Origin of the sequence: Ascidiaceihabitans donghaensis, assembly GCF_900302465.1 — a bacterium.
Classification (GTDB): Bacteria; Pseudomonadota; Alphaproteobacteria; order Rhodobacterales; family Rhodobacteraceae; genus Ascidiaceihabitans; species Ascidiaceihabitans donghaensis.
In genome coordinates this window covers 914,687-970,688 of record NZ_OMOR01000001.1, presented here as the reverse complement: position 1 = coordinate 970,688, position 56,002 = coordinate 914,687, and the positions used below count along the sequence as shown (strand labels likewise).

The following is a 56,002-nucleotide window of genomic DNA, read 5'->3' as shown; positions in this document are numbered from 1 at the left end:
TATTTACGCCAATGAATTGATCAGCACCTACAACGCGCAAACCCTCATTCGGATCGGCAGCTGTGGTGGCATGCAATCACATGTCGGTATTCGCGATGTGATTATCGCAATGACTGCAAGCACCATCACATCGCCCTCGTCCGGTATATTTCGCGAAGTGAATTTCGCCCCTTGCGCAGATTATGGATTGCTTGAAGCGGCCGTTAAAGCCGCAAAACACAAAGATGCCACCACCCATGTTGGCGGGATTTATTCATCCGATGTTTTCTACGCGGAACGTCCCGATCTGGATGAACAAATGGTGCGCCACGGAATTCTTGGCGTCGAAATGGAGGCCGCAGAGCTATACATGCTTGCAGCCCGTCATGGACGTCGCGCATTGGCCGTTCTAACTGTCAGCGACCACTTGCAAACAGGCGAAGCCTTGCCCTCAGAGGATCGCGAAAAAACCTTTGGCGACATGGTTGAAATCGCACTCGAAGCTGCGTTTCCCGCCTAATGCCTCAAAGTCCGTGGGACCTGTCATAGCCATTCATCGCCGGTGACTGCCATCCGTTCAGGGTGGCAGGGTCCGCATCGAACACTTCGATCAACAAAGGATGGCACGCAGCAGTATCTGACGAATGTTCAGATGAACAATCACCTCCGGGGCATGCACTTAGCGCGCCCAACACATCAATTTCTGCAAAAAATTCAATGTAATCGCCCGGACGTACAGGAGAGGCTTTCATGAAATACTGCCCCGTATCACGGGTAAAGCCAGTGCACATAAAAACGTTCAGAACATCATGCACATGGGGTTCTGCCTCTTTTAAGCTGCATCCAAGATGCGCCGCCAACGCGCGGGTCAGGTTGGAATGACAACAGTGGTGATAGTGGCCACCCGACAACAGGTTGTGCGTATACGGATCGCAGCGCGTGCCAATCACATCATGAACGGACCCGCCAAATTCATCGATGCCGTACCACCCCAAAGTGTCGTACGTGACGGTCGCCATCGGCCGAAGCCCCGGGAACGAAGACCACATACGTTCGCCTGTTGTGATGTGTGTTCCGTGCAGGGCGCGTGTTTTTCCAGAATAAAACCGCTCTTGCAAATCATCAGCGCTCCACAGGTTCAAATCACCAACTTGCGATCCCTCAATCGACTTGATCCGGAAGAATTGCCCTGCCTTAACGCGAAACGTCGCCGCATCCCGCGCTGGCGCGACAACTTCGGAGACTTTGGTCAAAGTCGTCCTCGCCTGCTCATACAGCGCCATATCCGGCGCTGGCAATGTCTCGACTGGGTAGCACACAACCGGTGAAATTGCCTTTCGGGCAGCGGCGTCTTGGGGGATTGTCATGGGCCAGATCCTGTATGGTTTTCACGTAGTTTGGCGCACTTGATCACGACCTACAATCAAAGATGCGATGTGGCGCCACGGTTGCCCGCAGCGCCACTTAAAATCACTCCGGTTTGGATGGCGTAGGTTTTGGGTCAGTTAGCGCCCACTTCAGCAACCCACCGCCTTTACCTGCAGCCCCGTACCAGTCTTCGTTTCGCGTCAAATACATTGTGCCCGCCAAAGCCACAAAGGCAAGTGTAGATCCTGCCAGCAAAGCATAATCGGCACTTTGCAAAATCAGATAAAGGACGGCGTAAAGCACAATCAGCAACCCGCCAAGCGCCGCGGTGCGTGTGCCCATTTTCATCGCAGTCGCGGCAAACATCACCAACAAAGCAATGGTGGCCCCACTGGCTGCCAGATAGGCCAGATCAAAGCCGATCTGTTCGGCGTAGGCCAGCATCAACAACACGAACACAGACTGGGCCAATCCAACCATGACATATTGCACGGGATGGGCGGGGCGCACAGATGTGCGATCCAGCAAAAGGATCGTCAAGAACGTCAGCGCAATGAATAGAATGCCGTATTCGGCGGCACGGTAGATTGTGCGGTAAAAATCGTTTGGCGTGATAAACATCACCCCCATCGTCGCAGTTTCACGCGCCACAGCGTCCGGATTTTCACGTGAGACTTGCGGCAACGCGCGTGCGAGATGAGGCACTTCCCATGTGGCTGTGAAACCGCCATCACTGATGTTCGAGCCGTTGGGCAAAAAAGACCCTGTAAAGCTAGGGTCAGGCCAATCACTGTTGAAGGTCACCGTGCTGGTGCGACCAACTGCGCTGGCATGCAATGTATGGGCGCCATTTGCGCCCAAAGTCAGCTTGTACTGCGATATTTTTCGTGGATCTCCCACCAATGACGAAATACCGTTTTGTCCGTTTGCCAATGGCTCCAACGTCAGTTCTTGGGCGTCCGCCTGCAACACCGCAGCCCCGCGCAAGGCGCGGTTTCGTGACACATAAACATGCAGCGCCGCCTGATCCCACACCAGCACTTCGTTGTTTTGCAGCGCTTTTGAGGCATCATCTGCCCGCATGTCAAACCGCGCTTCGACGGCGGCCGTATATACCGGTACGTTGAAAATTCCGCGATGGCGTTGTTGGGTTTGTGTGGTGATCTCCAGATCAAACTGGTCGGGATACATGTACACAGAAGGGCGTGATTCTGTGATCTTTTCCTCAAAATATTCGTAAATTATTGCATCATTACTGTCGCGTTTAGCCTGCCCAGTGACAGGATCCAACACCTTGCGTTTGCGGTTGTAAATCACGTCTTCGGTGACAGGGATAACCAGCTGCGGTCCGGAAAACAGCTGTCCGCCGCCCCATTCCTGACCCAGACTACGAATTGTGTCTTCTGAATAATGCGACCGCGAATTGACAATATCACCTATGAACCCCAACGGGATGAACATAAGCAATGTGAGTAGGCCCACGACAAGGAACCTAAGACCGGATGATTTAAGCACGTAACTGTCCTTTGCTGAAGTTTTGCAACGTCAGCGATACGGTCTGAGGGCGCAGAAAACCGGGGCAGTTTGTGCAGATTTTGTGCAGTTCAGTCTTTTTCGGGGTACATCAATGCAAACAATGCCAAAGCCGCATCTTCTTTGTCGATGTCGCCTTTGTCATACCCGCTGCCGAATTGCGCATTGGTGTCTTTGTTGTCGTAGTGATCTTCAAAAACCCGCCCCAGTCGCATCATCATGTCAGCGACTTCCCAGGCAAACCGCTGCTCGCCCATGGCCACGCGGTTCAGGTAATGCATGCGGCCGCTCAGGGCGCGGCATGCCGCCCTGAACTCTTCTTTGTTGTCGAATTTAAGCTTTGCTTCGCTCAAACGCGGCGCTCTACCATCATTTTCTTGATGTTTGCGATGGCCTCCGCCGGGTTCAGACCTTTGGGGCACGTTTTTGCACAGTTCATGATCGTGTGGCAGCGGTACAATTTGAACGGATCTTCCAGTTCGTCCAGACGCTCACCCGTTGCTTCATCACGGCTGTCGATGATCCAGCGATACGCATGCAACAACGCTGCTGGTCCCAGATACCGATCGCCATTCCACCAATAGCTTGGGCATGATGTTGAACAAGATGCGCACATCACACATTCATACAAACCATCCAGCTTCTTGCGATCTTCAATGGACTGGCGCCATTCTTTGGCCGGGCGGTTGGTCTTGGTTTCCAGCCACGGCATGATAGATGCATGCTGGGCATAGAAATGCGTCAAGTCAGGGATAAGGTCACGCACAACGGACATGTGCGGCAACGGATAAATGCGCACATCCCCTTTGATTTCATCCATGCCGTAGATGCAGGCCAATGTATTGATCCCGTCGATGTTCATCGCGCAGGATCCACAAATGCCTTCGCGGCAGGACCGGCGGAACGTCAAGGTCGGGTCAATCTCGTTCTTGATCTTGATCAGCGCATCCAGAACCATTGGTCCGCAGGTGTCCATATCGACCCAATACGTATCCAACGAAGGGTTTTTACCATCGTCCGGATTCCAGCGGTAAATGCTGAATTTGCGAAGGTTCGTTGCGCCTTCGGGTTTTGGCCACGTCTTGCCCGTGGTCATCCGAGAGTTCTTGGGAAGTGTCAGTTGAACCATATCTGGTCTCCTTTCAAGCGGTCAGCACGGCAAGGCCGGCTTTAGCTACGCACTGTTGGGTCTTGGGGCGTTCCAGGATGCTTTGCACCAGAACGACTGTAGATTCATCGACGCCGACCACGGCGTCTTTTGCAAATTCGCCGATTTCGCGCCCCGATGCGTTGTCGATAACGCAGTCCGAGAACGGGGTCACAGCGGCTTTGGGCACAAAGGGAAAGCGTGTGGACAAGGTTTCCGCCACAGCGGCTTTGGCGCTTTTGCGCGCCACATCGTCCACCGCTTTGGTGGCCTCGTCGCAGCCCGCGAGGGCTACAACACAAAGTCCAAGTGCTGCGATGCGCATTAGAATGTGCGCACTTTCGGGGCGATTTTCTTGGGATCGATCCCACCGTCATTGTGGCTGGTCAAAGGCGCCACATGCACGCCGCGGTAGCCCAAAGAGGCTTTGTTTTCGCCTTGGAACCAGATCAAGGAGTGCTTGCGCCAGTTTTCGTCGTCACGTTCGGGGAAGTCTTCGTGGGCATGCGCCCCGCGGCTTTCTGTACGTGCTTCCGCCCCCACAATCGTGGCTACGGCATTGGGTAGCAAATTCGCCAATTCCAATGTTTCCATCAAATCGGAGTTCCAGACCAAGGACCGATCCGTGACGCCCACGTCCGACCATTTGGCCGCGACGTCTTCCATCTTCGCTTTACCTTCGGCCAGCGTGTCTTTGGCACGGAACACAGCGGCGTCTTTTTGCATGGTTTGCTGCATTTCCAGACGCAGTTCCGCAGTGGGCGTGTGGCCTTTGGCGTAGCGTGTGTTGTCGAAGCGTTCGATCGCGGCATCCACGGACTTCTGGTTCGGCGTTGGAATTGCACTGTCGCGATCCACAACCTTGCCAGCGCGGATCGCCGCCGCGCGACCGAACACCACAAGATCGATAAGCGAGTTTGATCCAAGGCGGTTTGCACCGTGCACCGACGCACAGCCCGCTTCGCCCACAGCCATAAGGCCCGGCGACACACGATCTGGTTCGTCCGCCGTCGGTGCCAGCACCTCGCCCCAATAGTTCGTTGGAATGCCACCCATGTTGTAGTGCACCGTTGGCAGCACTGGGATCGGTTCCTTGGTCAGGTCAACACCGGCAAACACACGCGCACTTTCGGAAATACCCGGCAGACGCAGGTCCAGCGTTTCTTTGGGCAAGTGGTTGAGGTTGAGGTGGATGTGATCCCCCCCGGACCCAACGCCGCGCCCCTCGCGGATTTCCATTGTCATGCACCGGCTCACATAGTCACGCGGTGCGAGGTCTTTGTACTGTGGCGCGTAGCGTTCCATGAAACGCTCACCTTCAGAGTTTGTCAGATACCCGCCTTCGCCGCGCGCCCCTTCCGTGATCAAACAGCCAGCGCCGTAAATGCCGGTTGGGTGAAATTGCACGAATTCCATGTCTTGCAATGGAAGGCCCGCGCGTGCGGTCATACCGCCGCCGTCGCCTGTGCAGGTGTGTGCAGACGTCGCCGAGAAGTACGCACGGCCATAACCGCCAGTGGCCAAAACAACCATTTTGGCGCTGAACAAATGTAGCGTGCCATCATCAAGTTTCCAGCACAGGACGCCTTGACACACACCATCATCGGACATGATCAAGTCGATTGCGAAATATTCAATGTAGAACTCAGCATTGTTCTTCAGGGATTGCCCATACAGCGTGTGCAAAATGGCATGGCCTGTGCGGTCTGCGGCGGCGCATGTACGCTGCACGGCAGGGCCTTCACCAAATTCGGTGGTGTGACCTCCAAAGGGGCGCTGATAGATTTTACCCTCTTCGGTGCGCGAGAATGGAACGCCGTAGTGCTCAAGCTCATAAACCGCCTTGGGGGCTTCGCGGGCGAGATATTCCATCGCGTCAGTGTCGCCCAACCAATCAGACCCTTTCACGGTGTCATACATGTGCCACTGCCAGTTGTCGGGGCCCATGTTGGACAGTGACGCGGCAATCCCACCTTGGGCGGCAACCGTGTGGGACCGTGTCGGGAAAACTTTGGTGACGCAGGCTGTGCGCAGCCCTTGCTCGGCCATACCAAGTGTCGCGCGCAACCCAGCGCCACCGGCACCGACCACAACCACGTCATATTCATGCGTTTCGTATTCGTAAGCAGCCATATCAAGGCCTCCTGTCGGTTAAAGCGCCAGCCGTGCAACGGCGAAAAGGCCTGTCGCGGCGGCAGCGTAGCTAAGGCTAATCATTGCAAGGATCGCTATTTTTTGCGCCGTACCATGTACGTAGTCCTCGATCATGGTTTGCACACCATTTTTGAAGTGCATCATTGTCACGGCGATGGTCAGCCCTGCAACGATCGCAGGAAACGGACGGGCGAAGTACGCCGTGACCGTTTCATAATCCTGGCCAAGCATTGGGCCGAATGTGAAGACAAACAGGGGAATAAGAAGCAGCAAACCGAATGCGCTGACCTTCATCACCCAAAAATGTTCTGTGCCCGTTTTCGCGGACCCCATGCCCACAGCGCGTTTGCGGTCGGTCAAAAATGCCATGTCAGCGCCCCCTAAACTATAATTATGGTGATCAACGTCAAAAGAACGGAACCACCTATGCAGGCGTACCCCAACTTTTCCGCTGTCGGAATATCAAGGCCGATGCCGTTGTCCCAGATCAGATGTCGCACACCCGCAAGTGTATGATACCACAGCCCAAGAACGGACAAGGTCATGACAATATCGCCAAACCAGCTTGTCAGAACACCATTAGCCACGGCGTAATATTCAGGCGATGTTGCTGCAGCTAAAAACCACCAAATCACCAACAACGATGAAATCAGCAATGCGTTGCCTGTGATCCGCGTCAGGATTGACGTCATGGATGTCAGTTGTGGGCGGTAGATCGTCAAATGCGGCGAAAGCGGGCGGCTGCCCCGGTTCACGTCGGCCATAGCGGTGTCCTTTTTCGTTCCCTGCGCTCTTAGTACCTGTTTTTCGCCCCGTGTCACCTAGTGCGCAGGGGGAAAGCATGCGGTTTTTTGACCCTATTACCCTAATTTATCGTGAATGTGATCACAGTTTTGCGGCGCGTGATCACATTTAACGATTTTCTAATAATTGAACCTGAGTCTCGTCCAAAGTGCTCACTTGCTTGGTGGTTTCCCGCTGTAATTTCCGCCTGATTTGCTCAGGATAGTCATCAAAGCCCGCAGCTGTGACCACAAACGCTTGCGGCCCCATGATAAGGTTCTCATAAAAGTACGCGGTTAAATCCGTACTATCCGTCTCGATGGCTATCGCATTTACCGTTATGGATTCATGGCGGATCACAGTGCGCAAAGAGGTGGGCAAAACACCCTCGTTGGACACACCATCGCCCGAAACGTCGATCACTTTTCGCGCACACTGGGGCACATCCTGCAGCACATCGCGCGACAGGGCCAAAGCCTCGCCAATAGCAGTGGAAAAGTTGCGCCACACGCGAGGATCTTGTTCCACAGCTTGCGCAAACTCCAACACGTCTTGTTCTTGTCGCAGCGCGGTCCAGGGCATGGTCTGACGCTGCCGTCCCGATCCAGACCACTGGATCAAGGTGACATGCGCCTGTTGGGAAACAAGCGCATCCATAACAATTCCGTCCCGAAGGCCCGCAGCCAACCCATTCATCTGAATGCGATACTCTGTCGGGTCAACCGATCCCGACACATCAACAGCCAACACCAGTGCCAGTTCGCAAGCAAAGCTCCGAAACGGAACGATTGAAGAAACAAGGGCAATGCAACGCAACATAAGGTCAAGTCTACGCGATCTTGGGCGACTTGCACCTCACGATTGTGTTCCGGCACATTATCCAGGCACAGGCAATTCACGCAACCACGCTTCGAACTCGGCGCAAACAACAATTTCCACACGCTGCGGGTCATAGAACGCGTTGGGCTCATCACAGGTGTCGACGCGGATGGTTATAAATTGGGGAAAGACAAAATCTTCGTTCAATGCAGCAACTTCTCCGGCGACAAGCCGGTCTGTAAAGCTGGTTGCGCCGCCATCAAAGATCAGGCTTTGGCCAGGTGCTTCTTCGGCGAGTTCATCAAAAACAGGGCCCCAACTGTCGTAGGCCAACTCAAATTCCTCTTCGCAAGTGTCCATACGGTCGTCGGGCAATCCCAAGTCACGGGCAATGTCATCTCGCGCTTCAAAATCGGCACCGGCAAACAAACACACAAGTGTATAAAAACGTTGCAAGTCAGGACCGTGCACATCCCACCAGGCCTCTTGTTCGCCGTCTTTGGCACGCGCCTCGCCCAGAAAACCAAATGCGGCGTCATAGGCGATGCGCGTTGCCACCTCTTCGTCAAACAGATCGTTTATAAGAAGAATAGAAGCCACATCAGCCGCATCTTCTTCCTGACCGAAAACCGGTAACCCCATAACATCAATGATGGCATGGCCCAGTTCGTGGTACAAAACCGACAAAAGGTTCGCTTCCACAAAAGCATCATCGTTTTGTGCAAAAGCAGGGAAAGACAGTGCGCACAGACCGACAACGGCACACCAGCGCTTAAATTGAAAAATCATCAGACACCCCTTCTTTTCGCCAAAAATATCTCGGGGTCTGGGGCAGTGCCCCAGCACGTTCCTGCCTCAGGAACCCCGATCAGACAGGAATTAAAACCCAGTAATCCAAGTCCAACAAGACTTCAGGGGCGTATTTGCCATCGTCTGTACGCAAATTAAAGGGGGCACCACCTTTCGTGGCCACCAAACGCAACCGCAAAGCACCCACACCCGGGGCCGCTGTTTCGGCTTTGTCCAGCACTTCGGACCAAGCCCGAACTGTATCACCTGCAAGACACGGATTGGCGTGGGCACCTGCGTTCAAACCGACAACCATTTGCGCATTGGCCAAACCATTGAACGACAAGGCGCGGGCCATGGAAATGACATGCCCCCCATAGATCAGTCTGCTGCCGTCGGGCCGCGCTGATGTATCGAAATGCACTTTGGCTGTGTTCTGCCACAAACGCGTTGCCATCATATGTTCGGCTTCTTCGATGGTCACCCCATCTACGTGATCGATTTGCTCACCAACCTGATAGTCGCCCCAACGGTGGGCTTCACCGGCTTGGTCAAAATCATAGTTGGAAAAATCCAAACCACTTGGCACAACAAGATCAGACACAGTCAGCGCTTTGGGCAAATCAGGAACCACAGGTTCAGGCGCCGGCGCATCGGCATCGCGTTTGCGCACCATAACCCACCGCACATATTCCATAACCGTTTCATCGCGTTGGTTCAGACCAGTGGTGCGCACATAGACAACACCAGTTTTACCGTTCGAGTTTTGCTTGACCCCAATAACTTCGGACCGCGAACGCAACGTGTCCCCGGCATAAACAGGCAGCAACCAACGTCCCTGCGCATAGCCCAAATTGGCAACGGCATTTAGTGAAACATCTGGAACCGTCTTGCCAAAAACCACATGGAAGGCTGCCATATCATCCAAAGGGCTAAAAGGCAGGCCGCAGTTCTGCGCAAACTGATCCGAGGAATACAGCGCATGACGTGCTGGATACAGTGCGTGATACAGTGCGCGTTCTCCACCTGAAACGGTGCGTGGTACGGCGTGATCCATAACCATTCCGACACGGTAGTCTTCAAAGAAACGGCCGGCGTTGGTCTTGACTGCTTGCGGTTTGGTCATGGTGGTTGTCACGCTCATCTTTAGTGTTGTCCCAGTTTGGTATCAGATGTGTAGGTGCCATCTGCTTCTTTCACCACGGCTTGCCCGCAGCGCATTACACCTGCTGCGTGGTCCCATGTTTGGGTCGGCGATCCATGCAGTTCCCAGCCTTTGTTCAAGGCATCGGTTACTTTATGGCAAAAGGCGGATGTGTCCTCTTCGGACAAAAATCGATAGAGTTTCATGTGCTTATCCGAACGGGTTCACGCCGAGCCAGACGTGCACACCAGCCGCAACGCCAAACGTCACAAGCGTGATCACAACCAGCAATACGTCTTTTGATGCAGGCCCGGGTTCTGGACGTGTCCAGTTCGGTTCCGCCTTGTTGATCAAAATCACGGACCCCACGGCCCATGCCAACATGCCGCCGAACAAAATGATTGCTGCCAGGTCACCGTTCACCAGCAAATGGGCGATCGCCCAGATCTTGACCGAAATTAGCATGGGATGGCGCCAATACCCTTTCAAACGCCCTGTTGTGGCGGACATGCCGAACACAAAAAACGCAATCAGCATCAGCAGATTGTTGATATGGCGAAAAAACTCGGGCGGGCTCCAGACATGGATGAAATCGGCGGCGCGGTAGCCCACAACCATCAACGCAATCGCTGCAAAGCTGGACACTGTAACAACCAATTTGCCTTTGTCGCCAAATCCCGCGCGGTGATCCGGCGCAAGTCGTTTCCAGTAATGTGCGCCAGTCCAAAGGATCAGACCAAGGATTATCAATAGCATATTGGAACTCCGAAGATGGGGTTAGGCGGTCAAGGCCGCGATTGCCTCTACCTTTGCCAGAGTATCACGGGCCGTGGCAACATGCAGGTTTTCTACGATCTTGCCATCCACCACAGCCACGCCCTGCCCTGTTGCCTCCACTTCGTTGAAGGCTTCAATTTGGCGACGGGCCAGTTCCACTTCGGCATCAGACGGTGAAAAGGCGGTGTTTGTCACATCCACTTGCGCCGGATGGATCAGCGTTTTGCCATCAAATCCCATATCGCGCCCCTGATCGCATTCAACCTTCAACCCATCATCGTCTTTAAACGCATTGTACACACCATCGATGATCACACACCCGTTGGCTTTTGCGGCAAGCACGCAAAGCCCCAAACCAGCCTGAAGGGGCAAGCGGTCGGCCCGGTGGCGGGTTTGCAATTCCTTCGCCAAGTCGTTGGTGCCCATTACCATGCCTTGCAACTTTGGGTGCGCCCCAATGGAAGCTGCGTTAATCATACCGGCGGGCGTTTCCATCATGGCCCACAACGGGATGTCCCCTGTGATCTCGGCCAGCGCATCAAGGTCTGCGGGGCTGGATACTTTTGGCAACAAGATTGCATCTGCCCCCATTTTTGCGGCCGCCTCTGCATCGGCTTTGCCCCATGGCGTGTCGAACGCATTGATCCGGATGACTTTCATACGACCGCCGTAGCCGTCTTGGGCCAAAGCTTCGGCCAATATGGCGCGGGATGCCTCTTTTTCGTCCACGCTGACTGCGTCTTCCAGATCGAAAATGATCGCATCCACGGGCAATCCGCGGGCCTTGTCCAAAGCACGAGGCTTCGACGCAGGAATATACAAAACAGAACGCAATGGACGTGCAAGGGTCATGAGAAGCAGCTTTCGGTAAGGACATAATATTGCGCAGAACAAGTACATTCGTTGTCAAAAAGTACAAGCGCTTTTCGCTGCGTTGCGGCAAAAATCAAATTGAAAACAACCAGCGGACGCAGCGTTAACCATTGTTTCAGCCCTGTTGGCGCAAAGTCCTGTCATCGGATGTCACCGGGAGGGCCGTTTCAGCAAAGCCGCTGAACCTTTGCGGAAGGGGCAATCGATACGCGATTGGAACCGGGGCCGCCCGGTCATCGCCGGATATCCGGCAAGGGCTTGATGACTGCGGGTGACGCTTTTTGACAAAAGGCTGAACAACATGAAACGCAAAAACAAAATCCTGCATCTGGGTGCACTGACCGTTACAACAGGTCTTTACTTGACGGTCGCGACCGACGCCGTTGCACAAAATGCCCGCAATTGCGGTCCCCGAGAAATCGTGGTGGACCGTTTGGCAGACGGGTACGGTGAGACGCGCCAATCCATGGGCCTTGGCGCAAACAATTCTGTTGTTGAGGTTTTTGCCTCTGATGCATCGGGCACATGGACCATCACCATCACATCGCCAAATGGCGTGACCTGCCTTGTGGCATCTGGCCAAGCATTTGAACCCTTGGTCGAAGCTTTGCCCGCGAAAGGCAACGACGCTTAAAAAAGCTGCAAATTGAAGCGCTTGTGTCCGCGATAGTGATGCTACCAGATTTGGAAGGCGGGTGTTTGCATCCGCCTTTTTTTATGTCTCGGCAGCTTCGATGGCAGGTCAGCGATAGATCTGCGCTTTAGAATAAACCGTCCCAGATCAGCTTCACACCGGTGACCATCAGAACAAGATATGTGAACCCGAAAAACAGCCGCTCAGATACCAAATGATGTGCTTTCACGCCCAGCCACGCCCCCAGCAAAGCAAAAGGGGCCAAAACAATGTTCGCTTGTATCGTTTGCACCGTAAACATGCCCAGGAATGCATAAGGTACAAACTTTGCCGCGTTTATGGCCCAAAAGATAAGCACGGTGCTGGCTTGGTATTCTGTTTTGCTTAACCCGCGTGACAACAGGAATATGGCTGCAGGCGGCCCGCCGGCATGGCTGACAAAACTGGTAAAACCAGCTGCAAATCCTGCAATCCAGCCGACCCAATCGGGCCAAACCATTTGGCCCAGCTTGATCAGGCCCTGCCCCACCGACAGCTGCCACACCACAAATCCTACAGAAATCGCTCCGATCAGAACCCGTAACGCGTCATCGCTCACCATAGTAAAAAGTACGACCCCGAAGGCCACACCCGGAACGCCGCCGACAATCATCAATTTCGCATCTTGCCACCGCCATTTGCCCCAATAGGGGCGCAGGCTGGCGACATCGATCAACATCAGCATGGGCAGCATGACACCCAAGGCCATGGCAGGCGGCACCACAAGGGCAAGAATCGACGCTGCCGCAAATGCGGCCCCGGACCCAAATCCACCTTTGGAAATTCCTGCAAACATGACCGCAGGCCCTGCAATCGAGAAAAAGCTCAAATCCAAGCTAAGCACTGTTTGCTCCGTCAAAATCCAGTTAGTCTATGTGCTTAAACGCTTGATTGGGGACAAGGTACACCCAAAGGTGACAGGCGCCGCGGCGCCACACACTTGCGCGGAACGCAAAATGGCTCTAGTCACGCGGGCGAAATTCAACCCAGAACGGAGAATTAAAATGGCCAGACCCAAGATCGCGCTTATCGGCGCAGGTCAGATCGGTGGCACGCTTGCACACCTCGCCGCGATCAAAGAATTAGGCGACGTCGTCCTGTTCGACATTTCCGAAGGCACACCAGAAGGCAAAGCCCTCGATATCGCTGAATCCGGCCCCTCCGAAGGCTTCGACGCGAAAATGTCCGGCACACAGTCTTATGCGGACATTGCAGGCGCAGACGTCTGCATCGTAACAGCAGGTGTCCCACGCAAACCCGGCATGAGCCGTGATGATTTGCTGGGCATCAACCTTAAAGTTATGAAATCCGTTGGCGAAGGCATCCGCGATCACGCACCAAACGCCTTTGTGATCTGCATCACCAACCCGCTCGACGCGATGGTTTGGGCGCTGCGCGAATTTTCCGGCCTGCCACACGAAAAAGTCTGTGGCATGGCAGGTGTTCTCGATTCCGCACGCTTCCGCCATTTCTTGGCAGAAGAATTCAACGTCTCCATGCGCGACGTCACGGCCTTCGTTTTGGGCGGCCACGGCGACACAATGGTGCCTTTGACACGGTATTCCACCGTTGGCGGTATCCCGTTGGACGATATGGTTAAAATGGGTTGGACCACGCAGGAAAAACTGGATGCTATCGTTCAGCGGACCCGGGATGGCGGCGCAGAAATCGTTGGCCTGTTGAAGACTGGGTCTGCGTTCTATGCACCTGCAACATCCGCCATCGAGATGGCAGAAGCCTTTCTGAAAGACCAAAAGCGCGTGTTGCCTTGTGCAGCCTATGTTGACGGCGCTTTGGGTCTGAAAGGCATGTATGTTGGTGTGCCAACAGTCATCGGCGCAGGCGGCGTTGAGCGCGTGATCGACATCCAGATGACCAAAGACGAGCAGGCCATGTTCGACAGCTCTGTCAAAGCCGTTCAGGGTTTGGTTGAGGCGTGCAAAGGCATTGATGGCTCTTTGAGCTAAATGCAACGCAGTTAAAACGCACGAAAGGCCGCTGCAACCAGCGGCCTTTTTTGATCGTTAGTCGTTAAGTTACCGCAGAGCGATTGATGAAAGCCCTAACCCGTCTTGAATCACCACCACACTGTGTTCGAAACTGGGTCGCAAAACCCAACCCCGGGCACTTATTCTGTGTGGAATGCAAAGGTTTGCAATCACACAGAGTGGAGTACGTTCGTCCTGATAGGTAAGAATAGCATCAAGATCTGCGGACGTGACACGATCTTTGGTCTTAGGGTAAAATGAATTCCTGAAGAATCTGCGGCGACCTGTCCCGTCAAAAGATATATCCACGCAAAGGCAAGAACGAGTGACTTAATGTGTGCTGGCTTCAATTTTGTGTATGACTGCTTTGATTCGGCGTTCCCAAGCCTGTTGCAACTGGAACTTAAGACTGACCGCAAAAAATTATCTAAAACCAAACTTCCTGAATTGCCCCCTGCCAGTTTGTGATCACACGATTTTTTATTGTGATCACAAATGCTTCAAATCAGTGTGAAATACATGCTATAATCTATTTTCCCGTTTACCCCACCTTCATGGATAATCGTATACCGACAGGTAAATGCAGCCAAACGGGACTGAAGACACATGAACATCCACGAATACCAAGCCAAAGCTCTTTTGCGCAGCTACGGGGCGCCGGTCTCTGACGGTCGCGTTGTTTTGAAAGCCGAAGACGCCAAATCCGCCGCAGGCGAGATGGACGGCCCGCTGTGGGTGGTCAAAGCCCAAATCCATGCCGGTGGACGCGGCAAAGGCAAGTTCAAGGAAGCTGACGCAGGCGAAGCCGGCGGTGTGCGCTTGACCAAGTCCGTTCAAGAAGCTGCCGAGGAAGCCAAAAAAATGTTGGGCCGCACATTGGTCACGCACCAGACGGGTCCGGCGGGCAAACAAGTCAACCGCATCTACATCGAAGACGGCTCCGGTATCGAAACCGAACTGTACCTTGCATTGCTGGTTGATCGCCAGACATCTCGCGTATCCTTTGTGTGCTCTACCGAAGGCGGAATGGACATCGAAGAAGTGGCAGCTGAAACACCTGAAAAAATCTTGTCTTTCTCCGTTGACCCGGCGTCAGGGTATCAAGCATTCCATGGCCGCCGCATCGCATTTGCGCTGGGACTGGAAGGCAAACAGGTCAAGCAGTGTGTCGCGTTGATGGGTCTCTTGTTCAAAGCCTTCAACGAAAAAGACATGGAAATGCTGGAAATCAACCCGCTGATCGTCACTGACAGCGGTGATCTGAAAGTGCTCGACGCCAAAGTGTCCTTTGACGGCAACGCCCTGTATCGCCACGCCGACATCAACGAATTGCGTGATGAGACGGAAGAAGATGCAAAAGAACTTGAAGCATCCAAATACGACTTGAACTATATCACCTTGGACGGTGAAATCGGGTGCATGGTCAATGGCGCAGGCTTGGCTATGGCGACCATGGACATCATCAAGCTGTATGGCGCAGAACCTGCGAACTTCCTGGACGTAGGGGGTGGTGCAACCAAAGAAAAAGTCACCGAGGCATTCAAGATCATCACCTCTGATCCAAACGTCAAAGGCATTCTGGTCAACATCTTTGGTGGTATCATGCGCTGCGATGTTATCGCAGAAGGTGTGGTCGCCGCTGTAAAGGAAGTCGGCTTGCAAGTGCCCTTAGTCGTGCGTTTGGAAGGCACAAACGTGGAGCAAGGCAAAGAGATCATCAACTCCTCCGGTCTGGATGTCATCGCAGCAGATGATCTGAAAGATGGTGCGCAAAAGATCGTGAAAGCGGTTAAAGGCTAAGCCAATGCGCTCTGGTGCCCTCTCAATTGCGGCTGTAGTTTCTATTGTGTCAGCTTTTGCTTTGTCTGCCGAGCAGGCAAAGCAAGCTGATGGCCTGACTACACCTCATTTGGCGACGGCCACGGATGCGGCGATCGCAGCCTTTACAGGATTTTGCTTCAAAGCAGGGCAATCTCCGGATCAAGCACGTCAAAACATGGAAAAGGCCGCGGGGTCGCCCCTACCCTTTGAATTGACTTTCTGGGACACGACACGTGCGCCTGCCCCAGAAGCACCAAACATGATCGAACGGCGCTGCGAAGTTGCTTGGCCCGGCCAACACACAACAGTCGCCATCGTGGCTTTGCGGTCAAAAATGGCAGAACCACCCGTATTCGGGACGCAAATTGCACTGCCTGAAACCCATGTTCCTTTAAAAGGCACCGCCCTTATCGAAGGCCGCGTTCTGCTGCGCGGACGGATTGCTGTAGTCCATGTTGGAACGCGCGACGCTGCCGGTTTGACACAAACCTTCATCGCAGTAGACCGCCTGCCTGATGATTGGCAAACGCGTCTGGAAGCCAAAGCATGATATTGAAAATTCAACCTGCGCTCGCGAAAAACATCGCCATAAAACAGGCAATGGCTGTCGCCGGCATCGGGCTATTGCTGTCGGGATGTGTGCATGTTCCGAAAGGCGAATTGACTGAAGAAAGCTATTTTCCACCTCTGGGTCTTGGTCAGGAAGCCGCCGCTTTAGACGCGCGTCGTAGCCAGCACTATACAACATCTGGCGCGCCTCACACCGTGCGCGTGACTGCACCGGTTGCCAACGCCGAAGTCCCTTTGGACGAGGTGGTCTTTGAAGATGCCGCGGCGTTTCAAACACACAGCCAAACCATTTTGCCCACATCAAACACATCCGCCGCACCTTTTCGCGGCGCCTCATACACCGCCCTCACACGGCACTGAAATACACACGAAGGAAAACAACACATGGCAGTTCTCATCGACGAAAACACCAAAGTCATCTGTCAGGGCCTGACCGGCTCTCAGGGGACATTCCACACAGAACAAGCCATCGCGTACGGCACGAAAATGGTCGGCGGTGTAACGCCGGGCAAAGGGGGCCAAAGCCATTTGGACCTGCCCGTGTTCAACTCTGTCCATGAAGCGATGCATGTGACCGAAGCCAATGCGTCCGTGATCTATGTACCACCGCCATTTGCAGCCGATTCCATTCTGGAAGCCATCGATGCCGAGATGCCGCTGATCGTGTGCATCACCGAAGGCATTCCGGTTCTGGATATGATGAAAGTACAGCGCGCTCTGGAAGGCTCCAAGTCGCGCCTCATCGGCCCGAACTGCCCTGGCGTAATCACGCCCGACGCCTGCAAAATTGGTATCATGCCTGGCCACATCCACAAGCGTGGGACCTGTGGTGTTGTGTCCCGCTCCGGCACTTTGACGTATGAGGCCGTGAAGCAGACAACCGATCTTGGCCTTGGTCAGTCTTCGGCTGTGGGCATCGGTGGTGACCCCATCAAGGGAACCGAACACATCGACGTTTTGGAAATGTTCCTGGCAGATGATGAAACCCAGTCCATTATCATGATCGGTGAGATCGGCGGCTCTGCCGAAGAAGAAGCGGCCCAGTTCCTCGCAGATGAGAAAAAGAAAGGCCGTTGGAAACCAACAGCTGGTTTCATCGCAGGCCGCACGGCCCCTCCCGGTCGCCGCATGGGTCACGCCGGCGCGATTGTTGCAGGCGGCAAAGGCGGCGCGGAAGACAAAATCGAAGCAATGAAAGCCGCTGGTATCGTAGTTGCCGATAGCCCTGCTACGCTGGGCGAGGCCGTGCAAGAAGCCATCGCCAAAGGCTAAAACCCCCGACCATCGGCTGAAGGGCCGGGGGTCAATCCGACACAGTACCCCATCAAGGGTGCAATCTGACATCAACACCCGAAAGGGAAAGTCATGACCGACCATCCAGCCAACGACCAGTTCCATGCCTCCAGCTTCATGCAGGGGCATAACGCCGAATATCTTGAACAGATGTATGCGCGCTACGCCAACGACCCGTCGGCAGTGGATGAGAGTTGGCAGGCCTTTTTCAAGGCCATGGGCGATGACGATGTCAGCGTCAAACGGGAAGCACAAGGCCCCAGCTGGGCGCGTGGTGACTGGCCGCCAATGCCAGCCGATGATCTGACGGCTGCATTGACGGGCGAATGGGCCCCGGAGGCCGAAGTCAAAGATGCCGGTAAAAAGATCAAGGACAAGGCCACCGAAAAAGGTGTCTCGATCAGTGATGACCAAGTGAAACGTGCTGTGCTGGACAGCATTCGGGCATTGATGATCATTCGCGCGTACCGCATCCGAGGCCATCTGGTCGCTGACCTTGACCCCTTGGGCATGCGCGATCAGACACCGCACCCGGAACTCGACCCAAAATCTTATGGCTTCACAGAAGCCGATATGGATCGTCCTATCTTCATCGACAACGTTCTAGGTCTTCAAGTCGCCACGATGCGTGAAATCCTCAGCATCGTGAAGCGTACCTACTGTGGCACCTTTGCGCTGCAATACATGCACATCTCCAACCCCGAAGAAGCGGGTTGGCTCAAAGAACGCATCGAAGGTTTGGGCAAAGAGGTTCAATTCACCCGCGAGGGACGTAAAGCGATCCTGAACAAGATGGTTGAAGCCGAAGGTTTTGAGAAGTTCCTTCATGTCAAATACATGGGCACCAAACGCTTTGGTCTTGATGGCGGCGAGAGCCTGATCCCCGCGATGGAACAGATCATCAAGCGCGGTGGCAGCCTTGGCGTACGCGATGTCGTGATCGGCATGCCGCACCGTGGTCGTTTGTCTGTTTTGGCAAACGTCATGCAGAAACCCTACCGTGCCATTTTCAACGAATTTCAAGGCGGCAGCTTCAAGCCTGAAGACGTAGACGGCTCCGGAGATGTGAAATACCATCTGGGCGCCTCCTCTGACCGTGAATTCGACAACAACACTGTTCACCTGTCTTTGACTGCCAACCCCAGCCACCTGGAAGCGGTAAACCCGGTTGTTTTGGGTAAAGTTCGTGCCAAACAGGACCAATACAAAGACGACGAACGCACATCCGTCATGCCAATATTGTTACATGGCGATGCAGCTTTTGCTGGCCAAGGCGTGGTCGCAGAGTGCTTCGCCCTGTCCGGTCTGAAAGGCCACAAAGCCGGCGGTACCATGCATATCGTTGTGAACAACCAGATTGGCTTTACAACTGCACCGCATTTTTCACGCTCAAGCCCTTACCCCACGGACAACGCGCTGGTTGTCGAAGCCCCGATCTTCCATGTGAACGGTGATGATCCAGAAGCAGTGGTACATGCAGCCAAAGTTGCCACAGAGTTCCGTCAAAAATTCCGCAAAGATGTTGTTATCGACATCATTTGTTACCGTCGGTTTGGGCACAACGAGGGTGACGAACCCATGTTCACCAACCCGATCATGTACAAAAAGATCAAAACACAAAAGACGTCGCTTAGCCTTTATACAGAACGTCTGGTGCGTGATGGCCTGATCCCAGAAGGTGAAATCGAGGACATGAAAGCCGCGTTCCAAGCCAAGATGAACGCCGAATTCGAGGCGGGCAAAGACTACAAACCGAACAAAGCCGACTGGCTGGATGGTAAGTGGTCACATCTGGACCGCAACAAGGACGATTATGTGCGTGGCAACACCGCGATTGATCCGGAAACTTTGGCGGATGTTGGCAAAGCTTTGTCCACACCGCCCGCGGATTACCCACTGCACAAAACCGTCGGGCGTTTGCTGGACAGCAAAGCAAAGATGTTTGAAACTGGCGAAGGCTTTGATTGGGCCACCGGCGAGGCATTGGCCTTTGGATCCTTGTTAACCGAAGGATACCCGGTACGGTTGGCAGGTCAGGATTCCACCCGTGGGACCTTTTCGCAACGCCATTCGGGACTGGTGAACCAGAACACCGAAGAACGCTATTACCCTTTGAACAACGTTCGTGCGGGACAGGCGCATTACGAAGTTATCGATTCAATGCTGTCAGAATATGCCGTGCTTGGGTTTGAATACGGATACTCGATGGCGGAACCGAATGCGTTAACCCTTTGGGAAGCGCAATTTGGGGATTTCGCCAACGGTGCGCAGATTATGTTCGACCAATTTATCAGCTCGGGCGAAAGCAAATGGTTGCGCATGTCAGGTTTGGTCGTGTTGCTGCCACATGGGTTTGAAGGCCAAGGGCCGGAACATTCGTCCGCACGCCTCGAACGTTTTTTGCAAATGTGTGGCCAAGACAACTGGATCGTTGCCAATTGCACAACGCCCGCAAACTATTTCCACATTCTGCGTCGTCAGTTGCATCGGTCCTTCCGCAAACCGCTAATCCTTATGACACCTAAATCACTGTTGCGTCACAAGCTGGCCGTCAGCAAAGCAGACGAATTCACCACCGGATCGTCCTTCCACCGCCTGATGTGGGACGATGCACAACACGGCAATTCCGACACCACGCTGGTCGCAGACGAAAAGATCAAACGCGTCGTTATGTGTTCTGGCAAGGTGTACTACGACCTTCTGGAAGAACGCGACGCACGCGGCATCGACGACATCTACTTGCTGCGGGTCGAACAATTTTATCCCTTCCCTGCCCAATCCGCCGTACGCGAATTGGAACGGTTCAAGAATGCCGAAGTGGTCTGGTGCCAGGAAGAGCCCAAAAATCAGGGCGCTTGGACCTTTATCGAACCAAACATAGAATGGGTTCTGGGACGCATCGACGCCAAACACAAGCGTCCCGTTTACGTGGGCCGTGCGACATCCGCATCCCCTGCCACGGGCCTCGCCTCCATCCACAAAGCACAACAAGCAGCCCTCGTTGACGACGCGCTGACCATCAAAGGAAACTGATCCATGACAACTGAAGTACGGGTGCCCACATTGGGCGAAAGCGTCACGGAAGCCACTGTTGCCACATGGTTCAAGAAACCGGGTGATGCAGTCGCGATCGATGAAATGCTGTGTGAACTGGAAACAGACAAAGTCACCGTCGAAGTGCCAAGCCCCGCAGCAGGCACGATGGGCGACATCGTGGCTGCTGAAGGCGAAACAGTAGGCGTTGACGCGCTGCTGGCCACAATCGCCGAAGGTGGCGAAGCTGCCGCGCCCGCGGCCCCGGCCGCGGAACAAAAACCGCAAGCGGATGCGCCAGCGCCATCCGGTGGCGACAGTTTAGATGTTATGGTTCCCACTTTGGGAGAAAGCGTCACAGAAGCCACAGTTTCCACATGGTTCAAAGCCGTCGGAGACAGCGTCGCGCAAGATGAAATGCTGTGCGAACTTGAAACAGACAAAGTCAGCGTAGAAGTTCCTGCACCTGCTGCCGGCGTTCTGGCAGAAATTTCTGCCCCAGAAGGCACAACAGTGGATGCCACAGCCAAATTGGCAGTGATATCTTCCTCTGGTGCGGTTGCGGCGGCACCCGCTGCTGCCCCTGCGCCGACGGGATCCTCTTCGTCCAAAGACGTAGAAGATGCCCCGTCAGCCAAGAAAGCTATGGCCGAAGCTGGTGTATCGCGCGATCAAGTCACAGGTACAGGCCGCGATGGTCGTGTCATGAAGGATGACGTCGCAAAAGCCGTCGCCGCTGCGGCCTCCGCCCCGGCACCGGTTGCGGCCCCGCGCGGACCTGTGTCCGCAGATGACGCATCCCGCGAAGAGCGCGTCAAAATGACCCGCTTGCGTCAGACCATCGCCAAGCGTCTCAAAGACAGCCAAAACACAGCTGCCATGCTGACCACATACAACGAGGTCGACATGACCGAAGTGATGGCGCTGCGCAACGAATACAAAGACCTGTTTTTGAAAAAGCACGGTGTGAAACTTGGGTTTATGTCCTTCTTCACAAAGGCTTGTGTGCATGCTTTGAAAGAAGTGCCAGAGGTCAACGCCGAGATTGACGGAACCGATGTGGTATATAAAAACTTCGTGCACATGGGCATCGCCGCCGGTACGCCGTCCGGTCTTGTTGTGCCGGTGATCCGCGACGCCGACGCCATGAGCTTTGCCGCTATCGAAAAAGCTATTGCTGAAAAAGGTGCGCGGGCGCGTGACGGCAAATTGTCCATGGCGGAAATGCAAGGTGGCACCTTTACCATTTCCAACGGTGGTGTGTACGGATCGTTGATGTCTTCCCCAATCCTGAACCCCCCACAATCGGGCATTTTGGGCATGCACAAGATCCAGGATCGCCCTATGGCGATCAAAGGACAAGTTGTGATCCGCCCGATGATGTACCTCGCGCTTAGCTACGATCACCGCATCGTGGATGGCAAAGGGGCCGTCACCTTCCTTGTGCGTGTCAAAGAAGCACTGGAAGATCCGCGCAGGTTGCTGATGGACCTCTGAGTGTTTCCGAACCCCAAACCCTTCTTCGACCAGCCACCGTTCAGCGGACAGCAACGCAACCGAAATCTTCGGTTGTCGGCTGAACGCTATCCCGACCGGCTGGTCGACGTGCGTCACGCAAAGCGTGTGATGCAAAGGATTGTTATGCCAGCCGATGGCTCATGGGCCTATGCGGAAAACCAAAAATCCGCAACAACGTCCACGTATGCCGCGCTTTATGAATTGACCTTCGGGGTCAAGCTAAGCGCCCATATGGATGAGAATATCGCCGATTGGGCTGATCAATCGCCTCAGAACCTAGATAAGGCGCAAGTTTTTTATCAATTGGCGCAATTCGAAAACAGCATAGAAGCTTTGGACAAAGCTTTTCGCTTTTCCGTGATCCGCAATCCGGTTGAACGCGCCGCTTCGTCTTTCCATTTTATTTGCTTCACCCAGAAAAAATCTCTTCGGCAGTTCTATGCAGATCGGGTTCGCATGAATGTTTTGGGGTTTGACTGGGACAACGATCCCTACACACAAACCGGGTTTTCGAAGTTCCTGCATTACGTGGAACAAGAAGCGGCAATGGTGCGCACAGCAGGGCGATTGGCCGATCCCCATTTTCGCCCTCAGGCGATGAACATGTCCCTTGAACTGCTTGATCCCCATCTGGTTTTTCGCGTCGATGATTTGGCTGAAGGGTTGGATACACTGGCGCACAATCTTGGGCGACCTGCCTTGGCACAGGAAACATCCCAGGCAAGATTGAACGCTCAGCCTGAACGCCAAACGTATACTTCGGAAATGGCATTGATCGAACGCGTCTACGCAGACGACTTTGAAATCTACGAAAGCGCGAGCCTGCAATTGCGCAAAGACTGGACCATCCCTAACCGCGCGCTTTGACGTGCCAAACACGGAACAACAGACGTCATGCCTGTAATGTGCGCCTTGAAGAAACAACCCGAAGCGCCGTCTTTTTTGTCGAAGCGCCAACACGCCCGCGTTTCCTGTTGCGCGACCGTCAGGGCATAGGGAAATGGCATACCTGCAACCTGCAAATCTGCGCTGCCCCAATTGCGGCTTTGTACAACAGATTTCAACAGTTGTCGGCGTCGGGCCGGGCTCCCAAAAAGGGGACACGCCGTATCGCACGTACCGCTCAATCGGGGATTGCGTCGAAGGCAAACGCGATGACGGCAACAAGGACGGCACTTTGCGCTGCCCACATGACGACACGGTTTTATGGTCGAACGTGGCTGGGAAAAAGGCGCAGCACACATGAAACGCATCGCTGTTTTCGCCGCCATCGTTGTGAGCCTGTTTTTTGTTGTTGTCATCAGCACGTCACAGCCACAAACACCGCCACCGGCCGTCGCCAAACAACACCAGGCGCATGAGGTGTTGGTCATCAAATCAACGCGCGAGCTGCATCTTCTACGAAATGGAGGCACCTTTAAACGTTATGATGTTTCTCTTGGTGCCGCGCCAAGCGGTCACAAGACCCAAGAAGGCGATGAACGCACCCCCGAGGGCAAGTATATTATTGATTGGCGGAATGCAGATTCCATCGCGCATCTCAGTTTGCACATTTCCTACCCAAACAGCGACGACAAAGCCCGGGCTGCGGCCAACGATACAGCCCCCGGCGGAAACATAATGATCCACGGTCTTCCTAATGGCTGGGGATGGTTGAACAAGCTACACTTGGCTTGGGATTGGACAGACGGCTGCATAGCGGTCACAAATAAACAAATGCGTGAAATATGGGCACATGTACCCAATGGCACGCCCATCACGATAGTGGATGCAATATGACACATGAACTTACCGCTCTGACGCTGGCGGGCCTTTTGCAAGTGATACAGTTTGTATTGATGTCGGTGCCTGCAAATCTTGAATTGGGCACACGGCAAACACTTGGAAACCGCGACAATCTGAACTTTGAAGGCGAAGTCAGCCCGCGAACGGCCAGACTGTACCGCGCACTCAACAATCACTTCGAAGGTTTAATTCTGTTCTCGATCGCCTGTGTGGTTGTTTCTGTCAGTGCACAATCCACAACACTTACCGCCGTGTGCGCCTACACCTACCTTGCCGCACGCGTGCTCTATGTGCCGGCCTATGCATTTGGATGGACGCCTTGGCGTTCCTACATCTGGATGATCGGCTTTTCCGCAACTTTCGTGATGCTGGCGGCAGCACTCTTTTAAACTCTTTTTTCTAAAACATCCCGGGGGAGGCGCGAAAGCGCCGGGGGCAGCGCCCAAAACCCCTTCAGACGCAAAGGACCACATCTCATGGCCAACTACGACGTTATCATCATCGGCTCAGGCCCCGGCGGCTATGTCAGCGCAATTCGCTGTGCGCAGCTTGGACTGAAAACAGCATGTGTCGAAGGGCGCGACACTTTGGGTGGCACCTGCTTGAATGTAGGGTGTATCCCATCCAAAGCCCTGCTGCACGCCAGCCACATGCTACACGAAGCAGAACACAATTTTGCGGCCATGGGTCTGAAAGGGAAAAGCCCTTCGGTCGATTGGAAACAGATGTTGACGTACAAGGCAGATACCATCGGCCAAAACACAAAAGGCATAGAATTTTTGTTTAAAAAGAACAAGGTAGACTGGTTGAAAGGCTGGGCTTCGATCCCGGAAGCCGGAAAAGTGAAAGTCGGCGATGAGGTGCACGAAGCCAAAAACATCATCATCGCGTCCGGCTCGGAACCTGCTTCACTGCCGGGTGTTGAAGTCGATGAAAAGATCGTGGTCACGTCGACAGGGGCACTGGAACTTAACAAAATACCCAAGAAACTCGTAGTGATCGGGGCCGGTGTTATCGGCCTTGAACTGGGCAGCGTGTATTCCCGCCTTGGCTCCGAAGTCACCGTGGTTGAATTCATGGATGCCGTGACCCCGGGAATGGACGCTGAAGTCCAGCGCACCTTCCAAAAGCTGCTGACAAAACAGGGGCTGACATTTGTGATGGGTGCGGCCGTGCAGAAAACGGAAACAGCCAAAGGCAAAGCGAAGGTACATTACAAACTGCGAAAAGATGACAGCGAACATGTGCTGGAAGCCGATGCAGTTTTGGTTGCCACAGGACGCAAACCCTTCACCGATGGTCTGGGACTTGATGCTTTAGGGCTTGAGATCAGCAAACGTGGCCAGATTAAAGTGGGCGCAGACTGGCAAACAAACATCAAAGGCATCTACGCCATCGGTGACGTCATTGACGGCCCAATGTTGGCGCACAAAGCCGAAGACGAAGGTATGGCAGCAGCCGAACAGATTGCCGGCAAACATGGCCACGTAAACTATTCTGTCATTCCGGGTGTCATTTACACCCATCCAGAGGTGGCCAATGTCGGCGAAACAGAAGAAACGCTAAAAGACGCGGGGCGCGCCTATAAAGTGGGCAAGTTCAGCTTCATGGGCAATGGTCGGGCCAAAGCGAATTTCGCAGGTGACGGCTTTGTCAAAATTCTGGCTGACAAGGACAGCGATCGCATTTTGGGCGCACATATCGTTGGCCCTGCTGCTGGGGATCTGATCCACGAGATTTGCGTGGCAATGGAATTTGGCGCGTCTGCCGAAGACCTAGCAATGACGTGTCACGCGCATCCGACATACTCCGAAGCGGTACGAGAAGCCGCTTTGGCCTGCGGCAGTGGTGCAATCCACGCATAAAGCGGTAAGGTGGGCCTTGGCCCACCACATGCGGTCAAAACATCCAAGCAGGGTGCGTGAAAGCGCCCTGCTTACCACATGGTTTGCGCGGCACGTGAACCCCATGCTTGATCGTAAGGCGCACCGCCTTCTTCCCCATCGGTCATTTCCGCAAGAATGTCTCCGACGCTTGGCAAATCTGCGCTATCGTCGCGCATCCATGTTTCGGCACGCATCAATGCGCGGGCACATTGGGTGTAAATTTCCGAGATTTCGATCACGATGACGGTGGCAGGTTGTCTGCCCTTCTTCTCAAAACGGGCTTTCAACACTGCATCTGTTGTCAGTTTAGCATGCCCGTTGACGCGCACCACATTGTTCGACCCCGGCACCACGAACATCAAAGATACATGGCCATCCAACACAATATTACGCAGCGAATCCAACCGGTTATTGCCTCTCCAATCCGGCATGGCCAGCGTGCCCGGATCCAATTCGGCAACGACAGGGCCGTCATCACCGCGCGGGCTGCCATCGGTACCATCTGGCCCAACGGTGCTTAGCACACATAAGCGCGATGCCATGATCCACTTGCGATACAAAGGGGTCATGCGCCGCGCAACCTTGCGGGTGGCGGCAACGCCCACAGAGCCGTAAAGCGCTTCTAGGCTTTCAATGTCATTGACGAATTGCATTCGGTTTAAACCCCGCGTCTTGCATCAAGCGATCAGAATTGGTTTCCACAACCTCCTCGAGTTCGGCCATGAAAGCATCCCGCGACACGCCGGGTGCGATGGTGGGAAGAAACTCCACAACAGCATGGCCAGGTTTGCGCAAAATCCCACCCTTCGGCCAGAACAAGCCAGCATTGGTGGCAGCAGGCACGCAGGGTTGTTCCAGCTGTTGGTACAAAACCGCAGATCCTACTTTATAGGGCACTTTTACACCTGGTTTCACGCGTGTGCCCTGACTGTAGATAATCAACTGGCCGGGCATAGCGCGTCCGGCTTTCACGTCAGCTACCATTTTGGCAATGGCGGCCCCGCGTTTGCCACGTGCCACTGGCACACACCCCAGACGCTTGGCGTAAATCCCGATGATCGGCGTCCATAACAGTTCGCGCTTCATGATAAATTTTGGCACCGGCACCGCATAAAAAATCATCATGATGTCCAGGAAAGACTGATGTTTAGCAGCGATAACGACCTCGTCTGTGGGCACGGGGCCCCGCACTTCGGTCGTCAGTCCGATCATCCAACGTGCTGTCCAGAAAATCCAACGGCAATAGGTTTTACAGGCCGTTCGTGCACCCACGGGGCTGAATATTGCCCAAGGCGCGAATACTATTCCCAGCACCAGCATTGCGACGGCGCCTTGCACCACAAACACCAAAGACCGCAGCCATTGAACCATTAACTTAGCGCCTCCAACGCGCGACGGGACGCAAAGGCCGTCGCCATCAACGCGACCCCGGCAGTAAGAACAGGCACAAAGAGTGGCACCAACCATGACATGCCCTGAAATCCGAGGCCGGTCAAAAAGCCTGACGCATCCCCTGACGACGGCAATAGAACAACTGCAATCATGCCCAAAACCATGCCAATCACGCTACCAACCAAAGCCCGTAATGTGAACCGACGCACGAAGGCTTGCGAAATGTATCGGTCTGTCGCGCCCACAAGGCGCAACACCGCGATCACTTGCGCATTGGCGGCAAGGGCCGCATTCGCAGCAAGGGTCACCATCGCTGCGACGGCTGTAGCAATCAAAACCAAAGCCACCCATCCCAACAACCGCAATCGCGATGCGGCTTCTACCAAAGGTGCGCGCCAGCGGGTATGGTCATCCAGAAACGCGCCCGGCACCTCAGCACTTAATCGCAAGCGCAATCCATTTGCATCAAAGCCGCTTGCCGCTTCAATCACCTCAATCAAACGCGGCACCGGCAGGCTGTCCAATTGCAAATCCGCCCCAAACCAAGGCGCAAGCAGCGCCTCTTGTTCCTCATCCGTCAAGGCACGCGCAGACGCGACCCCTGCCGTTGTGCTTAGAACCGCTAAGGCCGCGTCCGTTTGTGCATCCACTTGGCCCACAGGTGCGACGATGCGTATTGTCGATGTCCGCGCCAGTTCGTCCCCCCAGCGTTCGGCCAAACGCCCGGCCGCCAAAGACAAAGCCAGTGCGAAAACGGCCAAAAACGCCATCGCCCCTGCTGCAAAAAGCGTCAGCTGCGCTGTGAAGCCTGTGGGCGGCACAATACGGTCGGCTTGCGTGTCTCCTGCGATCAATGCGCCGACAAGTTTGAAATCAACCTTCACAAATCCGCCCCTGCCAATTGGATACGACGGTTGGAAATGCGCAAAACCCGTGCTTGCACTTCGGCCTTGGCAGCGCGGATCAAAGACAGATCATGCGTTGCGATCAAAACGGTTTTCCCCATTTTGTTCAACTCAAGCAACAATTTGAGAATACGCTGCGACATTTCCCAATCGATGTTGCCGGTCGGCTCATCTGCCAAAACCACGTCAGGGGACATAATGACGGCCCGCGCCACCGCCGCACGTTGGCGTTCCCCGCCCGACAATTCGGGCGGCAATGCCGCGGCCCTGTTTGTCAGACCAACCCATTGCATCAGTTCACTCAGATCCGCGGAATGAGCATCGGCAGCCTTCCCCGAAACGGTCAGAGGCAGCGCAATGTTGTCGGCCACCGGCAAATGATCCAAGAACTGCACATCCTGATGCACAACACCGATCTTGCGGCGTACGTTGGCAACATCATCCCGATCAAGGCCACGCACATCTGCATCAAACACCCGCACATGTCCCGCTGTTGGCAACAGCGCACCATAACACAGCTTCAAAAACGTCGTTTTGCCGGCCCCGGACGGTCCTGTCAGAAAGTGGAAAGATCCCGGCGCCAGTTTGACGGAAATGTCCGACAAAAGCTCTCCGCCGCCGTAGCTATAGGCCACATTTTCAAGATCGATCACACGCCGTCCCCACTTCTTCGCACCTGTTGTGCCTTAGCAGCACTTGGCATGCAATCCGCCTCTGGGACCCATCACGTCAAACTTAGCACTTTTCTGTGCAATTCCGCCGACATAAGGTGCGATCCAAGAAACTCATGAGGCACTTTATGCGGCAGGCACCAAAATGCGACTGATTTGTCCGAATTGCGATGCGCAATATGAAGTCCCTTTGGACGTCGTTCCCACCGAGGGTCGTGACGTTCAATGTTCCAACTGCGGCCAAACCTGGTTTCAGCACCATCCCGATCACATGCCTGCCGAACCGGAGCCGGAATCCGAGACCGAAGCCCACGTAAAAGAGGCCACGATACCGCCTGCCTCGGATGAAGAACACGTAGATATTTCACCGTCTGCGCCGCCGTCCGGCCCTGCCCCGACGCGGCAGGAATTGGACCCGCAGGTGTCGGATATTTTGCGCCAAGAAGCAGAACTAGAAACGGCCGCACGGGTTCAGGATGCGGACCCTTTGGAAAGTCAGCCGGAACTGGGCCTGCCTGACACCGAAGACGAAGCTGCAAAGCGTGCCCGCGAAGCCCGGGACAGGATGGCGCGTATGCGTGGTGAAGACCCGCAGCCCGATGTGGCAGCCGCCGCTGTCGGGTCACGCCGTGATCTGTTGCCCGACATCGAAGAAATAAATTCTACCTTGCGTTCTACTGGTGATCGCCAAATTTCCGGTGACGCCGCAGCAGCGGCATCCGAACCCAACCGTCGCAAGCGTGGCGGGTTCAAGCGCGGCTTTTTCTTTGTTGTTATGATCGCGGTTGCGCTGGCGGCATTGTACATTTTCGCACCTGCCTTGGCCAAAACAGTGCCTGCGTTGGATGATCTTCTGGCTGGGTACATTGGCGTGATCGATCAAGCACGCGTCTGGCTGGACGTCAAAGTGCAAGACATGCTGAAATGGCTGGACGCAACGGCGGCATCCCAATCGCAATAGGCGCACCTGTTTTTGTCACAGATGGCCTTGGTGCGTTCAGAAGCGATCCAACAGGCGTTTGAGGTAATCCAATTCCACCTCGCTGCGTTCGTTTTCACCCGAACGGCGACGGATTTCGTCTAGCAGATCCTGTGCACGGCGATACACATCTTCGCCTTGCAGCAATTCACCGTCGCTGCTGCCACCTTCGCCATTGCCTTGGTTGCGGCCCAATGGGTCAGTGTTTTGGGCTTGGCGGTTGGCTTCTGCGTTGCCTTGGCCCTGCTGTTGCTGTTCGTTTTCTTGCGCCAGCTGTTCGCCCAACGCTTGTAGCCCGTCGCGCAAGGCCTGCATAGCTTGCGCCTGATCATCGATGGCACCGGCAAGATCATCGTTGCGCAAGCTTTCCGCCGCGTCGTCCATCGCACGGCCGGCACGGTCCAATGCGTCGCGTGCAGCTTGACCTTCAGGCGTTCCCGCACCCGGCAAACTGCCTTGCTGACGGTTCAATTCATCCCGCAACGCTTGCTGGCGATCTGCCAACGACTGTTCGCCTGCACCAGATTGTCCCGACTGTGTGCCGCCTTCGCTTTGTTGCTGGCCTTGTTCTTCGCCTTCGCCGCCTTGCCCCTCATGGCTTTGGCCCTGCCCCTGACCGCCATTTCGCCCCTCGTTGCCCTGACTTTCGCCGGTTTGAGCGTTTGGGTTGAACTGTTCTTGCAGATCACGAAACGCCTGATCGCTCAGCCCTTGCTGGTTGCGCAGCGATTCTGACAGGTCTTCCATAGCTTGTTCGCCAGCAGAGCCTTCGCCCCCCTGTTGTTGCGACATTTGCATGTTTTCCATCATTTCCTGGAATTCACGCAACGCTTCTTCGGCTTCGGCCATACGGCCCTGTTCCATCAACTCCTGAATACGGTCCATCATGCGCTGGATGTCATCTTGCGTCAGCGTCATCGCATCATCAGAGTTCTGACGCTGCTCTGCGCCATTTTCCTCATCAGAACCACGTTGTTGGGCCTCTCGGCGCAGCTGGTTCATGTAGTCTTCGGTGGCACGGCTCAGTTCTTGCATCAACTCTTGGATTTCCGCATCAGATGCGCCGTCGCGCATTGCCTGACTTAGGCGTTCCTGCGCACGGCGCATGCGTTCCAATGCGTCTTGCAAATCGCCTTCCTCCAGCTCAAGCGCCAATGCCCAAAGGTCGGCTGCGATGGCCTCTTGCTGCTGCGTATCCAGTTCTAGTCTGGCTTGGGTTTCCAAGCTGCGGATCACTTGGCGCAGACGCAATGCCGTGACTTCGGACCGCATAATATCTGAGGGGCGGTGCACCACAGCCCGCAAAATCTGCGCCACGCGTCCGGCATTGCTGCGCGACCACAAAAGGTCGCGCCGTTGTTCGATGATCGCCGCCGCCGCAGGGTCAAAGAACCTGCGTCCGGGCAGAACGATCGCCCGAGGATCGGTTTGTGTGACCTGTTCAGATGCGTCAAGCGCCGTAAGCGTGATTGTGACAGGTAGATTGGACCAGGGATGCTCTGAAAAATCCTCGACCAGATTTTCTTCGAATTCGGTGCGGTCCCCCGAGATCGGCATCGGCAAAGGCACAACGATTTCGCCACGCATTTCGGGTGCGACCGCAAGTCCATGTGTGCGGGTCACTGCCGTCAGGTCTAACGCGATGCGTGCTTCGCCTGCTTCAACGCCGTAGTCATCACTGGCAGCGAACGGCAATGTCATTTGACCAAGGGCGGACGCCTCAGGATCGGCGAGCACTGCGACCCGCGGGGCTGCGTCTTCAACCACAGCAATGTCCCACACCCGGCCACCTGGGCCGTTGATGGCGATCGTGCCGTCTTGCAAGATTGTGAAGTCTTGTTCGCTGTTGGACGCAGGGGGGACTTCGGTGCGGCCCGATACTGTTTCCGACAGGGTCAATGCGCCCACTTCGCCGTACATCCGCAACGTGATCAAACTGCCAGAAGGCACCGACAACGGACCTTCAGGAATGTCGTTCAAATAGATTGTGGGCTTTCCGGTATAGCGCGGCGCATCCAGCCAGCCTTCCCAAACAGGGCCGTTGGCAAGCGCTGTGCCACCTGCCCCAAGATCTGTCACCGACCCAACACGGGTCAATGATCCGAAAAAGACAGCCACCACCAATGCCAACAAAGCCGCATAGCGCAACGCATAAGGGTCACGGTCCGCTATACGCAAATCGCCCGCCACAGGTGTTGCCGCTTCGGCCCGCGCCGCCATCCGCGCCTGATGCGCACGCCAAACGGCTGTGGATGCCGCATCGCCTGCACCGATTGCCTGACTGTCACGCAACGCCTGAATGGGCCGCCCGGGCAGGCTTGCATCAAGTCGTGCAAGAGCCTGTTCACGACTGGGCAGCCGAAATTTACGAAACGCATAAAACAGCGCAACTGCCCCAAAGGCGCCCGCAACAACCGCGCAGATCCATATCGCTTCAAGCGGCACAATATCGTGCAGGCCCATCATCAAGAAGGCGAGCACGGCCATCACCACCGTCATAAGTGGCCACAAGGCGCGCATCAGGTTTTCCGAAACCATGCCAAACCACGTCAGGCGCAAAGGCCACACCAGTGACTTCATGCTGCGGGCAATGTCATGTTTCGAAAAAGAAGCCATTTGGTAAACTCTCCGACCCCTTCCGACGCAAACCGACGCCTAGAGCCATTCTGGAATGGTATCTCGATTTATCATTTCGTCAAAGGTCGGACGTCGGCGGATAACCGCGAATTGATCGCCATGCACCAAAACTTCCGGAATAAGGGGTCGGGAATTGTATTCAGACGACATGACAGCGCCATAAGCACCGGCAGATCTAAAGGCGACCAGTTCGCCTGCCTTCATTTCCGGCATGTCGCGGTGCTTTGCAAAAGTGTCGCCAGATTCGCAAACGGGACCGACAATATCGTAGGTCGCAGGCTCTGCGCCGGGCGCTGGTTCTACCACGGGGATGATATCGTGGTGTGCATCGTACATTGCGGGCCGGATCAGATCGTTCATTGCACCATCAATGATCAGAAATTCGCGATCTTCGCCTTCTTTGACGTAGATCACTTCGCTGACCATGAGCCCCGCATTGCCCGCGATCAAGCGGCCCGGTTCTATTTCGATTTCGCACCCCAGATGGCCCAAAGTGCGTTTGACCAAAGCGCCATAGTCGCTGGGCAGTGGCGGGGCCTCGTTGGATTGGTGGTAGGGAATGCCCAAGCCACCGCCCAGATCCAAACGCGTGATGGTGTGACCTTCGGCGCGCAGTTCTTGCGTCAATTCTGCCACTTTGTTGTAGGCGTCTTCATAGGGTTGCAGGTCTGTCAATTGACTTCCGATATGCACGTCGATGCCGATCACTTGCAGACCTTTCATGGTCGCGGCCAATGCGTAGACCTCTTTGGCCCGTGAAATCGGAATACCGAATTTGTTTTCGGATTTGCCAGTTGCGATTTTCGCATGCGTTTTTGCGTCGACATCGGGGTTCACCCGAATGGTGATAGGTGCCACTTTGCCCAGCCGCAAGGCGACAGCGTTCAGCACTTCCATTTCAGGTTCGGATTCCACGTTGAATTGACGGATACCTCCGGTCAACGCCAACTCTATTTCCTCGGCCGTTTTGCCCACACCTGAAAACACGATACGCTCGCCCGGCACACCCGCAGCCCGCGCCCGGCGGTATTCGCCGCCCGACACCACGTCCATACCCGCACCAGCGTCGCCCAGCGTTTTAAGAATCGCCTGATTGCTTGCCGCTTTCATGGCGTAACACACAAGGTGGTCCATGCCCTCCAAAGCCTCGTCAAACAGCTTGAAATGGCGCAGCAAGGTCGCAGTCGAATAGACGTAAAACGGCGTGCCCACAGCGGCGGCAATCTCAGCCACAGGGACATCTTCGGCGTGCAAAGCGCCGTCTTTGTAAAGAAAATGATCCATGGCACCGCATTAGCCACGAATCCAGAAACCCGACAACCCCAAAGGCGTATCAATACAACGCCGGTCAAGAAACGCACTGGAAGCACAGCGCGGAAAAAAACGACGTACCGTGCAAAGGGTACGCCGCTTGGCAGCTAGTCTGACTTGGAGGGTCAGTAAGCCGTCATTTGCCCTTCAACCGGGCCAATTGTTTTGTTTGTCTTGTCGCAACAGCCGCCCAAACCGGGGCCAAGTCAGCGTTGTTAACGCCTTTGCCTGAAGCAAGCTGATAGAGCATATGCGATGGATTATCGTTGCATTCCAAAACCTTGGGGCCATCTGGCGTTACCGCAATGTCAAATCCACAAACGCCGAATTCAGGAAAGACCGCATGCGCGTCGGTGGCCATTTGAAGCGTCTCTGCCCAAAACGGCAAGGTTTGCCCAACCACAGCGACACCAGAAACCGGATGATCATCGAAGGCTTCCATCTCAAGGCCCGCGCCCCGATGGCAGGTGGTCACTGTGCCGCTGGCCAGATCCAGCATCGCCAATAGGCTGCCGTGTTGCCAAAAGTTGTCGGACATCGCGTCCGGCGCAGGCATTTTCCATAGCGCATAAGCCGGTTTCGCGCCGGTCCCGTCATTGACAGTCACCACACGGACGCATCCCACCGCTGGCCCTGCAATCCGGGCCATATCCGCATGTGGGTCCAATGCCGTCTGTATCATAAAGCCGCCTGGATACTGTGCGAACACATCCTTTGCAAACTGCTCGACCCCGATGCGGCGGCCGTTGGCCATCAGCAATTCGTCACCGTCGATCCCGTTGATACGCACCGACCCTTCAGACAACGATCCGTGATGCGGTTTGCCAAACAGCGGATATTTGGCATCGTTTCGCAAGAAATCGACGAGCGTTTGCGCGTCTTTCAGAACTGGTAGCGTTCCCAGTGTGCGAAACGTACTGACCAACGCCTGAGTGTGTGATGTGGCAATGCCCAACTTCGCCAATAGTTCTGTGTACAGCAGTTTGTTGCCCACAAACGCGCGTGTCGGAACCGCCATGGGCGGGTTCATCGACGTGTTCAGTGCGTTGATGCCATTTTGTCCTGTAAATGATGCTTTGTTTGCACGTGCTGGGTCAAACAGCCGCAAACTGTAGTATTCTGCCCCACTCATTTTGCGCGCACCGAACCGCAGCCCCATGATATCGCGCATTTGGCGCACAGGTGACACGCCATATTCTTTTGCAACCTGAACGATGGCCGGTGTCTGCGGGGTCGCCGTTTCGGTTGGGGCCTCCAACAATGAGGACTGGGCTGTATCTATGCTTGCGTCTGCCATGGGATTTCCGTCTTGCGTTGCGTCAAAAATATCTGTCGCACACACATATATTCAGAAATAATGGCGCAAATTGGGCAGTATTGTTTCCAATTTGAACGAACGCAGTTTTACGCCACAGGCCGCGTCCGTAAAAACAAATACAGTGGGAGCCCGCATGAAACCCCGATGCAGAAGGTGGCGGGAATAGCGATCAGCGCCATCCAATTGCGCCGCACAGCCACCTCCGCAATGATCCAGACCGTCAACGTCACAGCCGCAATCGTCAGATCCCACACCAGACCGCTGGATGCCGCATTGACGTGCCACGCATCGACCATAGCCATGATATCATAGCCATTTTCGTTGAACCACGTGATGAAGTAATACATCGGGTGGATTGCCCCCCAAATGGCAAGGGCAAGATAAATCATACGCAGTAAAGACATTCAGAACGACCTTTTGACGCCCACCGTGGCATGGCCCGACACTGTGACGCCGGGTTCATATTTGGAAGGCTGTTGCTTGTCTGACGTATACGCAGGACCACCGCCGCCCGGATCACACGCTCCGACACCCAGAACGATCAATATCGCAGCAAAGCGCATCAAAAGATGTTCCATCCTATGCTGACCGGGCCTTTGCGTACGGACACGCCGACATTGCCATTCACGCCGCCCGATCCGACACTGACACCGGCGCTCAGGTTCGGCTGTACCGGTTCGCCATCGGCGCCGCAGGCCGCCAATACAACTGCGAATATCAGCCCAAAGGTCAGTTTCATGCCAGAATTTCCTTCCACCGTTTGATCTGTTCACGCACCTGTGCAGGTGCAGTCCCGCCATAGGATATACGCGAATTGACCGAGTTTTGCACGCCCAACACGTCAAACACGTCAGCGGTGATGTGCTGATGTACCGATTGCATATCATCAAGACTAAGGTCAGGTAGATCACATCCTTTAGATTCCGCCATCCCAACAAGGGTGCCCGTCACGTGATGCGCATCGCGAAATGGCATACCCAAAACACGTACGAGCCAGTCTGCCAGATCGGTCGCGGTCGAAAACCCTGAGGCTGCGGCCACTGCAAGGCTTTCGCGGTTGGCGGTCATGTCTTTGACCATGCCTTCCATCGCAGCCATCGCCAGCATCCAACTGTCTGCGGCGTCAAAGACCTGTTCTTTGTCCTCCTGCATGTCCTTGGAATAGGTCAGCGGCAAGCCCTTCATCACCATCATCAACCCGGTGTTGGCCCCGTAAATGCGCCCCACCTTGGCGCGGATCAATTCCGCGGCATCGGGGTTTTTCTTTTGCGGCATGATCGAAGAGCCTGTGGAAAAGCGGTCCGACAAAGCCACAAAGCGGAACTGGGCAGATGACCAAATCACCAGTTCTTCGGCAAAACGCGACAGATGCATGGCGCTGATGCTGGCCACGCTCAGGAACTCAAGCGCAAAATCGCGGTCGCTGACGGCATCCAAAGAATTGGCGGCAGGGGCATCAAAGCCCAGCGCCTTGGCCGTCATGTGGCGATCAATCGGAAAGGACGTGCCCGCCAAGGCCGCCGCACCCAAAGGCGAAGTGTTCATACGCGCACGCGCGTCGCGGACGCGGGACAGATCGCGGCCAAACATTTCGACGTAGGCCATCATGTGATGCCCCCATGTGACGGGCTGGGCGACTTGCAGGTGTGTGAAACCGGGCATAACCCAATCCGCGCCAGCTTCGGCCTGCCCCAAAAGGGCGTGGATCAAAGCCAACAAACCGGCTTCTGCCGCATCAAACTGATCGCGCACCCACAATTTGAAATCTGTGGCCACCTGATCGTTGCGCGAACGCCCTGTGTGCAAGCGTCCCGCAGGTTCGCCGATGATTTCCTTCAGACGGCTTTCCACATTCATGTGGATGTCTTCCAAAGCAGTGGAAAACTTGAAATCTCCACCCTCAATTTCTGACAAGACCGTGAGCAGGCCTTCACGGATCGCTTCAACATCGGTATCTGTCAAAATGTTCGTGGCGCCCAACATAGCGGCATGGGCGCGCGAGCCTGCGATATCCTGGGCTGCCATGCGCTGGTCAAATCCGATGGATGCATTAATTGCTTCCATAATCGCATCGGGACCAGCGGCAAAGCGGCCGCCCCACATGGTGTTCGAGGTATTGTCTGTCATCTGCCTGACCCTTCGGAGGGAATATGAAAACTACTGTTGCTGCGCTCGTTTATACGGCCCTTGCCGTCTTCGCAAACCCTGCCTTGTCCGATGTGGACGCCGCAGCGGCCTTGCGCACCGGCGACATGAAAAAACTGGTATTTCATAGCAGCCCCGAGGCCGTGCCGAACAAAGCCTTTCAATTGGCTGACGGGGCAGGCGATATGTCCCTGAGCGCCTTTCGCGGCAAGCATGTTTTGGTGAACTTCTGGGCAACCTGGTGTGCACCGTGCCGCAAGGAAATGCCCATGCTGTCGGAATTGCAAACCGAATTTGGCGGCGATGATTTTGAAGTCGTGACCATAGCCACAGGGCGCAATTCACCCGCTGGAATACAAAAATTCTTTGCCGAAACAAACATCAACAACCTGCCGCGTCATCAGGACCCCAAACAACAACTGGCCAGCCAGATGGGCGTGTTTGGTCTGCCGATCACAGTGATCATCGACCCCGAAGGCCGTGAGATTGCGCGATTGCGCGGCGATGCCGATTGGGCTTCAGACAGTGCGAAAGCCATCATAAAGACGCTCATAAGCGATTGAACTGCGTGTTGTGCTGAGGGTCTGCGGTGCCGGACGGCGGATCATTCGCTGCGTCAACTAACTGTCGGCTTTCTGCCCATAACTTTGGCCACTATAGCTAATTAGGCGCGCTCAGCGCAGCTTACCGGTCATTTTGAGGCCATCGCGAATGTTCAGCCCCATCATGGTCAGATTTGCGGCACCGGCAATCAATTCAACCGATTGTACGATGTAGAATAAAGTATCGAACTCGCCTGCTGCAGCTTTACCCGCCAAAAACCAAGCAGCAGGCAAAAGGACCAGCAAACCGTTCAGCGCGATCATCGGCATACGCCGTTTCTTTGCTTTGGTCATTGGGTCCTTGCGCCTCCGTCCCAAAGACATGCCCGATCCGCCGGCAATGACCATCGCGGGTATGAGAATATACATTCCCCTCAGAACGAGGGCTTTGATTTCTGCAACGGTCTCGTGGCTTGCGAAAAGTTCGCTGGTGATTGTCGACGTCCAGAAGACGAGGATCATGAGAAACCCGATGCCTCCCGCCGTGGCGTGTAGTTTTGTTTTCATCGTATTCCTCCAAGTCGCCCGCCCCGCCAAAGATGATCGTTAGGCTGTGCAGCAATTGGGCACAGCGATCTTTTCGAACAGATGGGGCGATGTCACCGCGCTTGAGGGATAGTGGCTGAGATGTTGCTGAAATTCAGGGTTCGCAAAGGCGGTGCGAAAGTCTGCTACGGAATCCCAAACAGCATAGTTTAGATACATGCTGCCATCCCCAATAGCTTTATGCAGTTGGGTGCTGATGTACCCCGGCTGTTTCTTCATCCATTGCGCATCGCTTGCCCAAGCTTCAACCAGAGCGTCCTGATCAACCGGATCGACCGTGAAAAGGTTGATAAGAACAACAGGCCCGGCTTCGATGCCCAATTGCTGTTCGATGTGGAAATCAGGGTCCAGAGGTTTGATGTTGACCATTTCGATGCTCCTTGTGCAGCGCTGATATTTGGTGTCACGTTGTCATATCTAGATCTCAAAAACCATATTGACAACACGTTGTCAATTTAAAGGAACACCACATGCCACAAGAACGTCGAACAGAACAGGGAGAAGCCGTAACCGCGCTGATTCTGGATGTGTTTCGGCTTAATGGACGCTTGCTGATCGAGGGCGACCGGCTCGTGTCGGGCCTTGGTCTGACAAGTGCCCGATGGCAAATTCTCGGCGCCATCGCATATGCGGATCAGCCAGAATCAGTCGCGGCGCACGCCCGAACTATGGGTGTTCACAGGCAAGGTGTTCAGCGGATCGTGAATGAGATGCACAAGGAGGGGATTATTGGTTTCGAACCAAACCCCCACCACAAGCGTGCGCATCTTGTTGTTCTTACACAGAAAGGCAAAACCCTCTATGAAGCTGCAATTCTAAGGCAGAATCCATGGGTCAATGAGCTATCCACGGGGCTTTCTCTGGATGATCTCATGACAGCGCAAAAAGTCATTGATCTGCTCAGGACACGCCTTGAAGAGGCATCGACACAAGAGAGCGAAAGCTAGGTTCGCAGCTGACATTCATGCCACCCGCTGCATTGGTCATCTTGGACTCATCGCTGCCATTCAAGGGCTTTGCCCATGACCACCACAAATGAACCACAAAGATGAAAACAGGCCGGAGTGGATCACACCCCGGCCCAAGGTTACCTGAGCTACGCCGCATGCCGCAGAATCGCGGCCTCGGATGCAGACAGGTTGCGCCGCGCATATCCACCATAGGTATGCGGGTCGTATTCAAGGTCTGGAAAGCCCGCCAGCAGACGGACACGGTCACTGTCGTCCAACGTAGACAAAGCTGCGTTTGCCGGGTGGAAGCTTTCTGTTTCTACGCCATTTGCCCAAAGAACCTGATGGTTTTTCAGCAAAATATGGATGTACGTCACGCTTGGCACATTCAGATCGACCTGAATGTTGCCGCCGTTGACCAAATCCTTAGCGGCGACCAAAATCTCGCGTGTGTTGAACAGGGCCTGCGCGTGTTCGCCCTGAATCAACAAACGGTGCGCAGGGCTGACCAACAGCTCTTGATCCGGGCGTTCCACACCCAAAGCGCCAGCTCCGATACGGATCGGACGCAGATGGGGCATCGCAAACAACCTCGCACCCGTCATGCGCCGACTGCCCGCCCATAAAATTTCCTGAGCGCCATTGTCTTTGGTCTGAACCTTGTCGCCGATCCGCAAGTCCTGGATCATTTTCGCGCCATCAGGGGTCTGGATGCGTGTGCCTGGCGTAAAGCAAATGACACCGCCGCTTTGCGGGCTCATCGGGTTTTCGGCAACCGCGCCAAGGGTATGGTGCACCACCCACAAATCGACATTGCGTGGTGGCATTTGATCCATGAACATCAACAAAGGCTGCCCGCCCTTGCCAACATCAATCATCGTCACTGTGTAGCTTTGCGCCCCGTCCGTCACTACGAAGCTGTTGTCGACCATAAGCGCCTCGTCATCGCTTGTGTCCAACGCCCCAAGGGGTTTGTGTTCCATTGCTGCGCCAACAAGACGATGCACCATGCGTGCTGCCCGTTTGCGCAAGTTTTCCGACCCGTCTGCTCTGTCCAGACGCAAAACATCAGCCGGGCCGTCCACCCGGAGTGCATCGCCATTCCAGGACCACGCCGCACCTACATTGAGAGTGTGCAATGACGCGGCCTCTAGACCGTCCACTTCTGTTTGCGACCAGGAAATAACAAACGTGCCTCGAAAGCCCGTTTCCATTGCCGTGTGCCTGCCTCTTAGTTTTTTGTTTTATTAAGAAATCGTTAACAAACAGGTTGTGTCATGCATAGACACAATTTGTGTCATGTACATAAGTGTTGCATTTAGAACTCTAGGTTGAATCTGATCGACCCGATGACCTGCGATTCTTCCTGTCCTTCAAACTCTTTTCCCAGCCATGTCAGCCCATAAAAGCCGGCACGTCCGCTTTCGCCTTGCCAGTGGACGCCTGCACGTACACGTTCGCGACTGTCGCTTAACGCGAACCCACCACTTTCGGGTAAATAAATACTGTCCGCCACATGGGCCACATCCGCGCCAAGCACAAAGCTATATCCTGTCCAGTCACTTCGGATTGTGCGGTAAAGATGCCCCGTCACCTTGTCGCGTGTCATCAGTTCGCCACGTCCGACTTGCCCGAAAGCCAAATCAAATCCGGCCCGCAGCAAAGTTTCATCGCCTGCCCGTCCCTCGATGAACGGGCGCAGCGCCACGCTGTCACTCAGTTTATGTGTCTTGCCCAATTCAACAACGACCGTTGGACGGATTGTGTTTTGAATTTGCCCGGCTTCCGTTGCCGCAGAAGGTTCACGCACACCCAAAAGGTCATGCAGCCCGCTTTGGAGATCCAACAGCCCCGTGTCGGGACCAACAAAAACCAAATCAGCACCCATCGAAACTTCAAGGGCGTTCCAGCCGTAGTGCGTATGCAAACCCGCACTTAAAGCGCCGGCATAGGGGCGATCCCCTGCCCCTGGCGTCACCAAGTTGGCAGGCGCAAGAACCTCTGCCCCCAATCGCAATTCGATCAATGCGCCGATTTGCCGAGGCAAAGCGCCATCCCAATGTGGCCCCCAAACACGCGAGGTTTGCACCCCGCCCGTGCGCCACCGGTCTTCGCCATCCCCAAAGAAATCGTTGGTTATCAATCGCCCATAGCCAATGCGTGTGCGTTTCTTATGGGCATCTTCGGGAAACACCACATCCGCATTTGTAGCGGATTGCGTTGCATCATCCGCAAACGCGGCGGGGATCAAAGGCATGGCAAAGGCAAGTAGCCCTACCAAAAAACTGCGAAGCATTGGGAACGTCCCGAATAAATGCCCCCCCGAGCACCCCCACCTATAGCCTTCCATTGGCAGCAGAGCCAGCCGCAAGAAGACAGGCGGCCCAACTTGTGGCCCGCCTGCAACCATTTTATGCCCCAAACTTGTCCGGCCAAGCCCGTTGCCGCACCTCTTGCAAGGTTTGGACGTTCAGCAGACGCCCGTCGCGAAACACCGGACACAATGCATCGGCACCCTCAGGAATGTTTTCAAGCCGCCGTGCGACCATGGCGCCATTGTCACTGCGCATGACGCCTTGCCGCCCCCGCTTTGAGGTTTTCGCCCCTTCAGCGGTCACCGGGTCTTTGTATACATCATGCCACACCCCACCCCGTTGCAGGGCGGAAGCCTTCATGGAGTAACCAAAGCAATCGCGATCCACCTTTTGCAGCAAACCACCGCCCATACCAAAGGCGATATTGCCGATGGCAAGGCCGCGCTGCATCATGACTTTCATAATCTCGACGATGGAAAACCTGTTCACCCCGTCGCCCTGGATCACCCGTACTTTTTCATTCAGCAACCGGTAACCTTGGGCAGTGGTGGTGTAGCCGAACTTGGCCATCAACGCCTCAATCACATCTGGTACGATCTGTAATGGATCGCCACTGTCGGGGCGCACCACCAACACGCCGTCACGCGCCAAAACGGCCTCTTTCAATGCGTCCCCCCAATAGTCGCGGACAGCCCGCATCAGGTCATAGCTGTCGGACACACAAGCCAATAAACCTGATGGGTGCGCCGCCAAAAGATCACGCATCTGTGCCAATTCGCCATCTTCGCCCATCGCAGTCATGGTCGAGTGTTCGGTCGCCGGGATCGAAAACCCCGCCATATCAGCCCCATAAAAGTTGCGCGCATAAACCAGAGCCATCGCGGTATCGGTGCCCATGGAGCTGACAAGGTGCGCCAAGCCGCCCAGCGCGGCAGTCTGTGCACTGGATGCGCCCCGCGCCCCGAAATCATGCAGCTTGAATTCCGCGCCCTCGTCTGACCCGTCAGTTTCAATCATCGCTGCACGGATTTTGCCCACCACATAATGCGACAGGGTCGCTACAGTCGATGGGTACCAAACGGCCCTCAACAGGCGGGTTTCTAAAAACGACGGCAACCACCAACATGCGGGATCGGTGTTTTGGATGCGCATCTGCGGCACACCCACCGGGGCCAAAGTGCCTTCGGGCAACGCTTCGATCAACACAGGCAAACGGCCCGCGTGGGCGTCCACGATACGCTGCCAACCTTCCACATAAAGCGACAAACCGTGGGCTGCCAAAACAGGCGCAGCCTCATCTATCATGGCTTGGGTGACGCGGATCTTGGCAAGTTTCGCCAATTCCACCTGCAACCCGAAGAACATCACGTCGTCGATGCCATCCCAGCCTTTGCGCGGCTCGATGTAAGACGACACATAATCAGTGCCCTGCGGATATTGGGTTGCGTGGGAATATTTATAGCTGTCGGTGTCAAACAGCGGATTTTGCACGTTAAGTGCCTGCGCAAACAATGCAGTCATGGTCCTTTTCCTCCTCGGATATGGACATTTATGGGATGACGCACCGGACCTCCCGGAGCATCACATGCGGATGTGTCGTCATGCACCCGCGCACGTAACCTGTGTTAGGCGTGCGCCATCACAATCGAGGCGTAGGCAAAAGGCACATCAGGCACCAAGGCTTGCAAGATATCGAAGTGGTCTTCGAACATCGCGTCAGGGGTAATGGCTGTGATCGGCACCCAAGCCGCATTTATCGCATCACTGCCGGGTTTGATCTTTTCCAGCTTTGCGCGGTCTTGCAGTTCAAACACAAACGCCTCGGTGCGTACCCACCCACGTTCAGACCGTTCCGGATGGTCAAACACACGCCTTGCAGTCAAACGACTGCGCATGGCCCCTTTGGGCATATCAAGGCCCGCTTCTTCGTAAAGTTCCCGCACGGCGGCATCCAACGCAGTCTCACCTTGATCAATATGCCCCCCCGGCAAGGCCCAAAGACCACGCCCCGGTTCTGATTTGCGCTCAACCAACAAAACATGGCCCGATTGCACCACAACGCTGTCGGCGGTGTTGATGGGGATCGGATAGCCAAAAACGGCTTCGGCCTGCGCGGTGCGGGCACGGTAGGATTTCACAAAAACGGCTTCTGCCTTGATCTGTGCGACTGGCTTGGGGTTCTGTGCGATCCAGTCTTGTGCCAAGGCCATGTGGCTGGCCCCAAAGCGGTCCAGCTCTGCAGGTCCAAAGAACAACTGTTCACGCATTTCAGTGGCGTTGATGATCTGCCCGTCATGCTCTTTTGCATCAGCTGCAATCATTTTCCATTCGGGGAACCAACGCAAATACCTTGAGGATTGATCCTTTTCAAACCCCGTCAACAGAATGTCGGTGTCTGCCGCATCAAGACCTTTGGCCCGCATATGCAACTGGACGGCTGTGCGCACATTGGTGGCCCACGCGCGGTCATTGTAAAGCGTATCGACCAGCGGCAAGATATCGACAGGCAACCGGATGTCAGAACAACCTTGCCGGATAAAATCTGTGCGCTCCGCATAGCTGAACGGATTTTTCCACGACCGTGCACGATACGCGCTGCCCACCAGAATCAGCAGGCTGTCAGCACATGAAACCATCGACGCCACCACATCATGGTGACCTATGTGAAAAGGTTGAAAACGACCGATAAACACGGCCAAGGAATGGCGTTTATTGCCCATAGCAAGCGACCTCCGCTGCGATATATTCATCAACAGGACCTCCCTGTTGGTAGGTTCACCGTACCTGCAAATGTACGAAAAGTGAATTGCAAAAATATCATGGCCGCTATCCAGCCGGCGTAAACCGGGCACGCGGGCGAATAATTTGATCGCTTTGGGATTGTTCAATCGCATGTGCAACCCACCCTGCCACACGGCCCAACGCAAAGATCGTCAGCGCCGCGTCAGCAGGCAGATCATAATGCAGCGTCATCGCGGACAACGCCGCATCCACGTTGGACGGAATGCCCAGAAACACGCTCATGTCCTGCACAGTCCGACAGATCGGCGCATCCAAAGCCTGCAAAATCGCGTGGGCGCGTGGATCGCCATCTGGATAAAGTGGATGCCCGAACCCGTAGCTGTATGGACGCAAGCCCGCCTGCGCCGTTACAAAGTTGTCAAATGTGCCAGCCTGCCCTGCCCGCAAAGCTTCAAGGGACTTGCCAGCCACGCCGCCGTGTTTCGGGCCAGACAAGGTGGCAAGCCCAGCCAATGTGCAGGCCGCCAGACTGCCCCCTGTTGATGCACACACACGCACTGCAAAGGTCGACGGATTCAATTCGTGATCGCTGAGAAGAACCAAAGTCATACGGATCAAGTCTGCCCCGGCTTTGTCTAAACCCCATTCTTTGGCCAAACGTGAATGGAGCAGACCATCGGTGCGCCCTGTCATGGCATAGGCCAGATGCGCCATCACCTTGGCACCGTCCCTGGCCAAGGCGTCACGGCCCCGCCCCAAACTGGCTGGCGCGGTTGCCGCCATATCCGCCAAGACCGCAAGCCCACGGGCCATAGGCGTTCCGAAAGCCCCGTTTGCAGCAGCATATGCGCCCACATCCGGCAACTCCAAAACCGCCACCCCCATGTGGCGTGCGGCGACATCTTCCAATGTCAGAGATTGCGCAAGATCAACGGCCCGCGCAGAACCAAAATACAGTGTATCGTTGTGAACGCCCGAAATGCGCGTTTCCAACACCGGATCACCCCAACGGATACTGCCAGCAGCCACATCCGCCCGCGCACGGGGTCTGCGATTGCTCTGCGCCAAATGCGCGACGTCGCGTGCAGAATACAGGCTTCGCCGTGCCTCGGACGGGTCTTGCATGACGCGCAGCACCTTACGACTGGCATAGGCGTACAGTGTTTGCTTGCGCACCCCAAGTTCGCCGCAGGCTTGCTCTGCGCTTATCCATTCATCCCGGCTCATAGGTTGATTATGTTTATCAAGATTGATCGAAGCGCAATGGTCTTGATAGCGTCTGGACAACACAGGAGCCAAGACATGACAGATTTTGCATCAACGATCGCCGCGGCCCTAGGGTCTTCCATGCCAGTGGACGTCACCAGCACACGGCACGGTTTGGGTCATTTGCCTTCAGTTTATGCAGTGACCGACTTGGCCGCAGCGTCGATTGAGGCGGCAGGGCGCGAGATCGCGGCCTTAAGCGGGGCGCAGTCAACTGACGTAGATCGCCGCCTTGCGTCCTTCTGGTTTGACATGACTTTACGTCCGCAAGGCTGGGAATTGCCATCTATCTGGGATGATCTGGCGGGCGACTATGCGACAAAGGATGGGTGGATCAGGTTGCACACCAACGCGCCGCAGCACCGCGCAGCTGCCTTGCGGGCATTGGGCTGTGAAGGCACCAAAGATGCTGTTACAAACGCTGTTGCCAAACGTCACAAAACCGAATTGGAAAGTGCTGTCATCGCCCAAAACGGGTGCGCTGCCGCTATGTTGACCGAAGATGAATGGGCCGCACACCCCCAGGGCAAGGCCGTTCTGTCCGAGCCTTTGATCGCATGGGAAACAACAGGAAAAACCAGCCCCGCGCCCCTTGGATCATTGGAAAACGTGCGGATTTTGGACCTAACCCGCATTCTTGCAGGCCCCGTCGCAACACGGTTTTTGGCAGGGTTCGGCGCAGAAGTGTTGCGCATTGATCCGCTGGATTGGGAAGAGCCTGCAGCAGAACCCGAAGTGACACTAGGCAAACGCTGTGCTGGTCTTGATTTACGCGACACTGCGGATCGCAAGAGTTTCCAGACACTTCTGGCGCAAGCTGATGTACTGGTGCATGGCTACCGCGCCGATGCTTTGGAAGGTCTTGGACTTGGTTCAGACACACGGGCTGCAATCAATCCGAACTGCATCGATGTCTGCTTGAACGCTTACGGGTGGTCCGGACCATGGACGAACAGACGCGGCTTTGACAGCCTTGTGCAAATGAGCGCGGGCATCGCGGCCTCTGGTATGCAGGCTGCAAACGCGCCCCGTCCCAAACCCTTGCCGGTGCAAGCCCTTGATCACGCTACAGGCTATCTGATGGCGGCCGCAGTAATACGTGGACTGCGCATTAGGGCTGCGACGGGCGATGTGATGGCAGCCAAACTGTCACTGGCCCGCACCGCGCGATTGTTGGTGGATGCTGGACCGCGAAACGACGCTGAAATGTTGGCACCAGAAACCTTAACCGACTGCGCACCCCATATCGAACAGACCGTTTGGGGCCCAAGCCAACGGATCACATTTCCACTGTCCGTTTCAGGAGCTACACCGCATTGGCGCTACCCGGCAGGCCCTTTGAAAACAGCAGAACCAGTCTGGACTTGATATGTGATAGCCCCTTGTGGGTATTCAGAAATCCTCGGCTATTGCGGCGAAGGTCCACGACATTCCAAGCCGCAATAAGAAGATAACACTCCGGCAAAATGAAAAGGCAGCTCCTGAGCATCCGCCTTATTTGGTCATAGCGCTTTGTCAGACACCAAACCTCTTAGCCGCACTTGCTATATCCGCAGCTTGCGCATGTCATACATCCCTCGACCATACGCAATTCATAGCTGCCGCAGCTTGAGCAGGCTTTGCCTTTGGGTCGGTCCATACCGATGATTTCGGCCTGTGGGTCCGATTTCAGCCCCATGCCCTCGCCTGCAATAAAGCCCGTTGCAACAAGGTGTTGTTCGATAACGCCACCAATCGCCGCCAAAATAGACGGAATATATTTGCCGTTCATCCAAGCGCCGCCTCGTGGATCAAACACGGCTTTCAGCTCTTCGACGACAAATGATACGTCTCCACCGCGCCGGAATACGGCAGAGATCATGCGTGTCAAAGCAACGGTCCACGCAAAATTTTCCATATTCTTGGAATTGATAAACACTTCAAACGGGCGACGATGGCCACCGGTCACAAGGTCATTCACTGTGATGTAGATGGCGTGTTCGCTGTCAGGCCATTTGATCTTATAGGTGCTGCCTTCCAGCGCTTCAGGCCGGTCCAATGGATCTTGCATGTAGATGACGTCGCCGTGCGGTTGCATCGGCTCTGCGTCATCGTGCGTGACGACTTCGGGGGCCGTTGCATCCGTTTTGTTTGCGCTGTCGTCGCTGACACTCAGGACAGACCCCGTCACATCGTTGGGCCGGTACGTCGTGCACCCTTTGCACCCGGTGTCCCAAGCTTGCATGTAGACGTTCTTGAATTCATCAAAGCTGATGTCCTCGGGGCAGTTGATGGTCTTGGAAATACTGGAATCGACCCATTTCTGGGCGGCCGCTTGCATCTTGACGTGATCCGAGGGCGCCAACGTCTGGGCGTTGACAAAATAGTCTGGCAAAGCCGCTTCACCCATTTTGTCACGCCACATTTGCACGGCATAATCGACAACTTCTTCTTCGGTCCGTGACCCGTCTTTTTGCAGCACTTTGCGCGTGTAGGCGTAGGCAAACACCGGCTCGATGCCGGAACTTACGTTGCCCGCATAAAGGCTGATGGTGCCTGTGGGCGCGATAGACGTCAGCAAGGCGTTTCGGATGCCATGTTCTTTGATTTCTGCGCGGACGTCTTCGTCCATCATTTGCATGGTGCCGGATGCAAGATACGCGTCGGCATCAAACAGTGGGAACGCGCCCTTTTCGCGTGCCAACTGGACCGACGCCCGATATGCGGCGCGGGCGATCGCGTGCAGCCAGTCTTCTGTTTGACGCGCCGCCTCGTCAGAGCCATAGCGCTGCCCAACCATCAAAAGCGCATCCGCCAACCCTGTGACACCAAGGCCAATGCGGCGCTTGTTCTGGGCTTCGCGTTCTTGTTCCGGCAGTGGGAATTTGGAGGCGTCGACCACATTGTCCATCATACGCACAGCCGTAGCGACCAGTTCCGTCAGCGAATCTTGGTCCAGTTTGGCCGCATCGCCAAATGGATCAGACACCAGGCGGGCCAGATTGATTGATCCTAAAAGGCACGCGCCATAGGGCGGCAAAGGTTGTTCGCCACACGGGTTCGTCGCCGCAATAGTTTCGCAATAGCTTAGGTTGTTGGCAGCGTTGATACGGTCAATGAAGATCACACCCGGTTCGGCATAATCATATGTCGACTGCATGATCTTGTTCCACAAATCCAGCGCCTGAACCGTTTTATAGACCTTACCGTCAAATTTGAGATCCCAAGATCCGTTGGCTTTTACCGCTTCCATAAAGTCATCGGTGATCAACACCGACACATTGAACATGCGCAACCGCGCCGCGTCTGATTTGGCCGTGATAAAATCATCGATGTCAGGGTGATCGCACCGCATTGTCGCCATCATAGCGCCGCGGCGCGAGCCCGCGGACATGATGGTTCGGCACATAGAATCCCACACATCCATAAACGACAAAGGCCCAGATGCGTCTGCTGCCACGCCATGCACATCCGCGCCTTTCGGCCGGATCGTTGAAAAGTCATAGCCGATACCGCCGCCCTGTTGCATGGTCAGCGCGGCCTCTTTCAACATATCAAAAATGCCGCCCATGCTGTCTGGCACAGTGCCCATAACAAAGCAGTTGAACAACGTCACCTTGCGTGCTGTGCCTGCACCCGCTGTGATGCGGCCAGCTGGCAAGAATTTAAAGTCTTCCAATGCTCCGTAAAACACGTTTTCCCAATGGTCCACATCGTCTTCGACACGTGCCAAATCCCGCGCTATGCGGCGCCAGCTGTCTTCAACCGTCGTATCCAAAGGCGTGCCGTCCGCTTCCTTGAAGCGGTACTTCATATCCCAAATTTGTTCAGCGATAGGTGCTGCGAAACGTGTCATACGGACATCCCTCTAAGATCGGCGATTCTGATTGGTGGCTTGACGAAGGTTTGGATTAGACCATCTATACCACAAGCGCCACAGGAATTTCTAGAATTTTCGCAACAAATTGTGGGTGACGCGGACCGAAACGCTATATATAGTATAATCACACCACTTTCGGAGCATCCCGCGTGAGCAGCCACATCAACATCATCAAACTGTCTGTCGGCACCGAAAACGTCGAAGGGTTGGCCGCGTGGCAAGCCACAAAGAGGGCGCAAGCCCCCGATGGCAGCCCCCGACACGTCACCCGCATGTGGCCCAAACGCGAAGCCGAAATTTTAAACGGGGGATCCATCTATTGGGTCATCAAAGGCGTCATCCAGTGCCGTCAAAAGATTTTGCGTCTGGATGAATACATCGGGTCGGACGGTATTCGACGCTGCAGCATTGTCAGCGACCCGAAACTGATACGCACCCAAGGCAGCTTGAAACGCCCCTTTCAAGGATGGCGTTACCTGAAACCCGAAGACGCGCCTCTCGATCTGCCAGAAGGACGCGAAAACGAAGAACCACTGCCTATCGAATTGAACAAGGCTTTGGCAGAAATTGGCGTTCTATAATCCGTCTTATTCCGGATTTCGAAACGCATTCGGCTCGAATGGCTTTTCCAATGCGCGCGCAACCAGTTCCAGATGGTCTTGCCCGTAAAACATGTCCCCGCCCACAAAATATGTCGGTGACCCAAAAACGTTTCGCGCGATCGCTTCTTGTGTGTTGGCCTCATGTTGACCACGAACGTCGTCCCCTTGCGCCGCGTCCAGCAATGCCCGCCCATCCAGTCCAAGGTCCTGCGCCACGTCCATCAATGCCCCCACATCCGCAAGATCAATATCGTCCCGCCAATGCGCTTGCAAAATTGCATGTGCCAACGCGTCGGTGTCCACATCCAAGGGTATGGATGCGATTATCATGCCATTCGACAGATCCAGCGCATTGTCGTGGTAGGTCGGGCGATGGTTTATGATTGAGACGTTGCGAAATTCAGACCAGCGTTCGATTTCGCGGCCAAAATAGTAATCCACATGCGGTCGCGTACGCCCTGCAAAAGACAATCCCCCCGCCGCCTCAACAACTGGCGATAGCGCAATGGGCCTGTGCACCAATGACGCGCCGTGTTTTGCACAAATCTCCATCAATCTTGAAGAGCCGATATAAGCGAAAGCTGAGTGCGCGGAATAGAAATACTCGATTTCCGTCATGGAACGATCCTTTTATTCGATTGCATAAAGGCCCTACCCTAGGTGTCCCTGAGGGCCTTCACCAGCGCCAGTTCTGAAAGGCCTGCACCGAACGTCGAAGTATCAGTGGCAATCATGTCAGTTGATTGGAATCCCATCACAAGATTGGAGGTTTGGCAAAAAGCAAATAAACGGTTTTATCTTCGTGCTTTACACGCATTTTGTCCCTGCATCCGACCCACTCCAGCATTGGGGGTGGAGCCCGGTCTGACCGGTGGCCGGATGCAGAGAAGGGATGACCATGACGCCAATTATTCGGCGCTTGGTCAAATGGGGATCAGCAGGCAATGCCAAATTCATGAGCGGCGAAATGGTCCTCAACGACGATACATTCCGCTAGAAAAGACGCATCTGTTCCAGACAGAACGTCATAGGGCTGCTCCAGCCCTGACACCATGTCAGTCAACGAAAGATGGGCGCGGGTGCAGTGGCACAACAATGACCCTTCCGTGTAGATGACCTGTTCCGCGGCAAAGAAAAGTGTAATAACTTCCAGTCGTTGCACCGGGGGTTGGCGCTTTACGCCGCGCACACCAGTCAATGCGTTGGCAGGCACAACTGCAAATGGGTCGCCGTGCTGGTCAACCGCCGCTTCGCTTTCGATCAAGATGCCCTGCTCTGGCAAAACGGTCATGTCAACGCGGTTCCCAAGTGCGCCCGCAGGCACGAACACAGGCCACATGTGTGTTGGAACCGCTGTTGCATCCACCCACAAGGTGCTGCGACGAATGTCAGTCACCTGTTGCATGCCATGATCAAATGTCAAAACTGAATCACCGATTTCGATGGCATCGACGGATCGCCAGCCAAGATTGGAGGCGACGCGTGTTCCGCTCAGCAATCCGTGCGTTGTGGCGTTGTAGATACCGCCATCATATGCGCCGGTCTTTTCGACCATCCGCTGTGGCATTCCGTTGGCTTTGTTTTTCCATCCAAACATTGTGTCCATCCCCATGGTATAAAGCGCCTAAGTTTGCAGCAGCGGCGCATGTGAAGCAGTGAGGACAGATGTTGCGATTCGCGTGACGCCGATGGGTCGGCAATTGGGCCGAATTGGGGCATTGTTTCGACATTCCAGAACAGTTCATTAGAGGCGCCTATTATTGATCATCAATTTGAAACAAATTGTCTGCTTTTCCACGACCCAAAGTGGAAAACGCACCCACTTCCCCTGAAGACTTTGCTTTGTTGTACACCGAATTTGCGCAAAGGTTTGACGGTCTGAACCGTTCATTTACCTCTTACCCCTATCACGATCAGCATCTGTTTAATTCTTCGGGCTGGTGCATGTACCGCGTTATCGAATGTCTGACACAAGAACACTCTTTCTGGCTTGTCGCTGTGGCGGCCATGGTGTGTGTGGTCGGCTCCTCACTATCGGTCACGCTTTTGCGCCGCGTTCTGATTGTGAAACACAAAATCAAAACCATTCAGGTCGCCTTGGCAGGTGCAATGACCGGAGCTACGATCTGGGCCACACACTTCATCGCCATGCTCGCCTACGACCCGGGCCTTCCCCACGCATTTGAACCGGTTTTGACAGCGGTTTCTCTGGTGATCTCGGTACTTGGCGCCCTGGGTGCAAATTTCACAATGGCATACATGAAAACACGAACGCGGTTTGTTTTTGCAGGCATCATGTTCGGCACCACTGTCAGCGCCATGCACTACGTCGGAATGTCAGCCTATATGCTGCCTGGTACATTGGACTGGCATGCCACAACCGTTTTTGTGTCCATATGCCTGGGCGCAGGCTTTGGCGCGATCGCCTATCACCGTATCGCCTACCCTTGGACGCGTTATTGCACGGCCGGAGGTATCACCGCGATGGTGTTGGGTATCTGCACCATGCACTTTGTCGGCATGGGCTCGTTTTCCATATCACTAAGCCCGCTTTATGAAGTTCCGGATCAAGTGTTTTCTGATCATATTCTGGGGCTGATCGTCATTCTGGTTGCGCTTTTTGTCTTTGTCATGGGGTATGCGGCCCTCAATATCGAACAGGGTCTGTCGCAACATGCGAACCAGCAGATGCAATCTGCCGCGATGAAAGACATTTTGACAAATTTGCCAAACCGTCATGCTTTGCATGTCGCCTTGGAAAAATGGACAACAGCGCTGAAAGGCGACCTCACGGACCATGTCGCTGTGTTCACAGTGAACATCGACGCATTTAAGCATATCAACGAACTATACGGCAGAGCATCCGGCGACATAGTTTTGTCGAAAATTGCCCAACGCATCGGCGAAGAGCTACAGCATGAAGACACATTGTTTCGTGCAGGCGGCGATGAATTCGTCATAGTATCGCGTGGTTTCCGCCGAATGGGTCAAGTCACCTCAATGGCGGACCGCATATCGGCCTATTTGAAAGAACCGTTGAACGTAGGCGACAATCCCATTCTTGTGACAGCCTCCATGGGCGTATCCTCTAGTTTACAAGACGGGCGCGATATGGACACTCTTTTGCAGAACTCCGGCATTGCGATGTTTTATGCCAAGGCAAACCCCGACGTGGACGTGCAGATTTTTGACGCCGACATGCAAAAACAATCACGCGCACGGCTCGAAATCCAAACGGACCTACGCCAGGCCGCCGCCCGCGGGGAACTGGAACTGGTGTATCAAAAACAAAATGAACTGCCCTCGCGCGACCTGGTCGGGTTCGAAGTGCTATTGCGTTGGAACCATCCAACCCGCGGAAGGGTGTCGCCTGCGGAATTCATTCCAATTGCCGAAGAAACCGGGTTGATCCGCGATATTGGGCTGTGGGTATTGCGCACCGCCTGCGAAGAAGCTGTGCAATGGCCTATTCCTTTGTCGATTGCTGTAAATGTGGCACCCCAACAACTGGTACAACCCTCGTTCATTGAAAGCGTTTCGGACATTTTGTTCGAAACACGACTGGCACCCGAACGACTGGAATTGGAAGTAACCGAAGCCAGCATCATCGACGACGAAAACCACACATTGCGTGTGATGCATAGGTTGAAAGCAATGGGGCTACGGATCGCGATGGACGATTTCGGAACCGGGTATTCATCTCTGAATACCCTGCAATCTTTTCCATTCGACAAAATCAAAATGGACAGAAGTTTTGTGCAGGAAATCCACATCAACCCAAAACGCGCAGCGATTGCCAAAGCCACAATGCTGATCGGGGATGCTTTACAAATTCCGGTACTTGCCGAGGGCACGGAAGTCGAAGAAGAGTTGGTTTTTTTGGAAGATGCGGGATGTGCCTATGTGCAAGGGTTTTACTTTGGCACACCTCTCCCCCTCACGGATTTGCACAATTTGCTGGCGGGTATTGCCCAGAAAGAAGCATCCTAGGATCAGCAGCTGATTGTCATTGATCAAAACGATATCCGAATTGTTCGATGTCATCTGCACAAGCACCTGCCACGGCCCTTCGCGTCGCATCATCATAGTAGTCCTGGTAGTGAACAGACCTTTGCGACGTGTTTTGGCGCGGCAGTTCAAAGTCAAATCCCAAATGATCCATTAAGGGGCGTGCATCTTGCACGAAATGTTCCAACCTGATGTAGAGGCTACACCGATCTGTTCCCGTGATATCCGTGACATAGCGATGCGCAGGGTTTGCAGCCATTGACGCCGCAATCAAATCCGATTGCGCAAAGTTCTTGAAATCAACCTGCCCCGCTAAAGACACCGCAGGGTGATCAAAGCGCTGATCGCGAAGCCAGTGGTAGTAGCTTACCATACGATCCCACGGATTTCTGACCATTGTGAAAACGAACATCCCGTCGATATCGCTCAGTGGCAAAAGCCCATCCACATCCGCTAAAGTCGCGTGTTTCCAAAGGCGGCCTCGCGTTTTCACATGGGTCAACTTGCGCCGGCGCTTTAATGCCTTTGGCGTGTCACCCAACATAATGTCGTCTTTCATTGCCCGGTCTTCCAAGGCCAAAGCCATCGAAGTCCCCCCCGTTTTGGGGGCGTGAACAAACACATATTTTCGGCCATAAGAAATGATCATAAGACACAGTCTATAGCAGCCACAGCCAGCCCCAAGTGCTTTGAACGGTCAACAGGTCAAAATACGAACGACCCGCCTATTTGGACCGCACGGCGATGATGCCACCCGCCACCATAATCAAAACAATGCCTACAATCATCAACCGTGTGATCACCTGCCCCATCAAGGCCCACCCAAAGAACGGCCCGAAGATCATGATTGAATATTCCAACACAGAAACCTGGCTGGCCTCACCCCACTGATATGCGCGGATCAGCAAAAATACACCGGCCACCGAAACAACAGCTTGCAGCACGATAAAGGGAAATACCGAGGGAATTGGCCAAACCCATCCCCGCAATAAAAAGCCTTGGGCCCCTTCCGGAACGGCAGGGTCGATAATCGCCAACCCGATCAAAACGCATACACCAATGACACCTTGCGACGTCATTATCCCCGCCAACATAGACAATGTGCTTTCTTCAGCGCACAAAATACGCGTCACCAAAGACCCTATGGCATAAAAGAACCCGCCAGCCACCGGCATCAGCATGATCCACCCCGGGGCCCCCTGCTGTACACCCAGCACCAGTAAAATCCCCGAAAACCCAACGACCACAGCCAACACGCGCCAAGGTCCGATGGTTTGTTTCAGCACCACAACCGTCAGAAGCAGGACAAAGATCGGCGCAGTAAACAACCCTGCCAAGGACTGCGCGATCGGCATAAACGCAAGCGACCCGAAATAAAGCAACATACCCACTGCAACCAACACAGATCGCAAGCCGACCGCCCACAACCGTTGCGGCCAGATCGTGCCCAAACCCAACATCGAAAGCACCGCAATCAACGACACAGCCATCACGGCCCGCACCGACAAGAACTGCCAAACCGAAATTTCCAAAGCGATGGTTGCAACGTAGTTATCAACGAACCCCAACAACGCCATAGCGCCGATCATGCAGCCGGCGGCAGCAAGCGGTTTGGTTGGGGAAGCGGCCGCAGACAAGGCAGTCTCTTTCATTTGGGGTAAGACCCACTTGCAATATCCTCTTTTTTTGGCAATTCAAGTAAGATCAACGCGAAGGGGAGATCGCAAATGGGCTGGATGAACGATGAAAGTGGCTTGGACAAATGTGCCGCCAATTATGTGCCGCTGACGCCTTTGTCGCATTTGCGGCGCGCTGCACATG

The 56,002-nt window shown here is 54.8% G+C and carries 59 protein-coding genes (2 of these 59 cut by a window edge); 21 read left to right on the top strand and 38 right to left on the bottom strand.

The features are described 5' to 3' along the window. A protein-coding gene (deoD, locus tag ASD8599_RS04825; RefSeq protein ID WP_108830007.1) for a purine-nucleoside phosphorylase crosses the window boundary here: on the top strand, positions 1-499 show its 3' portion. 209 nt of this gene lie to the left of the window's left edge; only the last 499 of its 708 coding nucleotides appear in the window; its start codon lies off the left edge, out of view; its stop codon occupies positions 497-499. A 4-nt stretch (positions 500-503) separates the two neighbouring features. On the opposite strand, the gene ASD8599_RS04820 is transcribed toward deoD, so the two are convergent. The 14 genes from ASD8599_RS04820 to ASD8599_RS04755 all read right to left on the bottom strand — a co-directional run bounded on the left by ASD8599_RS04820 (position 504) and on the right by ASD8599_RS04755 (position 11,345). Continuing rightward, entirely contained in the window at positions 504-1,346 is an 843-nt protein-coding gene (locus ASD8599_RS04820) for an urea carboxylase-associated family protein (protein ID WP_108827488.1), read from the bottom strand. Positions 1,347-1,449: 103 nt separating this feature from the next. Continuing rightward, complete coding sequence (gene creD, locus ASD8599_RS04815) at positions 1,450-2,862, bottom strand: cell envelope integrity protein CreD (protein WP_108827487.1); 1,413 nt, start codon at positions 2,860-2,862, stop codon at positions 1,450-1,452. Positions 2,863-2,951: 89 nt separating this feature from the next. Next, positions 2,952-3,233 carry a hypothetical protein gene (locus ASD8599_RS04810; protein WP_108827486.1) on the bottom strand — a complete coding sequence of 94 codons (282 nt, stop codon included), beginning with the start codon at positions 3,231-3,233 and terminating at the stop codon, positions 2,952-2,954. Continuing rightward, positions 3,230-4,009, bottom strand: coding sequence for a succinate dehydrogenase iron-sulfur subunit (locus ASD8599_RS04805; RefSeq protein WP_108827485.1), 780 nt, complete (start codon positions 4,007-4,009; stop codon positions 3,230-3,232). Before ASD8599_RS04805 ends, ASD8599_RS04810 begins: the two co-directional genes overlap by 4 nt. A 13-nt stretch (positions 4,010-4,022) precedes the next feature. Continuing rightward, the gene (locus ASD8599_RS04800) at positions 4,023-4,352 is read right to left on the bottom strand and encodes a hypothetical protein (RefSeq protein ID WP_108827484.1); all 330 of its coding nucleotides are present in this window, start codon (positions 4,350-4,352) and stop codon (positions 4,023-4,025) included. Next, complete coding sequence (gene sdhA / locus ASD8599_RS04795; protein ID WP_108827483.1) at positions 4,352-6,160, bottom strand: succinate dehydrogenase flavoprotein subunit; 1,809 nt, start codon at positions 6,158-6,160, stop codon at positions 4,352-4,354. The genes ASD8599_RS04800 and sdhA overlap by 1 nt, the downstream gene beginning before the upstream one ends. Positions 6,161-6,178: 18 nt before the next feature. Continuing rightward, the gene (sdhD, locus tag ASD8599_RS04790) at positions 6,179-6,550 is read right to left on the bottom strand and encodes a succinate dehydrogenase, hydrophobic membrane anchor protein (RefSeq protein ID WP_108827482.1); all 372 of its coding nucleotides are present in this window, start codon (positions 6,548-6,550) and stop codon (positions 6,179-6,181) included. Between the two features lie 11 nt (positions 6,551-6,561). Then, on the bottom strand, positions 6,562-6,945 hold the full coding sequence (gene sdhC / locus ASD8599_RS04785) for a succinate dehydrogenase, cytochrome b556 subunit (protein ID WP_108827481.1): 384 nt from the start codon (positions 6,943-6,945) through the stop codon (positions 6,562-6,564). Between the two features lie 148 nt (positions 6,946-7,093). Beyond that, positions 7,094-7,783 (bottom strand): DUF1194 domain-containing protein, encoded by a 690-nt coding sequence (locus tag ASD8599_RS04780; RefSeq protein ID WP_108827480.1) that lies wholly within the window; start codon positions 7,781-7,783, stop codon positions 7,094-7,096. Between the two features lie 57 nt (positions 7,784-7,840). Further along, complete coding sequence (locus tag ASD8599_RS04775; protein ID WP_108827479.1) at positions 7,841-8,572, bottom strand: DUF4344 domain-containing metallopeptidase; 732 nt, start codon at positions 8,570-8,572, stop codon at positions 7,841-7,843. A 79-nt stretch (positions 8,573-8,651) separates the two neighbouring features. Beyond that, a complete protein-coding gene (locus ASD8599_RS04770) occupies positions 8,652-9,698 on the bottom strand; it encodes a MaoC family dehydratase (protein WP_108830006.1) in 1,047 nt (348 codons plus the stop codon). A 20-nt stretch (positions 9,699-9,718) separates the two neighbouring features. Further along, positions 9,719-9,922, bottom strand: a complete 204-nt coding sequence (locus ASD8599_RS04765; RefSeq protein WP_108827478.1) for a DUF1737 domain-containing protein — start codon at positions 9,920-9,922, stop codon at positions 9,719-9,721. A gap of 4 nt (positions 9,923-9,926) precedes the next feature. Then, positions 9,927-10,472 carry an NnrU family protein gene (locus tag ASD8599_RS04760; protein ID WP_108827477.1) on the bottom strand — a complete coding sequence of 182 codons (546 nt, stop codon included), beginning with the start codon at positions 10,470-10,472 and terminating at the stop codon, positions 9,927-9,929. 21 nt (positions 10,473-10,493) lie between these two features. Then, entirely contained in the window at positions 10,494-11,345 is an 852-nt protein-coding gene (locus tag ASD8599_RS04755) for an HpcH/HpaI aldolase/citrate lyase family protein (RefSeq protein ID WP_245925925.1), read from the bottom strand. 322 nt (positions 11,346-11,667) lie between these two features. On the opposite strand from ASD8599_RS04755, the gene ASD8599_RS04750 reads away from it, so the two are divergent. After that, complete coding sequence (locus ASD8599_RS04750; RefSeq protein WP_108827475.1) at positions 11,668-12,000, top strand: hypothetical protein; 333 nt, start codon at positions 11,668-11,670, stop codon at positions 11,998-12,000. Between the two features lie 127 nt (positions 12,001-12,127). On the opposite strand, the gene ASD8599_RS04745 is transcribed toward ASD8599_RS04750, so the two are convergent. Beyond that, complete coding sequence (locus tag ASD8599_RS04745) at positions 12,128-12,883, bottom strand: sulfite exporter TauE/SafE family protein (protein ID WP_108827474.1); 756 nt, start codon at positions 12,881-12,883, stop codon at positions 12,128-12,130. 160 nt (positions 12,884-13,043) lie between these two features. On the opposite strand from ASD8599_RS04745, the gene mdh reads away from it, so the two are divergent. The 12 genes from mdh to lpdA all read left to right on the top strand — a co-directional run bounded on the left by mdh (position 13,044) and on the right by lpdA (position 25,912). Next, positions 13,044-14,006, top strand: a complete 963-nt coding sequence (mdh, locus tag ASD8599_RS04740; protein ID WP_108827473.1) for a malate dehydrogenase — start codon at positions 13,044-13,046, stop codon at positions 14,004-14,006. A gap of 627 nt (positions 14,007-14,633) precedes the next feature. Then, on the top strand, positions 14,634-15,827 hold the full coding sequence (gene sucC / locus ASD8599_RS04735) for an ADP-forming succinate--CoA ligase subunit beta (RefSeq protein ID WP_108827472.1): 1,194 nt from the start codon (positions 14,634-14,636) through the stop codon (positions 15,825-15,827). 4 nt (positions 15,828-15,831) lie between these two features. After that, positions 15,832-16,398, top strand: a complete 567-nt coding sequence (locus ASD8599_RS04730; RefSeq protein WP_245925924.1) for a hypothetical protein — start codon at positions 15,832-15,834, stop codon at positions 16,396-16,398. Beyond that, positions 16,395-16,778, top strand: coding sequence for a hypothetical protein (locus ASD8599_RS04725; protein WP_108827471.1), 384 nt, complete (start codon positions 16,395-16,397; stop codon positions 16,776-16,778). Before ASD8599_RS04730 ends, ASD8599_RS04725 begins: the two co-directional genes overlap by 4 nt. A gap of 24 nt (positions 16,779-16,802) precedes the next feature. Next, positions 16,803-17,690 carry a succinate--CoA ligase subunit alpha gene (gene sucD, locus ASD8599_RS04720; protein ID WP_108827470.1) on the top strand — a complete coding sequence of 296 codons (888 nt, stop codon included), beginning with the start codon at positions 16,803-16,805 and terminating at the stop codon, positions 17,688-17,690. Between the two features lie 93 nt (positions 17,691-17,783). Beyond that, on the top strand, positions 17,784-20,744 hold the full coding sequence (locus tag ASD8599_RS04715) for a 2-oxoglutarate dehydrogenase E1 component (RefSeq protein ID WP_108827469.1): 2,961 nt from the start codon (positions 17,784-17,786) through the stop codon (positions 20,742-20,744). Positions 20,745-20,747: 3 nt separating this feature from the next. Beyond that, positions 20,748-22,241 carry a 2-oxoglutarate dehydrogenase complex dihydrolipoyllysine-residue succinyltransferase gene (odhB, locus tag ASD8599_RS04710; RefSeq protein ID WP_108827468.1) on the top strand — a complete coding sequence of 498 codons (1,494 nt, stop codon included), beginning with the start codon at positions 20,748-20,750 and terminating at the stop codon, positions 22,239-22,241. Beyond that, the gene (locus ASD8599_RS04705) at positions 22,242-23,129 is read left to right on the top strand and encodes a sulfotransferase family 2 domain-containing protein (RefSeq protein WP_108827467.1); all 888 of its coding nucleotides are present in this window, start codon (positions 22,242-22,244) and stop codon (positions 23,127-23,129) included. It abuts the gene before it with no gap. A 133-nt stretch (positions 23,130-23,262) separates the two neighbouring features. Beyond that, positions 23,263-23,508: a hypothetical protein gene (locus ASD8599_RS04700; RefSeq protein WP_108827466.1), complete on the top strand. Its 246-nt coding sequence runs from the start codon at positions 23,263-23,265 to the stop codon at positions 23,506-23,508. Continuing rightward, positions 23,505-24,041 (top strand): L,D-transpeptidase family protein, encoded by a 537-nt coding sequence (locus ASD8599_RS04695; RefSeq protein ID WP_108827465.1) that lies wholly within the window; start codon positions 23,505-23,507, stop codon positions 24,039-24,041. The genes ASD8599_RS04700 and ASD8599_RS04695 overlap by 4 nt, the downstream gene beginning before the upstream one ends. Next, positions 24,038-24,436 carry an MAPEG family protein gene (locus ASD8599_RS04690; protein ID WP_108827464.1) on the top strand — a complete coding sequence of 133 codons (399 nt, stop codon included), beginning with the start codon at positions 24,038-24,040 and terminating at the stop codon, positions 24,434-24,436. The genes ASD8599_RS04695 and ASD8599_RS04690 overlap by 4 nt, the downstream gene beginning before the upstream one ends. A gap of 87 nt (positions 24,437-24,523) precedes the next feature. Then, positions 24,524-25,912 carry a dihydrolipoyl dehydrogenase gene (lpdA, locus tag ASD8599_RS04685; RefSeq protein WP_108827463.1) on the top strand — a complete coding sequence of 463 codons (1,389 nt, stop codon included), beginning with the start codon at positions 24,524-24,526 and terminating at the stop codon, positions 25,910-25,912. Between the two features lie 71 nt (positions 25,913-25,983). Here lpdA and ASD8599_RS04680 read toward each other — a convergent pair whose 3' ends face one another. The 4 genes from ASD8599_RS04680 to ASD8599_RS04665 are packed head-to-tail and all read right to left on the bottom strand — an operon-like array spanning position 25,984 to position 28,883. Then, positions 25,984-26,586: a pyridoxamine 5'-phosphate oxidase family protein gene (locus ASD8599_RS04680; protein ID WP_108827462.1), complete on the bottom strand. Its 603-nt coding sequence runs from the start codon at positions 26,584-26,586 to the stop codon at positions 25,984-25,986. Further along, positions 26,570-27,304 carry a lysophospholipid acyltransferase family protein gene (locus ASD8599_RS04675; RefSeq protein ID WP_108827461.1) on the bottom strand — a complete coding sequence of 245 codons (735 nt, stop codon included), beginning with the start codon at positions 27,302-27,304 and terminating at the stop codon, positions 26,570-26,572. Before ASD8599_RS04675 ends, ASD8599_RS04680 begins: the two co-directional genes overlap by 17 nt. Further along, the gene (locus ASD8599_RS04670; RefSeq protein WP_219928851.1) at positions 27,304-28,209 is read right to left on the bottom strand and encodes a cell division protein FtsX; all 906 of its coding nucleotides are present in this window, start codon (positions 28,207-28,209) and stop codon (positions 27,304-27,306) included. The genes ASD8599_RS04675 and ASD8599_RS04670 overlap by 1 nt, the downstream gene beginning before the upstream one ends. Continuing rightward, on the bottom strand, positions 28,206-28,883 hold the full coding sequence (locus ASD8599_RS04665; RefSeq protein WP_108827460.1) for a cell division ATP-binding protein FtsE: 678 nt from the start codon (positions 28,881-28,883) through the stop codon (positions 28,206-28,208). The genes ASD8599_RS04670 and ASD8599_RS04665 overlap by 4 nt, the downstream gene beginning before the upstream one ends. A 163-nt stretch (positions 28,884-29,046) precedes the next feature. Here ASD8599_RS04665 and ASD8599_RS04660 point away from each other — a divergent pair, with 163 nt between their 5' ends. Continuing rightward, on the top strand, positions 29,047-29,862 hold the full coding sequence (locus tag ASD8599_RS04660) for a zinc-ribbon domain-containing protein (RefSeq protein WP_108827459.1): 816 nt from the start codon (positions 29,047-29,049) through the stop codon (positions 29,860-29,862). A 36-nt stretch (positions 29,863-29,898) separates the two neighbouring features. Here ASD8599_RS04660 and ASD8599_RS04655 read toward each other — a convergent pair whose 3' ends face one another. The 7 genes from ASD8599_RS04655 to argH form a co-directional block, all read right to left on the bottom strand. Continuing rightward, entirely contained in the window at positions 29,899-32,496 is a 2,598-nt protein-coding gene (locus ASD8599_RS04655; RefSeq protein ID WP_108827458.1) for a TIGR02302 family protein, read from the bottom strand. 39 nt (positions 32,497-32,535) lie between these two features. After that, positions 32,536-33,801, bottom strand: coding sequence for a diaminopimelate decarboxylase (gene lysA / locus ASD8599_RS04650; RefSeq protein WP_108827457.1), 1,266 nt, complete (start codon positions 33,799-33,801; stop codon positions 32,536-32,538). Between the two features lie 163 nt (positions 33,802-33,964). After that, positions 33,965-35,125, bottom strand: coding sequence for a sugar-transfer associated ATP-grasp domain-containing protein (locus ASD8599_RS04645; protein ID WP_108827456.1), 1,161 nt, complete (start codon positions 35,123-35,125; stop codon positions 33,965-33,967). A 107-nt stretch (positions 35,126-35,232) separates the two neighbouring features. Continuing rightward, positions 35,233-35,550, bottom strand: coding sequence for a DUF2834 domain-containing protein (locus ASD8599_RS04640; RefSeq protein WP_108827455.1), 318 nt, complete (start codon positions 35,548-35,550; stop codon positions 35,233-35,235). Continuing rightward, positions 35,551-35,724: a hypothetical protein gene (locus ASD8599_RS20250; RefSeq protein WP_181364408.1), complete on the bottom strand. Its 174-nt coding sequence runs from the start codon at positions 35,722-35,724 to the stop codon at positions 35,551-35,553. It abuts the gene before it with no gap. Next, the gene (locus ASD8599_RS20245) at positions 35,709-35,885 is read right to left on the bottom strand and encodes a hypothetical protein (RefSeq protein ID WP_181364407.1); all 177 of its coding nucleotides are present in this window, start codon (positions 35,883-35,885) and stop codon (positions 35,709-35,711) included. Before ASD8599_RS20245 ends, ASD8599_RS20250 begins: the two co-directional genes overlap by 16 nt. Continuing rightward, complete coding sequence (gene argH / locus ASD8599_RS04635) at positions 35,882-37,273, bottom strand: argininosuccinate lyase (RefSeq protein ID WP_108827454.1); 1,392 nt, start codon at positions 37,271-37,273, stop codon at positions 35,882-35,884. Before argH ends, ASD8599_RS20245 begins: the two co-directional genes overlap by 4 nt. A 23-nt stretch (positions 37,274-37,296) precedes the next feature. Between argH and ASD8599_RS04630 the strand changes: the two genes are divergently transcribed. After that, a complete protein-coding gene (locus ASD8599_RS04630; RefSeq protein WP_108827453.1) occupies positions 37,297-37,854 on the top strand; it encodes a TlpA disulfide reductase family protein in 558 nt (185 codons plus the stop codon). A 111-nt stretch (positions 37,855-37,965) separates the two neighbouring features. On the opposite strand, the gene ASD8599_RS04625 is transcribed toward ASD8599_RS04630, so the two are convergent. Continuing rightward, complete coding sequence (locus ASD8599_RS04625) at positions 37,966-38,400, bottom strand: hypothetical protein (RefSeq protein WP_108827452.1); 435 nt, start codon at positions 38,398-38,400, stop codon at positions 37,966-37,968. Positions 38,401-38,439: 39 nt separating this feature from the next. Beyond that, a complete protein-coding gene (locus tag ASD8599_RS04620) occupies positions 38,440-38,808 on the bottom strand; it encodes an antibiotic biosynthesis monooxygenase family protein (RefSeq protein WP_108827451.1) in 369 nt (122 codons plus the stop codon). 101 nt (positions 38,809-38,909) lie between these two features. Here ASD8599_RS04620 and ASD8599_RS04615 point away from each other — a divergent pair, with 101 nt between their 5' ends. Then, a complete protein-coding gene (locus ASD8599_RS04615) occupies positions 38,910-39,386 on the top strand; it encodes a MarR family winged helix-turn-helix transcriptional regulator (protein ID WP_108827450.1) in 477 nt (158 codons plus the stop codon). A gap of 149 nt (positions 39,387-39,535) precedes the next feature. Here ASD8599_RS04615 and ASD8599_RS04610 read toward each other — a convergent pair whose 3' ends face one another. The 5 genes from ASD8599_RS04610 to ASD8599_RS04590 form a co-directional block, all read right to left on the bottom strand. After that, positions 39,536-40,603 carry a Hint domain-containing protein gene (locus tag ASD8599_RS04610; protein WP_108827449.1) on the bottom strand — a complete coding sequence of 356 codons (1,068 nt, stop codon included), beginning with the start codon at positions 40,601-40,603 and terminating at the stop codon, positions 39,536-39,538. Between the two features lie 104 nt (positions 40,604-40,707). Then, positions 40,708-41,685, bottom strand: coding sequence for a lipid A-modifier LpxR family protein (locus ASD8599_RS04605; protein ID WP_108827448.1), 978 nt, complete (start codon positions 41,683-41,685; stop codon positions 40,708-40,710). Positions 41,686-41,800: 115 nt separating this feature from the next. After that, the gene (locus ASD8599_RS04600; RefSeq protein WP_108827447.1) at positions 41,801-43,225 is read right to left on the bottom strand and encodes a nicotinate phosphoribosyltransferase; all 1,425 of its coding nucleotides are present in this window, start codon (positions 43,223-43,225) and stop codon (positions 41,801-41,803) included. Positions 43,226-43,329: 104 nt separating this feature from the next. After that, positions 43,330-44,424 carry an NUDIX domain-containing protein gene (locus ASD8599_RS04595; RefSeq protein ID WP_108827446.1) on the bottom strand — a complete coding sequence of 365 codons (1,095 nt, stop codon included), beginning with the start codon at positions 44,422-44,424 and terminating at the stop codon, positions 43,330-43,332. Positions 44,425-44,530: 106 nt separating this feature from the next. Beyond that, complete coding sequence (locus ASD8599_RS04590; protein ID WP_108827445.1) at positions 44,531-45,673, bottom strand: citrate synthase; 1,143 nt, start codon at positions 45,671-45,673, stop codon at positions 44,531-44,533. A gap of 75 nt (positions 45,674-45,748) precedes the next feature. Between ASD8599_RS04590 and ASD8599_RS04585 the strand changes: the two genes are divergently transcribed. Beyond that, positions 45,749-47,080, top strand: a complete 1,332-nt coding sequence (locus ASD8599_RS04585) for a CoA transferase (RefSeq protein ID WP_108827444.1) — start codon at positions 45,749-45,751, stop codon at positions 47,078-47,080. A 163-nt stretch (positions 47,081-47,243) separates the two neighbouring features. Here the strand turns inward: ASD8599_RS04585 and ASD8599_RS04580 are convergent, their stop codons facing one another. Then, complete coding sequence (locus ASD8599_RS04580) at positions 47,244-49,547, bottom strand: adenosylcobalamin-dependent ribonucleoside-diphosphate reductase (RefSeq protein ID WP_108827443.1); 2,304 nt, start codon at positions 49,545-49,547, stop codon at positions 47,244-47,246. Positions 49,548-49,720: 173 nt separating this feature from the next. Here ASD8599_RS04580 and ASD8599_RS04575 point away from each other — a divergent pair, with 173 nt between their 5' ends. Then, positions 49,721-50,152: a DUF1489 family protein gene (locus tag ASD8599_RS04575; RefSeq protein WP_108827442.1), complete on the top strand. Its 432-nt coding sequence runs from the start codon at positions 49,721-49,723 to the stop codon at positions 50,150-50,152. A gap of 6 nt (positions 50,153-50,158) precedes the next feature. On the opposite strand, the gene ASD8599_RS04570 is transcribed toward ASD8599_RS04575, so the two are convergent. Both ASD8599_RS04570 and ASD8599_RS04565 read right to left on the bottom strand, forming a co-directional pair. Further along, positions 50,159-50,791, bottom strand: coding sequence for a 2-hydroxychromene-2-carboxylate isomerase (locus tag ASD8599_RS04570; RefSeq protein ID WP_108827441.1), 633 nt, complete (start codon positions 50,789-50,791; stop codon positions 50,159-50,161). A 316-nt stretch (positions 50,792-51,107) separates the two neighbouring features. Further along, entirely contained in the window at positions 51,108-51,770 is a 663-nt protein-coding gene (locus ASD8599_RS04565) for a Hint domain-containing protein (protein WP_181364406.1), read from the bottom strand. A gap of 209 nt (positions 51,771-51,979) precedes the next feature. Here ASD8599_RS04565 and ASD8599_RS04560 point away from each other — a divergent pair, with 209 nt between their 5' ends. After that, entirely contained in the window at positions 51,980-54,163 is a 2,184-nt protein-coding gene (locus ASD8599_RS04560; protein WP_245925923.1) for a putative bifunctional diguanylate cyclase/phosphodiesterase, read from the top strand. Positions 54,164-54,179: 16 nt separating this feature from the next. On the opposite strand, the gene ASD8599_RS04555 is transcribed toward ASD8599_RS04560, so the two are convergent. Together ASD8599_RS04555 and ASD8599_RS04550 are read right to left on the bottom strand one after the other, a co-directional pair. Beyond that, complete coding sequence (locus ASD8599_RS04555) at positions 54,180-54,767, bottom strand: Type II secretory pathway, pullulanase PulA (protein ID WP_422664739.1); 588 nt, start codon at positions 54,765-54,767, stop codon at positions 54,180-54,182. Positions 54,768-54,906: 139 nt separating this feature from the next. Further along, positions 54,907-55,833 (bottom strand): DMT family transporter, encoded by a 927-nt coding sequence (locus ASD8599_RS04550; RefSeq protein ID WP_108827438.1) that lies wholly within the window; start codon positions 55,831-55,833, stop codon positions 54,907-54,909. A gap of 75 nt (positions 55,834-55,908) precedes the next feature. On the opposite strand from ASD8599_RS04550, the gene ASD8599_RS04545 reads away from it, so the two are divergent. After that, positions 55,909-56,002: the 5' portion of an AMP-binding protein gene (locus ASD8599_RS04545; RefSeq protein WP_108827437.1), read on the top strand. It continues 1,535 nt past the right edge of the window; only the first 94 of its 1,629 coding nucleotides appear in the window; the start codon lies at positions 55,909-55,911; its stop codon lies beyond the right edge, outside the window.

What these genes read in the sequence shown, in the direction of transcription:
- ASD8599_RS04820 (WP_108827488.1), bottom strand. Translation starts at nt 1,346, where the DNA reads ATGACAATCCCCCAAGACGCCGCTGCCCGAAAGGCAATTTCACCGGTT.
- ASD8599_RS04805 (WP_108827485.1), bottom strand. Translation starts at nt 4,009, where the DNA reads ATGGTTCAACTGACACTTCCCAAGAACTCTCGGATGACCACGGGCAAG.
- ASD8599_RS04800 (WP_108827484.1), bottom strand. Translation starts at nt 4,352, where the DNA reads ATGCGCATCGCAGCACTTGGACTTTGTGTTGTAGCCCTCGCGGGCTGC.
- sdhA (WP_108827483.1), bottom strand. Translation starts at nt 6,160, where the DNA reads ATGGCTGCTTACGAATACGAAACGCATGAATATGACGTGGTTGTGGTC.
- sdhD (WP_108827482.1), bottom strand. Translation starts at nt 6,550, where the DNA reads ATGGCATTTTTGACCGACCGCAAACGCGCTGTGGGCATGGGGTCCGCG.
- sdhC (WP_108827481.1), bottom strand. Translation starts at nt 6,945, where the DNA reads ATGGCCGACGTGAACCGGGGCAGCCGCCCGCTTTCGCCGCATTTGACG.
- ASD8599_RS04780 (WP_108827480.1), bottom strand. Translation starts at nt 7,783, where the DNA reads ATGTTGCGTTGCATTGCCCTTGTTTCTTCAATCGTTCCGTTTCGGAGC.
- ASD8599_RS04775 (WP_108827479.1), bottom strand. Translation starts at nt 8,572, where the DNA reads ATGATTTTTCAATTTAAGCGCTGGTGTGCCGTTGTCGGTCTGTGCGCA.
- ASD8599_RS04770 (WP_108830006.1), bottom strand. Translation starts at nt 9,698, where the DNA reads ATGACCAAACCGCAAGCAGTCAAGACCAACGCCGGCCGTTTCTTTGAA.
- ASD8599_RS04765 (WP_108827478.1), bottom strand. Translation starts at nt 9,922, where the DNA reads ATGAAACTCTATCGATTTTTGTCCGAAGAGGACACATCCGCCTTTTGC.
- ASD8599_RS04760 (WP_108827477.1), bottom strand. Translation starts at nt 10,472, where the DNA reads ATGCTATTGATAATCCTTGGTCTGATCCTTTGGACTGGCGCACATTAC.
- ASD8599_RS04755 (WP_245925925.1), bottom strand. Translation starts at nt 11,345, where the DNA reads ATGACCCTTGCACGTCCATTGCGTTCTGTTTTGTATATTCCTGCGTCG.
- ASD8599_RS04750 (WP_108827475.1), top strand. Translation starts at nt 11,668, where the DNA reads ATGAAACGCAAAAACAAAATCCTGCATCTGGGTGCACTGACCGTTACA.
- mdh (WP_108827473.1), top strand. Translation starts at nt 13,044, where the DNA reads ATGGCCAGACCCAAGATCGCGCTTATCGGCGCAGGTCAGATCGGTGGC.
- sucC (WP_108827472.1), top strand. Translation starts at nt 14,634, where the DNA reads ATGAACATCCACGAATACCAAGCCAAAGCTCTTTTGCGCAGCTACGGG.
- ASD8599_RS04730 (WP_245925924.1), top strand. Translation starts at nt 15,832, where the DNA reads ATGCGCTCTGGTGCCCTCTCAATTGCGGCTGTAGTTTCTATTGTGTCA.
- ASD8599_RS04725 (WP_108827471.1), top strand. Translation starts at nt 16,395, where the DNA reads ATGATATTGAAAATTCAACCTGCGCTCGCGAAAAACATCGCCATAAAA.
- sucD (WP_108827470.1), top strand. Translation starts at nt 16,803, where the DNA reads ATGGCAGTTCTCATCGACGAAAACACCAAAGTCATCTGTCAGGGCCTG.
- ASD8599_RS04715 (WP_108827469.1), top strand. Translation starts at nt 17,784, where the DNA reads ATGACCGACCATCCAGCCAACGACCAGTTCCATGCCTCCAGCTTCATG.
- odhB (WP_108827468.1), top strand. Translation starts at nt 20,748, where the DNA reads ATGACAACTGAAGTACGGGTGCCCACATTGGGCGAAAGCGTCACGGAA.
- ASD8599_RS04700 (WP_108827466.1), top strand. Translation starts at nt 23,263, where the DNA reads ATGGCATACCTGCAACCTGCAAATCTGCGCTGCCCCAATTGCGGCTTT.
- ASD8599_RS04695 (WP_108827465.1), top strand. Translation starts at nt 23,505, where the DNA reads ATGAAACGCATCGCTGTTTTCGCCGCCATCGTTGTGAGCCTGTTTTTT.
- ASD8599_RS04690 (WP_108827464.1), top strand. Translation starts at nt 24,038, where the DNA reads ATGACACATGAACTTACCGCTCTGACGCTGGCGGGCCTTTTGCAAGTG.
- lpdA (WP_108827463.1), top strand. Translation starts at nt 24,524, where the DNA reads ATGGCCAACTACGACGTTATCATCATCGGCTCAGGCCCCGGCGGCTAT.
- ASD8599_RS04680 (WP_108827462.1), bottom strand. Translation starts at nt 26,586, where the DNA reads ATGCAATTCGTCAATGACATTGAAAGCCTAGAAGCGCTTTACGGCTCT.
- ASD8599_RS04675 (WP_108827461.1), bottom strand. Translation starts at nt 27,304, where the DNA reads ATGGTTCAATGGCTGCGGTCTTTGGTGTTTGTGGTGCAAGGCGCCGTC.
- ASD8599_RS04660 (WP_108827459.1), top strand. Translation starts at nt 29,047, where the DNA reads ATGCGACTGATTTGTCCGAATTGCGATGCGCAATATGAAGTCCCTTTG.
- ASD8599_RS04655 (WP_108827458.1), bottom strand. Translation starts at nt 32,496, where the DNA reads ATGGCTTCTTTTTCGAAACATGACATTGCCCGCAGCATGAAGTCACTG.
- lysA (WP_108827457.1), bottom strand. Translation starts at nt 33,801, where the DNA reads ATGGATCATTTTCTTTACAAAGACGGCGCTTTGCACGCCGAAGATGTC.
- ASD8599_RS04645 (WP_108827456.1), bottom strand. Translation starts at nt 35,125, where the DNA reads ATGGCAGACGCAAGCATAGATACAGCCCAGTCCTCATTGTTGGAGGCC.
- ASD8599_RS04640 (WP_108827455.1), bottom strand. Translation starts at nt 35,550, where the DNA reads ATGTCTTTACTGCGTATGATTTATCTTGCCCTTGCCATTTGGGGGGCA.
- ASD8599_RS20250 (WP_181364408.1), bottom strand. Translation starts at nt 35,724, where the DNA reads ATGGAACATCTTTTGATGCGCTTTGCTGCGATATTGATCGTTCTGGGT.
- ASD8599_RS20245 (WP_181364407.1), bottom strand. Translation starts at nt 35,885, where the DNA reads ATGAAACTGACCTTTGGGCTGATATTCGCAGTTGTATTGGCGGCCTGC.
- argH (WP_108827454.1), bottom strand. Translation starts at nt 37,273, where the DNA reads ATGACAGACAATACCTCGAACACCATGTGGGGCGGCCGCTTTGCCGCT.
- ASD8599_RS04630 (WP_108827453.1), top strand. Translation starts at nt 37,297, where the DNA reads ATGAAAACTACTGTTGCTGCGCTCGTTTATACGGCCCTTGCCGTCTTC.
- ASD8599_RS04625 (WP_108827452.1), bottom strand. Translation starts at nt 38,400, where the DNA reads ATGAAAACAAAACTACACGCCACGGCGGGAGGCATCGGGTTTCTCATG.
- ASD8599_RS04620 (WP_108827451.1), bottom strand. Translation starts at nt 38,808, where the DNA reads ATGGTCAACATCAAACCTCTGGACCCTGATTTCCACATCGAACAGCAA.
- ASD8599_RS04615 (WP_108827450.1), top strand. Translation starts at nt 38,910, where the DNA reads ATGCCACAAGAACGTCGAACAGAACAGGGAGAAGCCGTAACCGCGCTG.
- ASD8599_RS04610 (WP_108827449.1), bottom strand. Translation starts at nt 40,603, where the DNA reads ATGGAAACGGGCTTTCGAGGCACGTTTGTTATTTCCTGGTCGCAAACA.
- ASD8599_RS04605 (WP_108827448.1), bottom strand. Translation starts at nt 41,685, where the DNA reads ATGCTTCGCAGTTTTTTGGTAGGGCTACTTGCCTTTGCCATGCCTTTG.
- ASD8599_RS04600 (WP_108827447.1), bottom strand. Translation starts at nt 43,225, where the DNA reads ATGACTGCATTGTTTGCGCAGGCACTTAACGTGCAAAATCCGCTGTTT.
- ASD8599_RS04595 (WP_108827446.1), bottom strand. Translation starts at nt 44,424, where the DNA reads ATGGGCAATAAACGCCATTCCTTGGCCGTGTTTATCGGTCGTTTTCAA.
- ASD8599_RS04590 (WP_108827445.1), bottom strand. Translation starts at nt 45,673, where the DNA reads ATGAGCCGGGATGAATGGATAAGCGCAGAGCAAGCCTGCGGCGAACTT.
- ASD8599_RS04585 (WP_108827444.1), top strand. Translation starts at nt 45,749, where the DNA reads ATGACAGATTTTGCATCAACGATCGCCGCGGCCCTAGGGTCTTCCATG.
- ASD8599_RS04580 (WP_108827443.1), bottom strand. Translation starts at nt 49,547, where the DNA reads ATGACACGTTTCGCAGCACCTATCGCTGAACAAATTTGGGATATGAAG.
- ASD8599_RS04570 (WP_108827441.1), bottom strand. Translation starts at nt 50,791, where the DNA reads ATGACGGAAATCGAGTATTTCTATTCCGCGCACTCAGCTTTCGCTTAT.
- ASD8599_RS04565 (WP_181364406.1), bottom strand. Translation starts at nt 51,770, where the DNA reads ATGTTTGGATGGAAAAACAAAGCCAACGGAATGCCACAGCGGATGGTC.
- ASD8599_RS04555 (WP_422664739.1), bottom strand. Translation starts at nt 54,767, where the DNA reads ATGGCTTTGGCCTTGGAAGACCGGGCAATGAAAGACGACATTATGTTG.
- ASD8599_RS04550 (WP_108827438.1), bottom strand. Translation starts at nt 55,833, where the DNA reads ATGAAAGAGACTGCCTTGTCTGCGGCCGCTTCCCCAACCAAACCGCTT.